Source organism: Pedobacter psychrotolerans, assembly GCF_004340665.1.
GTDB classification, from domain to species: Bacteria; Bacteroidota; Bacteroidia; order Sphingobacteriales; family Sphingobacteriaceae; genus Pedobacter; species Pedobacter psychrotolerans.
This window is the reverse complement of sequence record NZ_SLWO01000001.1, coordinates 115,344-161,316: the sequence shown is the minus strand read 5'-3', so window position 1 is coordinate 161,316 and position 45,973 is coordinate 115,344. Positions and strand designations below refer to the sequence as shown.

Here is a 45,973-nt window from a genome sequence, read left to right as displayed (position 1 = left end):
TTCCGGGGTACCGCTTTTTCCTGACTGGGCCTCAACACCTACTACACCTGGGTCACCTTTATCGCCCTTGTCGCCTTTTTGACCATTTACATTTGTCCAGGTACCAGTAGCCGGATTATATACCCAGGTCCCGCTGTCATTCGTCACAATGGTAACACCTGCAGCGGGGCCGCCTGCACCGCCAGGTGTTCCGGGTGTGCCTGTTTTACCTGCCTGATTCTCGATTATTGTTGAATTACTACTCCTAACGAAAACCCATTTAGTACCATCATTATAATAAATACCAGGCATTACATCATTAACGGTAGATAGATTGTAAACCATCATACCGGTTACGTGCGCGGAAAGCGGAGCAGGATTATCTGTGCTAATTAAATTAACACGAGTATGGAGTAAGCCTTTGTTATTGCTTTCCAATTCCAAAATGGCATCCTTATTTGAAATGTTGGTACTCGACACGGTACCATCCTTTACCTTTTGCTGGGCAAAAGAAACCGAAATACTAAAAAGGACTCCGGTTAAACTGAGCAGTAAATGTTTATTCATCTAATTTGTTTTTAATACTTGATGTTTATTCTCACGAAGAGTATATAGGTAGGCAAGAGATTGAGCATTTAAAGTAGATGATCAAAAAAATAGTTATATACTGATTGTAAGCGTAATACGACTAATCCAAAAGATGAACCAAAAACATACATGGGTATTAAATGAAGTTAAGGGCGATTAGTGAAAGGTTATGGGTAAAATTTTACACGTATTTTCGGGTAATTTATTCCCCATATTGAGTATAATTCCCGTTTTAATTAGTGCCAATAAATTGCTTAAACTATATATATATTGACTTTTATCAACACATAAAATAATGACGACATAATAAGAGCTTATAGTTGTATTATAATGGGGTGTTTTGGGGAAGGTTTATATTAATTTGTCATAAAATTAATCATCTGTGGAGCGCCAGGGAAGTAGCGAGTTATAAACCCAACTAACGAAGTTTTGCTGGATGGCGAGAAGGGAAAACTTGGTCAGTCTTCGAGCCGATAATCCAAACAACTAACCATCTAATCAACCAAACTAAATCTAAACTGTTGAATTTTCACCACACTTTTGGCCTTTAAAATTCATTAAGTAACAAAACAGCTACCGGATGATGAGGAGGGGAAAATCAGTAAATCGATAAAAATTTGGCTTTAGCATTTTAGAAGGGGCGTAATCATATGCTATTCTGTTAAAACTGGCGAAGTTCTACCTCGCTTTTGGCCTTTGAAACTTCGCAAGTTAAAAACCCGACTGATGAAGTTTTGCTGGATGGTGAGAAGGGAAAACTTGGTCAGTATTTAGCGGTATCCAAACAACTAACCAACCAACCATCTAACCAACCAAACTAAATCCACATCTAAACTGGCGAAGTTCTGCCACGCTTTTGGCCTTTGAAACTTCGCAAGTTGAATTCTTAAAATTGGCAGAGTGGTTAAGACAAATAAATAGTAAAAAAAAATGTCCATTTAGTTATAAATGGACATTTCAATTCTATATAGGAAAATCTACAATAATCCGTACAAGCCATGTGCGTAAGTACGCAAGGAAGCTGAAACACTCTGCATCTTTTCCGGTGATGGTCCTTTAACCTTATAGGCTTCAGGATGTAACTCTAATGATTGATCGTTTGATGATTCTGTGGTGCTTTTATTGCTCAACGTAGCATGCTGTTCTTCACTTATTTTCAATGGGGCCATGTTAATAATTTTTTATATCAGAATAACATGCCTACAGAAAATAAGTTTGCTTATCAAGCATATTTTTATAAATTATTTTTCTATTGATGAGATCCAGTTTTCAGTATCTGAAACCTTGACAGGATCTGCACTGGCTATAATTTTTAATACGCCTCCAGCATTTATTTCTGCCTGGGTGATGTAATTCTTTTTAAAAGGCTTGCCATTTAAAAATGTGGCTTTGATAAACTTATTTTTCAGATCGAAGTTTTCTGTTTCAATCTTAAAGGTCCTTCCATTCGGCAAATGATAAGTTAATGAACGAAATAGCGGAACATTTAAGTAATAAACAGGAAAACCTACACATGCTGGAGAAAAGCCGCTGGCTGTAAAAATATACCAGGCGCTCATGGCTCCGGCATCATCATCCATAGTTCTTAAATAGGCTTGAGGTTCATTTTTATAGATTTTACCAATGTAGGAGCCAATGCCGCGACTATTATCATTAAAATAATTTTGAATTACCGTATCTGCCGCCAGTTGGTGCATCCAGTATTGAGATTTATAGCCCGATTTTGTTGCATTGTATAGGAGCGGCACCTGCAAATCTGGCTCATTGGCATGGTTATATAAGTCCTTTGCGAAGAATTGATCAAGATTGTCCAGAAATGATGCTTCTCCCCCATCCAGTTCGATTAACCCTTTTACATCATAGGGCACAAACCATCGGTATTGCCAAATGGTTACTTGGTACAAACCTCTTGCCTGCATGCGGTCTACGTCGTTTTTAGTTAAATCCCTAAAGTCCTTATTCCAATACTTTTTATACTCCAGTGCTTTATTCCTGTAAAAGGCAGATTTATCCTTATTCTTTAAAATAGCGAATACTTCTGCCAATGCCCAATGATCGTAACTTGTTTCTAAAGCCTTATCAGGCGATTTATAATCTAATCTATCTACTTCTTTAACCAAGGAATCTGCAATTTTCGCAAAATCAACTTTGTAGCCCTTCTGGTAGGCATCCAGAAGAACCACAATGGCATGCTCTGAACGTACGGTATTTGATGGCTCATTCTGACCTGCATAATCTTTTTTACCGGATTGATACAATTCTGCAATCGAAGTGATCATCCCGGCATATTCACTTTGATTAATGATGGAAAGTAAAGGCAATTGCGTCCGGTAATTGTCCCAGATGGCCCACCCATTGTAATGTATTTGTTTATCTTTCTGCAGCTCTCCTTTGGTATTCCGGTAGCTTCCGTCTTTTTCTGAAATCGCATATGGCGATTGCATGGTGCGGTACAAAAGCGAATAGAATAACTTCGAACTTTCTTCATCACCATGTACTTCAATTTTACTTAAATTGCGATTCCAATCCGCAGCACTTTGCATTTTGAACTGTTCAAATGAATCTTTATTAATCGTTGCTGCAGCTGCTTCTGCACTAACGGATGATAGAGCAACATCAATTTGAGCATCAACCGCATCATCTGAAAGCATTAAAATTAAACGGTGATTACCATTACCTTCCCAGTTCGCAACACCTTTAACGGAAAGGCAATAATAAATTTTGTATTTCCCTACACCGCAAGTTGTTCTGGAGATAATCCATCCTGAAATCGTATTCCCTTTAACCTGATGTTGTTCATCAACAAAGGCACCGTTAAAGGCATAACTTAAATCGAGATAGAATCCCTTTTTACCCTTCGGAAACCGATAAAGATGTTTTCCGGCATTTTTTAAAACACTTAATTGGGCGCTTATTTTATTCTCGAAGCCAACAGCATAATAACCAGGGCCAGCATTTTCGGTTAATTTAATTAAATCTGTTTTTGTAGGATCATTCCCTAAAAATGGTTTAATCAAAATATTGCCGCCTGAACCCTGACAGCCCACACCTTCAAAACGATTATGTGTGAATCCTTCAAATTTCTTAGCCAGAAACTCGTAGCCCGTATGGGTTTTAGGATAGGTTTGTGGTCCGATACTTAACATGCTAAAAGGATAAGATGCAGCGGGTGACATTTGCCCATGATCTCCTGAAGAACCTAAAAAGACATTAACCAAATCTACCGGTAGTTTACCATTAATGGAAAAAGAGTGATCATTTGATTGAGCTAAAACGTTTAACTGAATACATATGAAAATAGAAGTCAATCGGATAAAAAATTTCATTGTGTGATTTTAATACCCGCCCAAAATAATACTTTAGAATGAAGTTGATGTTATGTTACCATTTATTTACACAACAGCTAGACATCAAAAAGGCCATTTCAGATGAGTGAAATGGCCTTTAAAAATGATGTTGGTTGTCTATTTCCTCAACTTATTTAATCGCTACAGGTACAGAAATCTTATCCCAATCTAAAGAAAAACCAGTTTTAGTAATTTTATAAACCAAGCGCTCCTGAGTAGCTTTTAGAGCTTTAGTTTTTACATCAACGCGTAAAGCATCTTTACCTTCCTCATATTTGTAAGCACCCCATTGTTTTGGCTCTTTGTTAAAAATCGCGGTCCATGTTCCACTTTCTTTTGGGATCAAGAAGAAGCTATATTTTCCAGCTGCCAATGGTTTTCCTTCAACCATAATATCTTTATCTGTTTCGAAAGTAGTGGCTTCATTTGCACCAGCACGCCATACTTTATCGTAAGCTTCTAAACTTCCCCAGATTTTACGTCCCTTTACTGCAGGGCTACTGTAGTTAATGGTAATGGTTGCACCTTTCACTTTTCCGGTAACGGTTGCCGCAGGACTTGGTTTTGGCTGCGCATCTTGTGCCATGGCGCTTGCCGAAATGGTGATTGCTGTTACCAGCATGGTGATGGATTTAATCATCTTTTTCATATAGTATATTTGTTTTTGTTGTTTTTAATTTACGAATTTATGGCTTTAGCACGATAAAAACTATAATGCTAATGTCTAAAAGAAAAACATGCCGTTCATTATTATAATATTTATGGTTTTAATCTGGAATGCGATGGTTTATCTTTTGCGTCCTACAAATCGAATCACTGATCCTTGTCCGTTATGAAATAGCCCTTCGTTTAGTTCAATTTCCGTTTCAACCAGTTCTATGATTTCATAATTTTTAAAATCAGCTTTTATTTCGCCTATAGAGAATAACATATCGATCTCTTTTGGTCCGCCAACCTTTTCATTCTTTGCCAGGTAATCAAGATGTTTCTTGCTGAAAGCCTCAAAAATAATCAATCCATTTTTCTTTAGATAATGATCAAGTAATTGGTGATAAGAAGATTTAATCGCTGCCGGGAAATGCGCATAAATTAATGCAATTGCATCAAATTGTTCCGCTTTAAAATTCAATGATTCTAATTCACCAACCTGATAATTAATGGCGACCTGATGGTTTTCTGCCAATTGAAGCGCTTTATTTTTACCTTCAATACTGATATCAAAAGCAGAAACTACCCACCCAAGTTTGGCTGCAGAAACAGCATTTCTGCCCTCACCTTCTGCAGGAAAAAGTATTGTTCCTGCCTTCAGTTTTGATAATTGATCCTTTAGATAGATGTTTGGTTCTTCGCCATAGGCAAATTCACTTGTACTGTATCTGTCATTCCATCTTTCTACCCAAGCTTCATTCATATATTTGGTCTGTTTAACTATTCAAAATAAAGGTATTAAATTTGATGAATAGCTTGAGTTTGTAAATATCTGCTACATGTAAAAATAAAGATGACTAACTAAAGGAATGATCTATTGATTACTGATCATCTTTGGCCTGTAAAACAACAGACCCAAAGTCGAAAAAATGATCACCGCAGCTGCTCCAATTACATTTAACCAGAGAAAAGATACCACATCGAACTCATAAACGGCAATTACCGTTATTTCTGACAAGATAGCTGCAATAAATACCAAAAGGCCATCTATCTTTTTAAAATAAAACGCTACAAGAAAAATGCCCAGAATTGGACCATAAAAAAGTGACCCCAAAACATTTACGGCTTCAATTAGTGAGCCCATCTGCGTAGCAAACATAGCCACTGCAATAGAAAATATTCCCCAAGCCAATGTGTGTAACCGACTATACTTCAGTTCGGTTGCATCATCCATTTCTTTTTTACTGAAGATTAAATGTATGTCTTTTAGAGAACAGGCCGCCAATGAATTTAATGCCGCAGAAATAGACCCCCAACTGGCCAGGAATATCACAGCAAATAGTAATCCGATCATTCCAACTGGTAGCGTATTTTTCACAAAGTATAGAAAGATATAATTGGTATCGGTTTTCTCAGCATTAAAATTAGATTGATTAATGGCTTCCTCCACTTTGCCATGCAAATCTTTAACGTCCTTTTGGGTAGCCTTAAATTTTGCGATTGATTCATTTAATTCAGGAGAATGATTTTCCTTTTGAAGAAGAATAATTTTAGATTCCCTATTAAATTTTTCAGTTAAATCGCGATGCTCTTTTTCAAAAACAGCCGCTTTTTCTGGTTGAGTTTGTTTTAAAGATTGATATGATCGTTCATTGAAATAAATTGGGGCTGGTTTCAGGGAAAAGAAAGCAAATAATAATGCACCTATTAACAAAATAGCAAACTGCATCGGGATTTTAACCAAACCATTCAATAACAAACCCATCTTGGCATTGGTGTTATCCTTTGCGGTAATGTACCGTCCCACCTGACTTTGATCGGTACCAAAATAAGATAGTGCTAAGAAAAACCCACCAATCAGCCCACTCCAGATGTTATACTTGTCTTTCCAGTCGAATTCTGTGGTAATGACATTTAGCTTCCCAGATTTCCCGGCGAGATATAGCGCATCACTAAAACCAATCCCATTTGGCATATTTTGCACCAGCAAATAACCAGCGAAAGCCATTGTACCTAAAATGATCAGAAACTGTAATTTCTGGGTATGGGCGATGGCTTTTGCACCCCCCACGTAAGTGTAAATTAAAAGGATTCCACCGGTTAAAACATTGGTTAAATAGATGTTCCAGTTCAATACACTTGATAAAATAATACTCGGCGCATATATACTGATCCCGGTTGATAAGCCACGGGAAAACAAAAAAAGCAGAGACGTTAAAACCCTTGTTTTTTTATCGAAACGGTTCTCCAGATACTCATAAGCGGTATAAACATTCAGCCTTTGAAATATCGGAATGAAAGTAATGCAAATCACAATCATCGCCAATGGCAAACCAAAATAATACTGCACAAAACGCATTCCATCGGTATAGGCTTGCCCAGGAGCCGATAAAAAGGTAATGGCACTTGCTTGTGTAGCCATAATACCCAACAGCACAATGTACCAGGGCATTTTACTATCAGCCTTTAAATAAGATTCATTACTCTTTTGTCCGCGACCGATGAAAACCCCGTAAACCACAACGGCTAATAAAGTGAAAATGAGTACGCACCAATCGATATTACTCATGCCCAGAATTTAGTAAAGAGATAATAGAATACCACCTGAAATACCAGGGCCAGGGCCAGTAATATATACCATGTATTCCAGTTTTTGAGCTGATTTTTCATTTGGTTAAAATGTAATATTCATGATTGACGAGAATGAAAATTATATTGTTTCTTTTGCTCTTAATTAACCACCCCGCCTTTCAGGCACCCCTCCAGAGGAGGGGAATTGCGACCGTCTTAGAAAAACTGAGGGGTCATTCCCCTCTTTTAGAGGGGTGTCCGCAGGACGGGGTGTTTTATACGATCATTCCTATTTGTTTAATACCCACCAACAACGTAAATATCAAAACCGTCATGCTAAGCATCTTAAATTTCCCTATCGGTTGGTGTCTCACCTACCGAGATCTAAAAATTCATCTATTTCCCCGCCGATATAAAATTAAAGAACAACCTTGCCGCACCTACATTACCTGCAGGCAACTGACGGAAAAATGCCAATGGCGAATAAATAAAGTTTCCTTTTCCATATTTTGCGTACAGTGTAGATCCTTTCAAAGGCTCCTCTCCGGTATCATTCATTTCAAATAATGGCTCATATCTATTGTCCCATTGATCTGCAAAATATGCCCCACGTTCCTGTACCCAACCATTAAAATCTTGTGCGGTAATTTTATTTGGGTAGTTTAAAAGCTTATGATTCGGATTTAAAAATTTAACCGCCGCGTTCTCTTCTGTAACCCGCTTACTGCTGATAGTGAAAGGATAAACACCAAAATCTTGCAAAGCCATATCCTGAGTGGTATTGTATTGCATTACCATGGTTCCTCCGTTTTCTACATATGCCTTTAATGCAGGTTGCCAGTTTTTAATTCTCTTTTCTGTATTGATCACCCGAACACCCGTTACAATGGCATCGTAAGTGGCCAACTTAGCCGGATTCAAAATATCAGCTTCAGTTAACACATCCACCTGTAATCCTGCCTGACTTAAAAATTCAGGAATTAGATCTCCTGCGCCCTGAATATATCCCACTTTTTTCGCCAGCACCTTTATATCGCCTTTTAATAACCAGGTGCTTGCCGGCACAAAATATTGCAGAGAAGGCAAATGCGGATACTGAATTAAGACCTGGCCTTTTGTAAAGGTATTTTGCTCTGCAGAAAAAACAGCCTCTAGCTTATTCTGACTGGTCTTGATTTTCGATAAATCTTCCGCAGGAATTAAAAAATCTTTAATGGTTACTGTATTTTCCGGTAAATTGATTCCTGTAAAGCTTTTGATGATCACATTTCCAATCTTGAAATCTACTTTACCATAATTGATGGATTTAGTAGCTTTTAATCTTAAAGTAACTGCTAATCCTTCTTTTTCCCTGGCGAAATAAACAGGCTCAGCAAAACTTAAACCAAGTGCCGGAACAATTCGAAGTTGCTCTACCACATCGCCTTTAACAGGGTCTAATTTTTTGAACGACAAAGGTAACTTTACTTTAAACTGCTCTGTGCCAATTTTGAGCGATAAAACCACATTCAATGCAGATTCATTTTCGGCCAGGCCAATCAATGTATCATTGGTTACGCTAAAAGTAGCTGCATTTTTTGCAGGTTTTTCTAACCAGTAAGGTTCTGTTAGTCCTGCCCCTGCCGGAATTTGAATTTTACGTTCAATGGTGAGCAAGGAATCACCAGAAACCCTACGGTTTAAATTATCTGTTTGATTGATCCAGTTTACCTGTTCCAACAACACCGGAGCTGAAGCTCTGGCAATTACATTTAAACGGAAATTATAACTGTCGCCAGCAATCGCTTCTGCTTGGTTGGTTACCACTTCACCCATAAAGCCTGTACAGCTTAAAATGATATGGTCGATGGCAGCTAACTTATCTTTTCGAAGATTCACATCCTGCAGTTCAGCAATCTTTTTGCGCAGCATCAACAAACCGTGTAAACTCTTATCCGGATGGTTGTAATCAAAGGATAGAAGAGTAATATCAATCAATTCATCTATGTCATTAATCCCCCTATCAGACCAATTCATTGGAATCCTTTCAAACAAAGTTGCTTTAGCCTGATCGCCCAAAACAGGTGAAAAATATTCAGTTCGCACTCCGGCTACTGATTGTGTACCTGCGCCTTGGCTTTTGTGCAAACTTCTGCTTAATCCAGCCAGTTCACCATAACCCATTCCTAATTGGGCATCATACTGACCAACAGTAGCTTTTAACTGATTTTCGGCTGTGGTATTGGTTGATCCAAACCTAAAAGTATTCCAAAGTATCCGTTTTGGCTGAAAAACATTTACATATTTCAATTGATTGGGAAACGCCGTCTGATCTCCTGCCAGTTTAAAAGCTTTTTCAGCCACTACTGCAGAAGCAGCATGCTGCCCGTGGCCAGCTGCTGCTGTTGGTGGAAAGCGACAAATAATTACATCTGGTCTGAATTTCCGGATCACCCAAACTACATCGGCAGTAATGCTGTCGGCATCCCACTGTTTAAAGGTATCGTCGGTATTTTTAGAAAAGCCAAAATCAATGGCCCGGGTAAAAAACTGTTGCGCACCATCCAGTTTACGTGCTTCTAATAATTCATGTGTTCTGATTAATCCCAGAGCTGCACCCTGCTCGGTGCCTAAAAGGTTCTGACCGCCATCTCCACGCGTAAGCGAAAGATAACCCGTTTCTACATTTTGATCATTAATTAACCAGGATAGTAAACCCGTATTTTCATCATCAGGGTGTGCAGCAAGGTAAAGTACCTTCGGTAAATGCTTCAGTGTTTTCAGTTCACGGTAAATTTCTGAAGATTTCGCTGGTCGCACCTGTTGAGCTGAGCAGAAAACTGTAAAAAAACCGAGGATGAATACAATGGCTAATCTTTTAAACATAGAATTTGGTTTACGGAGCCAAATATGCTTAAAAAGGATTTATTTAAGGCGACCGTAAACGAAAAAGTACAAAAAGCTTACGCTCTATGTTTAAAAACAGATTCCAGCAAACGAATATACATCGTTATTCCCTCCTCAATTTCTTCAATGTATACAAATTCATCTGCCGTGTGTGATCTTGCAGATTCTCCCGGACCCATTTTTACTGATGGCATATCCAGCCAACCCTGATCAGAGCTTGTTGGCGATAAATATGTTTTTCTGCCTAACCCTAAACCTGCTACCACTATCGGATGAGACAAATCAATATTCGACGGATGCAAAATATTCGGACGAACATTAAAACTGGAAACAGTGTGATTGATAATCGTATTTAGAATTTCTCTGGAAGTATAATTATGATCAAATCGAATATCAACTGTAAAATGGCAACATCCGGGCACAATATTATGCTGCATACCAGCATCTATTTGCGTTACTGTCATTTTTACGGGTTGCGGTGCACCATCTTCAATTGGAAAATGATAGCTGGAAAACCAAGCAATATCTCTGATGGCTTTGTAAATCGCATTATCACCCTCTTCTCTGGCTGCATGACCTGAGCGACCTTTTGCTGTACAATCAATCACCATCGAACCTTTCTCCGCTATGGCCATTTGCATATTTGTGGGTTCACCAACAATGGCAAAACAAATTGGCTTCAACTCTTCGAGAATACATTTGATGCCGTTTCCACCTGAAGTTTCTTCTTCCGCTGTTGCGGCCAAACAAATATTAAAGGGCAAATCTTCGACCGCATAAAAATAAATAAAAGTAGAGATTAAAGATACGAGAGATGCACCGGCATCATTACTTCCCAAACCATATAACTTATCATCATATACCACCGCAGCAAACGGATTTCTGGTATATTGTTCATTTGGTTTTACGGTATCATGGTGCGAATTAAGTAAAATAGTTGGCTTTTGCTGATCGAAATACTTATTGTAACACCATACATTATTCTGTTTCCTTTTGGTATTAATCTGATGCTTCGCTAAATGTGATTCAATTTCATCAGCGGTTTTATCTTCAGCACCACTAAAGGATGGAATACTGATCAAGGTAGCCAGAAGGTTAATAGATTCGTTGTAAAGGATATTTAAATCGGGATGTGATGCTATCGTTTTATCTAAAATATTCATGGTAAGTTGATTAATGGATTGCTAGTGAATGTTGTTTTTCCTCTGCTAAGGAAGCATGAGTGACGATATGATCAATGTGCTCGGGGCTAAATAACATGGCGGTACATAAGCAGTTACACCGATTTTTTCTTTCCAGAATATCGAAGTTAGTACAGCTTGCACAACCGGCCCAAAAGGCTTCGTCTTTAGTGATCTGGTCAAATGTTACGGGTTCAAAACCAAGTTGACTATTCATCTTCATAATTGCTGCGCCTGATGTAATGCTGAATATTTTTGCCTGAGGAAAATTACGTCTGGACAGGTTAAAAATTCTGTTTTTGATGCATTTGGCAACGCCAGAATTTCTGAACTTTGGTTTTACAATCAATCCGGAATTGGAAATAAAATCCCCATGCCCCCAGGCTTCAAAATAAGAGAAACCTACCCATTCGCTACCACTGGTTAAAGCAATTATCGCTTTGCCAGTTTTCATCTTTTCGATTATAGATTCTGGAGTTCTTTTTGAGATCCCCGATCCCCTAATGATAGCAGAATTTAATGTCTCATTCACGATTTCGTCTGCATAGATGGCATCTTCTTTCGTGGCAACGCGTACAAATATTATTGGATTATTCATTTTTATTTAAAATTGCATAACCCGCTTATACAAACGGGATGCCTTGCGAACAACGATCACGTATCTTATTGATTATCTGCAGATAAAAATAAAATAGCCATAATTAAAATACTTAGCACGATAATTTAACTCACCAAAATGAAAGGCTTTTTTTCATTATGAATAGATTAAGCGTTCAGGATTTCAAAGCGATCTGAATCCTATAAACTAATGAACGATCAATTATCCATTGGTTTTAGACGATTCGTCATTTTTATCCTTAATATTGTAGCTTATTTCAAACCTATGAACGGGATCATCCTCATCATTGATGATGAAAAAAAAATCAGCAGTTTACTTTCCAGAATTATTGAATTGGAAGGTTTTAAAACCTTACAAGCCGCCACGGGCAAAGAAGGCTTAAAGCTTTTAAAAAATAATGATGTAAGTATTGTGATCAGCGATGTCAAATTGCCTGATGTAAATGGCGTAGCCATGGTTAAGGACATTAAACTACTGAAACCTTATGTAGAAGTGATTAATCTAACGGCTTACGGAACAATCTCCGATGGTGTTTTAGCGATCAAAAACGGGGCTTTTGATTACCTGGTGAAAGGTGATGATAATGATAAAATTATTCCTTTACTCTACAAAGCGATCGATAAAGCCAATCTGCAACAACGTGTTTTAGAATTATCGCAGAAAATTGCAGGCAAACATCATTTCAACACCATTATTGGTCAATCGAAAAAATTACTTGAAGCCATTGATTTAGCCAAGAGGGTAAGTCAAACAGATACCACTGTTTTACTTCTGGGAGAAACGGGAACCGGGAAGGAGGTTTTCGCTCAATCCATTCATTATGAAAGTCCGCGAACAGCGAAGCCATTTGTGGCGCTAAACTGTAGTGGCTTTAGTCCTGATTTACTTGAAAGTGAACTATTTGGATATAAGGCGGGTGCATTTACCGGGGCAAATAAAGATAAAAAGGGATTATTGGAAGAAGCTAACGGCGGTACATTATTTCTGGATGAGATTGGAGAAATGAACCTCGATTTACAAGCCAAACTGTTGCGGGTGCTGGAAAATCAAAGTTTTATTAAAGTTGGAGATACGCATACGCAACAAGTGAATGTGCGTATACTGGCGGCCACTAACAAGGATTTAAAAGCTGATGCTGAATCTGGAAAATTTCGTTCTGATTTGTATTATCGCCTCTCCGTTTTCACCATTATGCTCCCACCCCTGCGCGAAAGGAAAGCAGATATTCCATTGCTGGCAAAGCATTATTTAAATGAGTTTGCAATTAAATCTAACCGACTTCAATTGCATCTAGACGATAAAATTCTGGAGATTTTTGAGAAATATCAATGGCGGGGAAACATCCGGGAGCTAAAAAATGTGATGGAGCGTTTGGTCATTTTATCCGATGGGAAGGAACTTAATCTATCTGCCTTACCGCCTGAGTTTTTTGAGTTTGCACCGCTTCAAAATAATTTTAACCTTCAGCAAGTGGAAAAACAACATATTCAAAAAGTGCTCCTACATACCAAAGGCAACAAAACAGAAACCTCCAGGTTACTGGGAATTGGGCTTACTACGCTGTATAGAAAAATCGAAGAATATGGCATTATGGAGTTATAATACACATCTAATGAGCTGCTTTATTAGAAATATATTCGTTAAATTTGTGATATGAGCATTCAATATTTATCAAATGAACAAGGCCAGATTACTGCGGTTCAACTTCCTATAGAAGATTGGGAGAAGATCAAAAATCTATACCCAAATGTAGAGTCTATCGATTTTTCATTACCAGAATGGCATAAAGAAATTTTAGATGCCAGACTACAAGCAATAGTTAAAGATTCAAGTAGAATAGCACCGATATCAGAATTACTAAATGAACTCGACAAATAAGAATGGATTATAGTGTGCATTTTTTTGATGAGGTAAAATTAGATATCAGGGAAGCTAAAGATTGGTATAAAAAACAAAAATCTGGATTGGAAAAACACTTCGCCCAGGAAGTAAAAAAGTCTATCATTAGACTCCAAAAAAATCCAGAGATTTATGAAATCAGGTATAAAAATATACGCACAATTTTTACCGCCATTTTTCCATATTCCATCCATTTTTTTATTGACGAAAAACTTAAAAAAATAGTTATCATTGCTATTTTACATCAAGCACGCAATCCTGTATCACATCATAATAGAAATCAATAACATCTTAAAATGTTTAAAAAGTAGTCGAGATCCATATCTAATCAATTCATTCTATTAAATTCATTTACCCACACCAATATATACCGTTAAACAAAACAGCATGAATAAATACATTTTAACCATTTTATTATCAACACTCTCCTTTTCCATCTTTGCTCAGGATGCATATTTCCAACAACATTTAAACTATACCATTGATGTTACTTTAAATGATAAAGAGAAATCTTTGAAAGGGTTTGAAACCATTGTTTATAAAAACAATTCGCCATCAACGCTGAATTTTATCTGGTTTCACATCTGGCCAAATGCTTATAAAAATGAATCAACGGCACTTTTCCAACAAATCAGGAATGATACTTCGCGCACGGAAAAACTTAAAAATGTAACCTATGGCAGTATTGATGGTTTAGCTTTCAAAGTGAATGGAAAAGAAGCAAAAACAGAAGCCCATCCAAATCCACAGTATATTGATATTATAAAGGTGATGCTGCCTTCTCCATTAAAATCCGGCGATTCTGTAACCCTGACCACTGGTTTTAATGTTAAGTTACCCAATTATTTTTCTCGTTCTGGTTATGCTGATACAGAATTTATGATTGCACAATGGTATCCAAAACCTGCTGTTTTTGACCGGGATGGATGGCATGAATTTCCTTATTTGGATATGGGAGAATTTTACAGCGAGTATGCAGATTATAAAGTAAATATCTCCTTACCCTCAGCTTATGTGGTTGGTGCTACGGGTGTAATGCAGAATGCTGATGAGCTTTCTGCCTATAAAAGTATTGGTGCAAAAAATGCCGCAACCAGAAATAATAAACCTGAATTATACCAACCAAAAAGTAAATCAGATACCAAAACTTTAACCTATAAAATCAGCAATGTTCCTGATTTTGCCTGGTTTGCTGATCGTGATTTAGTCATCCAGTATGATACCGTTAAGCTTGCTTCAGGAAAGGTAGTGGATGCTTTTAGTTATTACCACAATAAGCAAAATACGCTTTGGGTAAACAGTATTGATTACATTAAAGATGCAACTAAAAAATATAGCCAATGGATTGGTGAATACGAATATCCAGTGGTTCAGGCTATTGAAGGACCAAAAAATAATGCCAGTGGTGGAATGGAATACCCGACTATTACTTTAATTACAAGTCCTGATGCGAAGAAGGAAACCCTTGATGGCGTCATTACACATGAGGTAGGCCACAACTGGTTTATGAGTATGCTAGGCAGCAATGAAAGGATACATACCTGGCAGGATGAAGGTTTTAATACCTTTTTCCAGTTCCGTTATGAAGCAGAAAAATACAAATCGAATTCTATTTTTGGAGATGCCATTCCCGCAAAAATTAAGGGATTACCTACCGATCAATTTCTGTCAAGTGTTTATGGTGCACTATCAAATGTACCCATGCAATCGGCCATTGAAACACCCGCAGCAGATTTCAAGACTTCAGAAGAATATAGCTTAGTTTCATATGCAAAGACAGCGCTCTGGCTTTACCTATTAGAATCACAAATTGGAAAAGATAAATTTGATAAAGCCTTTCAAGATTATTTTAGCGAATGGAAAAATAAACATCCAAGACCAGTTGATTTTAAAGTATCTATGGAAAAATCATTAGGTGTAAACCTCGATAAATATTTTAGCTTATTAAATCAGAAAGGGAAGCTTTAGTTTAGAGTCTATAGTCTTAAGTCTGGAGTCAAAAGTCTGGGAGTCGATAAACCTGAATTTGATAACTATTTACTGTTTTTTTCACCACCATTATTGCAAAGTTTATTTCAGCCGACAAAGCAATCTATCTTAAAAAAATAAGATTGCTTCGTGCCTCGCAAAGATGACCGTTCATGTTTGGCTTTAATAAGAAGGTTTTCATAGCTTATTTTCATTGCGAAAAGGCTTTTCAGCCAACGATACAATCTTAAAGCAATCGCTACTCCCCTCCTTTTTCTTAAAGGAGGGGTGCCCATAGGGCGGGGTGGTTTAAAATATAAATAACCTGATTGAATAGAGCTCTAACACAGATGATTAATCAAATTCAGGTTATAAAATTATACTAAAACCTATTCTAAAGAAATTAAAACATCCTTCCGAAATGACAAAAACCCTTCCAAAATGGAAGGGTTTTTTTATGCTTAAAATTTCGATCCCATTCAAAATAAAACATAAACAGCTATAAAACAATAACTTAACAAAAAATTTATTTCTGCGGCATAAGAGTTGGCAATAGGCATTTCATAAATCAATAAAGTTATGACTATAGCCCTATTTTTAATTATCATTTTGCTCTGCTGGGCAACTTACAAATCAATCGATTGGTTCGAAAAAATCTAAAGACATGTTAGCACTATTCATCATCGCAATCGCCGTATTTATCTATATGATCTACGTGCTGATTAAACCAGAAAAATTTTAAGGCAGGAAATAGAAAATGGGTAAAAGAAATTTAATAGATCTATTTAAAAATCGATTCCCTATTAACTAATTCCTATTCTCCAAAAACAAAAAAAAATGAACACTGAATTAATTGGCATCATTGCCACATTCTTACTTACCCTGATTATCGCCATCCCATTGGGAAAATATCTGGCAAAGGTTTTTGCAGGAGAAAAGGTCTGGACAGACTTTTTAAAACCGCTAGAAACTGGTATCTATAAACTTTCGGGTATAAATATTAAAGAGCAAATGGACTGGAAACAGCAATTGAAAGCTTTACTTACCATTAATGTATTATGGTTGGTGTACGGCTTTTTCATGTTGATCTTTCAAAATAAACTTCCATTAAATCCAGACGGAAACCCAGGCATGACACCAGATCTTGCCTTCAACACCATCATTAGTTTTGTTGCCAACTGTAATCTTCAGCATTATTCTGGCGAAAGCGGTGTAAGCTATTTAACACAGCAATTCGTATTGATGTTTCTTCAGTTTGTGAGCGCCGCAACAGGTATTGCTGCAGCGGTGGTATTGTTTAAAGCTTTCAGAGATAAAACCACCACACAGCTGGGCAATTTCTGGGAGTTTTTTATTAAAGCCATTACCAGATTATTGTTACCTCTCTCTGTTATAGTTGCTTTAATTTTAACCTTTAATGGCACCCCAGCCAGTTACGACGCAAAAGATCAGTTTATTTCTGTTCAGGGAGATACGGTTAATGTTTCTCGTGGACCAGCTGCTCAATTTATAGCAATTAAACACTTGGGAACGAATGGAGGTGGGTATTTCGGTGCAAATTCTGCCCACCCATTCGAAAACCCAAGCTATTTAACCAATATGGTAGAAGTGATGTCGCAAACGATTATTCCGCTTGCTATGGTCATTGCTTTCGGCTACTTTATCCGCAGACGTAAACTGGCTTGGACCATCTTCGGTGTCATGACTATCGGTTTATTTATGTTGATGATTCCAACCATTACCTCAGAGTTAGGAGGAAATCCGGAATTAGCTAAAATGGGAGTTTCACAAACAACAGGTGCTATGGAAGGGAAAGAAGTTCGCTTCGGACCAGCTGCCACAGCCTATTGGAGTACCTTAACCACCGTAATTTCTACAGGCTCAGTAAATGGGATGCATGATAGTACCATGCCACTCACCGGGTTATGGCAACTATTGGCCATGATGATCAACGGCTTTTATGGAGGTTGTGGAGTAGGTTTGCTGAATTATTTCATCTATCTCATTATTGCTGTATTTATTTCAGGCTTGATGGTAGGTAGAACGCCAGAATTTCTAGGCCATAAAGTAGAAGCTAGGGAAATCAAAATTGCGGCATTAATTACTTTACTAAGTCCTTTTTTAATTCTTGCAGGTACAGCAATTTCAAGTTATGTTTTCATCAATCATGGCGATGCAGCCTGGGCAGTGCAACCTAAAAACTGGCTCAACAACCCGGGCTTTCATGGTTTTTCAGAAATGCTTTATGAGGTAACCTCATCAAATGCGAACAATGGTTCAGGCTTTGAGGGTTTAGGTGATAACAATGTCTTTTGGAATGTATTAACAGGTGTAATCATCTTTTTAGGTCGTTTCTTGCCTATTATCGGTCCGGTAGCGATTGCTGGTTTATTAGGTGCTAAAAAATTCATTCCAGAATCTGCAGGAACCTTAAAAACGGATACTAAAACATTCGCCCTGATGACATTTGCTGTGATTTTGGTGCTCAATGCCCTTTCATACTTCCCGGCGCTGGCCTTGGGTCCGCTCGCGGAATATTTTACCATGCTTAAATAGATCAAGACTACGATTAATATAATCCACTAAAAATCTGTGAGATCATTAACATCTGTGAAATCACTTAAAAATAAAATAATGAAACCCAATAATAAATTGTTCGAACCTGCGCTGGTGCAAACTGCATTAAAACAATCTTTCATCAAACTAGATCCACGGGTAATGGTGCGCAACCCGGTAATGTTTACGGTTGAAGTAGGTACATTGGTAATGGCTTATGTTACCGTTTACTCCATTAGCCACAGTGGACAAGGCTCGCCATTGTATAATTTTTTCATCTTTTTGATACTTCTGCTTACCGTAGTATTTGCCAATTTTGCTGAAGCCATTGCAGAGGCAAGGGGAAAAGCCCAAGCAGATAGTTTGCGAAAAACCCGTGAAGAAACACCTGCTAAAGTACTTCTAGAAAATGGCACAATTGAAATTCGTTCTTCAAACCAATTAAAAAAAGGAGATGTGTTCGTTTGTGAGACCGGTGATACCATTCCAACCGATGGAGAAATCATTGAGGGCATTGCAACCATTGATGAATCGGCCATTACAGGAGAATCTGCTCCGGTAATCCGTGAATCTGGCGGTGATAAATCATCCGTTACAGGTGGAACTAAAGTATTATCTGATGAAATCAAAGTTCAGGTAAGTACCGCCCCAGGTGAAAGTTTTCTCGATAAAATGATCGCTTTGGTTGAAGGCGCATCACGCCAGAAAACACCAAATGAAATTGCTTTAACCATTCTGCTAGCAAGTTTTACACTGGTGTTTATTATCGTATGTGTTACGTTGAAACCCTTCGCAGATTATGCCAACACTCCGATTACTATTGCTGCTTTAATTTCATTATTTGTTTGTTTAATTCCAACCACTATTGGCGGTTTACTATCAGCCATTGGTATTGCCGGAATGGATCGTGCTCTACGGGCAAACGTGATCACCAAATCAGGTAAAGCAGTAGAAACTGCAGGTGATATAGACGTGCTGTTGTTGGATAAAACTGGAACCATTACCATTGGTAACCGTAAGGCAACCAACTTCTACCCTACTGCGGGTGTAGTAATTAAAGATTTTACTGATGCCTGCGTATTAAGCTCTCTGGCAGACGAAACACCTGAAGGTAAATCCATTATTGAATTGGCTAATGAACAGGGCTTTAAAAATTCTGGAACACCGCAAGGCTCTACATTTATCAAATTCACAGCCGAAACCCGCTCAAGCGGATTAGATACTGCCGATGGAAGACGAATTAGAAAAGGTGCTTTTGATTCCATCAGAAATATTGTAGAAAAAGCAGGAAACATCTTCCCTTCAGATATTGAAAACCATGTTAAAAATATCGCTACCAATGGTGGAACTCCTCTAGTGGTTTCAGAAAACGAAAAAGCGCTGGGTGTAATCGAGTTGCAGGACATTATTAAACCAGGCATCAGCGAGCGTTTTGAACGTTTGCGTAAAATGGGTGTTAAAACAGTAATGGTTACTGGTGATAATCCTTTAACTGCAAAATACATTGCAGAAAAGGCTGGTGTTGATGATTTTATTGCGGAGGCAAAGCCAGAAGATAAAATGAACTACATCAAAGATGAGCAAGCTTTGGGTAAATTGGTAGCCATGATGGGTGATGGTACCAATGATGCTCCGGCACTTGCCCAGGCAGATGTTGGCGTGGCCATGAATAGCGGAACCCAGGCTGCCAAAGAAGCTGGAAATATGGTGGATTTGGACAATGACCCAACTAAGCTGATTGAAATTGTAGAAATTGGTAAACAGTTGCTTATTACCCGTGGAACACTTACTACTTTTTCCATCGCCAATGATGTGGCAAAATATTTTGCAATTGTTCCGGCATTATTTATTGCCTCTATCCCTGCCTTGCAAAGCTTAAACATTATGGGTTTACACTCACCAGAAAGTGCAATTATGTCGGCCGTAATTTTCAATGCGATTATTATTCCGATTTTAATTCCACTGGCCTTAAAAGGTGTGGCATATAAACCCATCGGGGCAACGGCTTTACTTCGCAGAAACTTATTTATTTATGGGATTGGAGGTGTTGTCGCTCCATTTATCGGCATCAAATTAATTGATTTAGTCATAGGCTTATTGGTTTAGAATTTAAAGCGGATGGAGAATAGGGAACAGATATAAAGTCTAAATTAAACATAGAATAAAACATATCTGCGTATAATGGGCTCCTATTTTCTCACATCTATTCTCTATTTACTCTTATCTATTTCCTTTCATCACATTATTAAAGACAAAATATCATGAAAAAATACATCATACAATCGATACGTTTAACATTAGTTTTAATCGTATTGCTATGCATCATCTATCCCATCAGCATTGCATTGGCCGGCAAACTTTCCAAAGGCAACGGTGCTGGTGAAAAAATCACTAAAAACGGAAAAACAATTGGTTATGCCTTATTGGGCCAATCATTTACTAAACCAGAATATTTCTGGGGAAGGCCATCAGCAGTAAGCTATAACGCCGCCGGATCAGCAGGTTCAAATAAAGGACCATCAAATCCTGATTATTTGAAAGAGGTACAATCAAGAATTGACACCTTGTTAAAATATAATCCAGGATTAAAAAAATCAGAAATCCCTGCAGATATGGTTACAGCATCTGGTAGTGGTTTAGATCCCAATATCTCTGAACAAGGCGCTGCCATTCAAATTGCCAGAGTTGCTAAAACCAGAAAAATCAGCGAACAGAAAGTTAAAGAATTGGTGGCTCTTAATACCATTAAACCTTTAATGGGTTTATTTGGCCCATCATCAGTAAATGTGTTGAAGTTGAATCTGGCCCTGGATAATTTATAATATAACGAATCTCTTATGCAATCGTCATGCTGAATTCATTTCAGCATCTAATTCAAAACAGACCTTGAAATAAATTCAGTGTGACGACCGCTTTAGATAAAAACTTCTTAAATACCACTAAAATCGGTGTAATCACCTTATCAAAATGAAAAAACTCATCGCCCTTATTACAACTTTAACAGCATCCATTACTGCCTTTGCACAAGAAGAACCTAAAGTAAAATTTTCTGGTTATTTAGAAACTTACTATGGCTACGATTTTAATAAACCTGCAGACCATAACCGCCCAGGATTTATTTATTCACACAATAGAACCAATGAGGTTAACCTGAATTTGGGTTTTATTAAAGCGGCTTATGATAGCGGCAACATTAGAGCAAACCTTGCTGTAATGGCAGGAACGTATTCCAATGCTAATCTATCTGCCGAGCCTGGCGTACTCAAAAATATTTACGAAGCCAATGCGGGAGTTAAACTTTCTAAATCAGAAAACCTGTGGATTGATGCCGGCATCTTTTCATCTCATATTGGTTTTGAAAGTGCTGTTTCTAAAGATTGCTGGGTTTTAACCAGAAATATTTCTTCTGAAAACACACCTTACTATGAATCTGGCGCAAAATTAACTTATGGCACCAAAGATGGGAAACTCACAGCTACCCTGCTCTATTTAAATGGATGGCAAAGAATTACCCGGCAAAATGGAAATGACAAGCCTGCAGGCGGATTGCAATTGAGCTGGAAGCCAACACCGAAAATCACCATTAATTACAGCAATTACCTTGGAACAGAAGGTGTGGATTCTGTTCGTGTGAACCGTTTTTATCATAACCTTTATGGTATTTTCCAGGTAACAGACCAACTTGGATTAACCCTTGGTTTAGACTACGGCACCCAACAAAAAACCAAAGGCAGCAGCAGTGTAAATGAAGTAATTTCACCAGTAGCCATTGTGCAATATAAATTTGCTGATAAATGGGCTATGGCAGGAAGATTTGAGTATTACGAAGACAAAAATGGTATTTTTATATCAACAGAAACTCCAAACGGATTTAAAACAAAAGGTTATTCCTTAAATATAGATTATTCACCAATCCCGAATGCAGTTGTTCGCTTAGAAGGAAAAACTTATGATAGCAAGGATAAAATTTTTAATCGTGGAACCAGTTCAGTAAATGCAAATACCACATTAACTGCAAGTTTAGCTGTTGCTTTTTAATAGCCAATAAAAACATCAATGCAAGAAAAAGAAGATTCTGTACAACATTTCCTCGAATTGATTCAGAAATCACGTCGGGGGAAGCTCAAAATTTATATTGGGATGAGCGCCGGTGTGGGCAAAACCTACCGGATGTTACAGGAATCTCATGCACTTTTACGTAACGGCATTGATGTTTGCATTGGTTATGTGGAAACACATCGCAGAGCTGAAACCGAGGCATTGGTGGCAGGCTTACCGATCATCCCAAGGAAAAATATTTTTTACAGGGGCAAAGAAATTGCTGAGATGGATTTGCAGGGTATTTTAAACCGCCATCCTGAAATTGTGATTGTAGATGAGCTGGCCCATACAAATGCTGATGGTAGTAAAAATGGCAAACGCTGGCAGGATGTTTTTGATTTACTTGAAGCCGGGATTAGTGTTATTTCAGCAGTAAATATCCAGCATCTGGAAAGCATCAATGAAGAGATTGAACAGCTTACGGGAATTACTGTAACCGAACGAATTCCAGATAAAATACTGGAACTGGCGGATGAAATTGTTAATATTGACTTAACTGCTGATGAATTGATTACCCGTTTGAAGGAAGGAAAAATTTACGATCAATCGAAAGTTGATCGGGCTTTATCTAATTTCTTTCAGGCAGATAAAATTTTACAGCTCCGGGAATTGGCACTAAAAGAAGTGGTGCACCAGGTGGAAAGGAAAATTCAGACTGAAATTCCGAAATCAATTAAACTTCGCCAAGAACGGTTTCTGGCCTGCATCTCATCCAATGCAGAAACCGCAGGCGTAGTGATTCGTAAAACTGCCAGACTGGCTTCCTATTATCACTCCACATGGATTGTACTTTATGTGCAAAGCGATGCGGAAAGTCTGGATAAAATAAAACTGGATAAGCAGCGGCACTTAATTAACCATTTTAAGCTGGCAACTGAACTGGGCGCTGAAGTAATTAAAGTTAAAAGCAATCAAATCACACAAAGCATTATTAATATGGCAACGGAAAAAGAGATCACCACCATCTGCATGGGCAAGCCTCATTTAAATATTTTTCAGGTAATGTTGCGAACGGCAATTTTTAATCAGCTGTTGCGTAATTTAGCTGCGAAAGAAATTGATTTGGTGATACTCTCTTAAAGTTTAACGGCAAAGTATGCAAAGAAAAGGCGTAGAGACTTGAAGCAACTCAACTTGGCGTTCGTTGCTAAAAACTCCGCAAACTTTGCGATTAAAAAAAAAACAACATCATGAAAATAAAAACCAAGCTCCGCCTCGGATTCGGGTTTCTCTTTATACTCGTTTTATCCTTTGGATTAATTGCCTTATTCTTTCTGAATGAGCTATCTAATAAATCAAAAGTAATCCTGAAAGACAACTATAAATCGCTAAAATACGTGGGTGCCATGCGGCATATCGTAGATGAAAGCAGCTTTCCATTATCAACTGAAAAAGCTCAGCAATTTGAGGAAAATTTAAAATACGAAGGACAAAATATCACCGAACACGGGGAAAAAATTGCCTTCGAAAAATTAGCATCTGCTTACCATTCTTTACAGCTTTCTTCAAATGTAAATAACTTAAAAAACCTTCGTTCTGCATTACATACTATCGAGGACGTGAACATGAAAGCCATTTATCAAAAGAACGAGCAGGCAAATGCAGCAGCTTCCAGAGCCAATTTATATATTTCAATTGCTGCAGTTCTAAGCTTTCTAATTCTCTTTACATTCATTGTTAACTTCCCGGGCTTTGTAGCAAACCCACTGGCTGAATTTAGCGCTGCCATTAAACAAATCAGTAGAAAAAACTATAAACAACGCCTTCATTTTAACAACCACGATGAGTTTACCGAATTGGCAGATGCTTTTAATGGGATGGTGCTTAAATTAAATGAATGGGAGAACAGTAATCTTTCTAAAATCAAATCTGAAAAATTGCGTATCGAAGCCATTATTGCACAAATGCAGGATGCGATCATTGGACTGAATGAAAAAGGGGAAATTCTGTTTTTAAATCATTTAGCTGCGAAATTAATGAATCTGGATGAAGACAAAATTATCGGTCAGAATGCTACAGAACTAATGAAAAAAAATGAGTTATTAAAGCGGATTATAAAACCAGCAACTGAAAATAAAACTTTAAAAATCTACGCTGATGATAAGGAATCTTATTTCCTTTTAGAGCATCGGGAAATCGTGATTCCAAATTATGATGATCAGGATGAAAAGACCTTAATTGCATCTTCAAAATCGGCCGGAAGTGTTTATGTTTTAAAAAACATCACTCAATTTAAAGAACTTGATGAGGCCAAAACCAATTTCATCGCAACAGTGTCCCATGAACTGAAAACACCACTTTCATCTATAAAAATGAGTTTAAAGCTGCTTAGCGATGAACGGGTTGGTATGATGAATGAAGAACAAAATCAGCTGTTAACGCACATTAAAGAAGATAGCGACAGGTTATTAAAAATTACCAGTGAGCTTTTGGACTTGTCTCAAGTGGAAACCGGAAACTTAAAGCTTACTTTTGCCATCACCAAACCCATAGATATTGTAAATTATGCGGTTGATGCGGTTAAGTTTCAGGCGGAACAGAAATCGATACAATTAGAAATGAACTGCGACAAAAACCTGGGATTTGTTAATGCTGATATCCAGAAGACAGCCTGGGTTTTAGTTAATTTCCTTTCGAATGCATTACGTTATAGTTCCGAGAAATCAAAAGTACAGATTGATGTCATTCAAAAGGATCAATTTATTCAGTTTTCGGTTCAGGATTTTGGAAAGGGTATTGACGAAAAATATCAAAAGCGCCTGTTTGAACGCTATTTTCAAGTACCAACTGATGGACAAAATAAATCTGGATCGGGTTTAGGACTTGCTATTTCTAAAGACTTCATCGAAGCAGAAGATGGAAAAATATGGGTGGAAAGTGCTATTGGAGAAGGAAGCAAGTTTAGTTTTGCCTTGCCCGCTGTATCCTAAACAATATAAGGTTCCATTTCCTTATCAATGCTTTTTCGAAGTTCCATCAGTTTAATTGCATAACCGTGCATGGCAATTTCTTTTTCAGTTTTTGGTTTAAATGCAGGAATTGGTTTAGGTTGTCCTTCATCGTCAACTGCAACAAAAACGATGATGCAATGTGTATTTTTAACAAAGTCGGCCTGACCAACGGGTTTCGAAAAAGCATCTACAGCGATATGCATACTGGTTTTACCGGTATAAATAATCCGTGCTTCCATTTTAACCAAATGACCAATATGAACCGGATGAAAAAACCGGATTCCACCAACATAAACTGTTACACAATAAGTCTGGCTCCACTGTAAGGCACAGGCAAAAGCAGCCTGATCAATCCACTTCATCATCATTCCACCATGCACTTTACCGCCATAATTTACGTCAGAAGGTTCGCTTAAAAATTGAAGTTCGATGTAATTATTAATTTTTGCCATCATTTAAATTATTGATACTTAAAACCGCAAAGAAAGCTAAGTTTTTCACAAAGTACGAAAAGGTTAAAAAGAATAAAGAAAAAACACGAAGTTTTGCTACTCCTATCTTTATTCTCAATACTCGCTTTCTTTACGGTTAAACTTGTTATTTTATTTCGCCATTACACTAATCGCATAACCTCCACCTGGTGCACAATATTGCGTTAACTTCGTTTTACTGGTTACTTCCATTTTACGAATAGTGTAGGCTTTAGGATTCGTTTCATAGTGTGCATCCTTTGCATCAGCATAAATGGTTGCCGTATATTTTTTACCAGCATCTAAAAAGCTAAAATCTATTTTTGAAGTACGGCCGATTTCATCATTTGTACGGCCGACAAACCAGTTATTTTTACCTTTTGCCTTACGGGCAAAAGTAATGTAATCTCCGGGTTCCGCCTCCAAAACTTTGGTATCATCCCAATCCACCGCTATATCTTTGATAAATTGAAAAGCATCCATGTATTTATTATAAGTTTCAGGTAAATCTGCAGCCATTTGCAACGGACTGTACATGGTAACATATAGGGCAAGCTGACGGGCAAGTGTACTGTGTACAAAAGAATTATTTTCTGGATTATAAGCACTCACTTTGGTTTCGAAAATGCCTGGCGTGTAATCCATCGGGCCACCGATTAGCCGTGTGAATGGTAAAATCGTTGTATGATCAGCGTTATTCCCTCCGAAAGCTTCGTATTCTGTTCCTCTGGCAGATTCATTTCCAATCAGATTGGGATAAGTACGGGCCAAACCAGTGGGACGTACCGCTTCATGTGCATTGACCATAATTTTATATTCTGCAGCTTTTTGAATGGCATATAAATAATGATTATTTAGCCACTGCCCGTAATGATGTTCGCCACGGGGAATCATATTCCCTACATAACCACTTTTTACGGCATCATAACCATTGGCTTTCATAAATTTATAAGCGGTATCCAAATGTCTTTCATAGTTACGTACTGATGAAGAAGTTTCGTGATGCATGATCATTTTAATGCCTTTACTTGCCGCGTATCGATGCAATTCCTTCACATCAAAATCTGGATACGGGGTGACAAAATCGAAAACATAATCTTTTGTTTTGCCAAACCAATCTTCCCAACCTTCATTCCAGCCTTCTACCAAAACAGCATCTAATCCATTCTTAGCAGCAAAATCAATATACTCCTTTACATGTGCAGTATTTGCAGCATGTTTACCGTTAGGTTTTGTTTTAGCATAATCAGTTACACCCAATTGTACACTGGTTAAATTATTATAGGCCCAGGTACTTTTACCCGTGATCATTTCCCACCAAACGCCAACATATTTGGTTGGTTTAATCCAGGATACATCTTTAAATTTTGTCGGCTCGTTAAGGTTATACGTTAATTTTGAAGTTAAAATATCACCTGCTTTGTCGCTTACAATAATGGTTCTCCATGGCGATGTACAAGGTGCCTGCATATAACCTTTATCTCCAACGGCATCAGGTGTTAACCACGATTCTAAAACCATATTTTTATCATCAAGATTTAAGGACATTAACGAATAGTTGATTAATGCTGCTTCATGAATGTTGATGTATAAACCATCTTTGCTCTTCATCATCAAAGGAGTTTGCAAACCGGTTGGAGAGAAAGTAGTTTGCGATGCATTCGGTGTAACGGCATCCTTCATTTTACCACGAACTTCAGATAAATTTGAAGTCACCGTGCTATACTCCTGTGTATCGTAATCACCAGGCAACCAAAAAGCTTTATGATCGCCAGCCAGTGCGAATTGTGTTTTTTCTTCTTTAATTATGAAATAATCAAGGTTTTTCTGTTCTGGAAATTCATATCTGAAACCCAAACCATCGTTAAATAATCTTAGCCGGATTATAATATATCGGTTGGTTTCCTTTTGAGTAAGGGTTACCGCTAACTCATTATAATGATTGGTAATTTCTTTTACTTCTCCCCAAACAGGTGTCCAGGTTTCATTGAAAGTACTGGCTTTCGTATCCGAAATGGTAAAACCATTCAACAAAGATTTGCCTTCTTTTAATTCCAGTCCTAGCTTACTCGTTTTAATTACGTCCTTACCTTTATACTTTAAGCTATAAGTTGGCACGCCGCCATCCGCTAAAGAAAAGTTGGCAATCAAATTGGCATCAGGTGATTTCAATTCCTGGGCAAAAGCTGCCGAATCCGACAGAGAGAAGCAAATCAGTATTAAAAAAATGAAGAGCTTATAAAATTTATTTTTTTGATGTTTATTCACGTTATATATTTATTATTCAATTTAGAAAATGGTAAACCACAATTAGCTTTTTGACCACATAAGAGATTTTCGTAAACTATAAGACAAATGTTCGTACATTAAATGGTAACGGATAATTAGTTCATTTAGCAATAAATAAGCTTAAATGTACTCATATTTCTTATATGGTAATTTATTGAACTTACTGCAATTTTTTTACCTATATAAGAACATTTCATCACCTGATAAGCATAAATACACTTTACTTTATTTATATGTTAAAACTTAATCCAATAACAAAGTTTCATCATCGTCATCTGTTAAACTCAATTGAATGCTGTCATTTCCTGCAATACCTTCAATAGAGCCACGGATATGTGTGGCATTTAGCAATACCTTTTCCAGTTGTTTCTCACGGGCCTTCCACAAACGTTCCATGGCATCACGTTCGCGCTGAATAGAAAGTTTCATGCTCATAAAACCTTCTCGAATGGCTTTCCACTGTTCCGAAAATTCTGCTCCGGTAAGGTAATCATATAGCATATGCATTTTATCTCCACGGTTCTCCTGTGATTTTATAGCTGTTGATAAACGCAAGATACCATCGCGAAGCACATAAGCTACAGCATTAACTTCCTCAAAAGAACAAATCCATACACCATCACGCTGGCCGAAACTGCTCATACCTTTTGGGTAACACTGACTGACAATAACCGCCACATCAACCCCCATACTCCGCATGTCTTTTTTCAATTTTTCAATCCAGTCTCCACCAAAATCCTTTGTTCGTTTACTTTCATAAATAATTTTGCCACACTCCTGGCCAAACTGGTTACGCACCACCTGAACGCAGTCTGCTCCCCGCACGCCTTTACCAACCTCCTCAATTAAATCGAATGGGAAATTGCTACGAAGAAGTTCTTCCAGAATCAATTCCTGTACTTCGCCTTGCAACTGCATACTGCCCTGCTCGGCTTTGCGCTTCATTTCTTCCGCTAGCTTTTTCTGATCATCGAGTTGTTTTTCCAGTTCCCTTAAACGCAGCTGGTGTTCGGTATCTTTAATGCTATTTTTTTCAGCCTCCTGCTTGCGAATCTGTTCCACCAGTTCATTACGTTGCTCCTGCATTTTACGTTGAAAAGCCAACTCCATCTCCTCTTCTTTCAGCTTCAGGCTTTGCTCGCGACGTAAAAACTCCAGTTCTTTTTCTCTTGCCAACTTTAACTTCTCTTCATTATCCTTAGCATTACCTTCCAGCATTTGTAATTTAGTTTCAAAGTCAGCTGCAATGCTTTTACGAAGATTGCCTTCCAAATCATCCTTCAATTTGGTTTTTTCTTCAGCAAGTTTTAAGTCAAAAGCTTTTTGTTGGAGTTGCTTTTCATTCTCCATTGCAGCAAGCTTACGCTGAAATTCCTCGTCCTTTTGTTTGGTAAAAGTGACCATTTTCTCACGCAGTTCCTTTTTATAATCTTCGGCCATAGCTTCTTCCATTGGAAAAACATGGGCACAACTCGGACATTTAATTTCAGTAGCCATAAATAATTTTCTTCAGAAAGAGCTGAAGCTATACAAAGATATTAAAGCTTTTCAGGAATGAGCAGATGAGTTTTGCACCTTTTTAAAGTACCTTTGATCTTACCTCATGACCAACAGTTAGCATTTTACTCACCGGACATTTGGAAGCAATGTCTTCAAGTCGCATTTTATGTTCATCAGTTAAGGGCCCGGTACAGGTTATTTCCTCTAAAAATACAGTTTCACCATTCTCAGTATCTATATTTACTACTACTTCTATTTTTTCTATAGGCCATTCTTTTCGATCGGCATACATTCTTAGCGTAATGGCCACGCAGGAGGCCAATGATGCCATTAATAATCCTTTTGGGGCAAAACCTTTATTTGTTCCACCTAAATCAAAGGGCTCATCCACCACAATATCGTGTGAGCCATTCGTTACTGAACAGGCATAATGTTCTCTGTTTATCGTTGCTTTTACCATTTGTCTTTTTTGTTTTGAAAGCTAAACTTACCACTTATTCTGTTTTTCCGTGACTGATTTAGATTTATCAAAACATTATACTGTAGCAATTGTTCACTTTAAAAAAACGCATAGTTATGAAATACAGAAAGTTAATTGGAAAATATTTAGATCATAAATCAAATAATAACGCCCAAGTTGCGCTGGCACTAGTTGCTGGCTTAGCGGCTGGAGCTATTGTAAGTATTTTATTCGCACCAGATAGCGGAGCAGGAACAAGAGGAAAAATTGCGGGTGGTGCAAAAAATTTGCGCTATGGTTTTCAAGACAAGTATAATTTATTAAAGGAAAAAGTATTTGGTGTAGAAGCTATCGAAGAAGATATTGTTGAACATGAAGTTCCTCACTTTAAGCAAACCATACAAAAGAAGCCAAAATCTGATATTAAAGAGTTGCTGGAAAATGCACATGATAATACCCAGGTTCAAGAAGGACAAGGATAACATTTCATATTTGATTAAAATAAAAATCATAGTTTTAGGCGATAATAAGCCTTATCTATGATTTTTATTTTTTCTAAACTTTTTATATTTTTCTTAAGACCTTTAGTTTGGGTCTTTGCAATCTTAATTTTCTCATGTTTCGCAAAAAAAAGAAAAAGACAATTACTGATTACAGGCATTGTGTTATTCTTCTTCTTTTCTAATAATTTTATTGTAGGTAAGGTATCAAATATCTATGAAGCTGCTTATCCAAAAAAGCAAAATTATAATGTAGGTATTGTTTTAGGAGGTTATTCATCTTACAACAAACGCATCAATCAGATTGCCCTTGGAGCTAGTGGTGACAGGCTTTTTCAGGCATTGAGATTATTTAAGTCGGGAAATATTCAAAAAATTTTAATTAGTAGCGGAAGTGCAAATCTTTTAGATACCACCGTTAAAGAAGCAGATTTAACTCTCGGATTTTTAAAACAAATGAATATTCCGGATTCTGCTATCCTGATTGAAAATCGAAGTAGAAATACAGTTGAAAACGCTAAATACAGTCTCGCTTTAATTAAAAAATACCAGCCAAATGCGAAAATACTGGTGATTACGAGCGCCTGGCACATCCCAAGGACTAAGCTGATTTTCAATAAACTTTCAGATAATAAGATAGATTACTATCCTACCAATTTTATTGGTAAAACCGATTATGACCTGCCTGATTTTATAATCCCAGATGCAGCAGCATTTTCAAATTGGGATATCCTTTTAAAAGAATGGGTAGGTTGCGCGGTAGATTATGCCAGAAGTTAATTAAGCGTCTATAGCTTTCCACAGCAAATCTTTCAGCTCCAATATATTTTTTTCTGCAACTGATGAAATAAAAATCGATGGAATATTGGGCAAATCCTGCTTTATTTCATTCATTAATTCCTCATCTAACATATCAGATTTGGTGATGGCCAAGATATGTGGTTTCTGCATCAATTCAGGATTATATGATTCCAGTTCTCGCTTCAAAATTTCGTATTCCTCTTTAATAGATCTACTCGTATCAGCCGGAACCATAAATAACAATACAGAATTACGTTCAATATGACGTAAGAAACGGTATCCTAAGCCTTTTCCTTTTGATGCTCCCTCAATAATCCCAGGAATATCAGCCATGACAAAAGACTTACCACCACGGTAACTTACAATTCCAAGGTTTGGTACAATAGTAGTAAAAGGATAATCGGCAATTTCAGGCTTGGCTGCAGAAACTACAGACAACAAAGTAGATTTACCCGCATTTGGAAAACCAACCAAACCCACATCGGCTAAAACCTTCAGTTCAAGAATATTCCAAACTTCTTTACCTTGCTCGCCAGGTTGTGCAAATCGAGGTGTTTGCTGAACAGAGTTTTTGAAGTGTGCATTACCTAGGCCACCTCTACCACCAGCAGTTAAAATTTTTGTTTCGCCATGCTTTGTGATTTCGAAAAGCACTTCGCCTGTTTCTGCATCTTTAGCAATCGTTCCAAGTGGAACTTCCAGAATTTCATCTTTACCCTGCCGGCCGAACTTATGAGAACTTCCTCCGGCTAAGCCATCTTCAGCAATAATATGTTTGCGATATTTTAAATGTAATAATGTCCAGATATTGCTATTCCCTACCACGGTAATATGTCCACCACGACCACCATCGCCGCCATCCGGACCGCCCATTGATGTTAAAATATCACGATGTAAATGTGCTGAACCTGCGCCGCCCTTACCAGAACGGCAACAAATTTTTACATAATCTACGAAATTTGAACCCTGAGACATAATGATTTACGATTTAAAATGGCGACTTAAAATTTAAAAACCGCCGATGAACTGTTACTGTATTTTTTACACTTGCGACTTTGAATTACAAAAATCGCTAAAAAACAAACATCCGCAAAAAACAACTAATGCTTTTTTTGCGGATGTTATATTTTAAAATTTAATTATTTAGAACTGATCAATTACTGCGCAAAGATCACTATAAACTTGTTCTATATCACCAATTCCATTTACTTTTTTTAACTTTCCCTGCTCCTCATAATAAGGTAACACATGAATGGTTTTATCAAAATATTCTGAAATCCGTTTTTTTAATTTTTCTGCATCATCATCAGGCCTGCCACTTACTTTATGGCGTTCTGCAATGCGTTTAGTTAATTCTACCTGATCAACATCTAAAGCAATAACACCAGCAATATTGCTTCCTTTACGCTCCAAAAATAAATCAAGTTCTTTTGCTTGTGGAACAGTGCGGGGAAATCCATCAAATACAAATCCTTTTGCATCAGGATTTTTATCCACTTCTTCTTCAAGCATGGCTATTGTTATCGCATCAGGAACCAATTCGCCATCAGCTAACAATTGGCTAACTTTTTTTCCTAATTCTGTTTCTCCTTTTACGTGTGCTCTAAAAAGATCGCCTGTTGAAACATGTACTAACTGATATTTTGCAATCAGTTTTTCAGATTGGGTGCCTTTACCCGCCCCTGGAGGGCCAAAGAGAACTAAATTAAGCATTAACGTGGTTTAGGTTATCTTTAAAAATAAAAAAGCCTTATTCCTATGGCTATACAACATGAAAGTGAAATATAAAGTATTGCCTTTCAAGGCTGCAAATATATAATTATTAATTTAGATGGTATTTATTATTCAAAATTTATTTAAAAACCCAATAGTTTAAATTCTATCTAAATTATTTTAATGAATTATTGAAATTTCATATCATACCTTTTGGCATCAAGAGAATTTTCACGTTGTTTTAGTGAACTATCCCTTAAAAATGAGACTAAATTATACTTGATGTTAAATAAATATTATTGCAACATCATATCAAAAATTAAAAGCCTCTTCTTTTTCTTTAAAGAATATCTCAAATGTTAATAGAGCAGAAAAATATGGATTTTAAACAAAAAAAGAGGATTTCAAATTGAAATCCTCTTCTGTGCACTTGTAGGGATTCGAACCCCAAACCTTCTCATCCGTAGTGAGATGCTCTATCCAATTGAGCTACAAATGCGTTTTCCGTATCGTTAACGGACTGCAAAGGTATAATTTGAGATTTTAATTTCCAATTAATTTTCAAAAAAAATCTCAAATTATATCTGGAAACTCTATTATTAAGCTTTTAAAGCATCATTAATAGCTTTAAAATCAGGCAATTTACCAGCATCTTCTAAAACTTCTGCATAAACGATTTTTCCTTCCTCATCAATCACAAAAGCTGCTCTTTTAGATACACCTTTCAATCCAAACACAAATTCTGGGTAAAAGGCATCATATGCTTCCGATACTTCTTTATTGAAATCAGACAATAATGGAAACTGATAATTTTGTACTTCTTTAAATTTGGCTAGAGAAAATGGCGAGTCAACAGAAATACCTAATACTTGCGCATCAATACCCTCATAAAAGCTGAAGTTATCTCTCATGGCACACAGTTGCTCTGTACAAGTTCCGGTGAAAGCCATTGGAAAGAAATGAATGATAACCTTTTTCCCTTTAAAAGCTGCTAACGAAACTTCCGATAAATCAGAACTAAATAATTTAAAATCCGGGGCCTGATCGCCTATTTGTAGTGACATATTTAATTGTTTTATTTTAAAATTTGTTATTTTTAAGCTTGCTTAATGAATTAATGACAAGTGAACTAATTATTTTTCTTCATCTGTTCATCTAAAATTTTCAACCCAACTTCAAAGCTATGCGGATGGTATTTTAAATCTTTCATCGCCTTATCTAAAATAAACCCTGTTCTAGCTGGTCGTTTTGCATTTTGCTTTAAATTTTCTGAACTAATTTCAGAAATTAGTGCTTTGTCCAGCAACCAATAATCGGCAACTTTTCTTACTATTTCTACAATACTCATATCATCTTTACCAGAAATATGATATACCCCCTGAGCATTATTTTGAACCGCCAGAAGACAGGCATCAGCTAAGTCTTCTGCTAATGTAGGCATCCTCCACTGATCGTTCACGGCATTAATCGGTAACCCTTTTTCTAAAGCACCTTTAGCCCAAAGCACAATATTACTTCGACTCATATCTTTGGTTATGCCATATACAAGTATTGTTCGTAAAATTACCCAATTTGCTTTTGATTCTTTCACAGCGAGCTCAGCAAGCAGCTTCGTTTCTCCATAATAACTTAATGGATTTGGTGCATCTTCCTCAGCATATGGCCCATAAATACCATCAAAAATAAAATCGGTACTTAAATGTATAAAATGAATTTGGTATTCTTCACAAAGCGATACGAGATTTTGTGTGGCCTTCACATTTAATGCATAACACAATTCCTTATTTTCTTCACTGGTATCAACATTAGTCATTGCAGCAGTATGAACAATAGCATCAGGCCGATGTGTTGAGATAACCTCTTTAACCAAGGCATAATCAAGAATATCCATTTCGATATATTTGTAATCATCAACAATGGGATATCGGTTTGGGCCTTTAGAAGTTGCAATTAGCTTTACACTCCCCTCAGCTAAAACTTTTTCAGTGATTTTCTGTCCTAAAAGACCGTTGCTTCCTGTTACTAAAATGGTTTTCATTTGATTTTTTGATGCGCTAAAATTACGATTAAAACCCTGTTGGAAAAATTTCCAATATATATTTAAAATTTACTAATAATAACTTAACTTTGCCAACCGAATTGGAGCCCTTACAAACGGCTTTAATTCATTGACTATAATAAATTTACTCACAACAGATATGCCTAACTTAGGAAAAATAGCACAAATTATCGGCCCAGTGGTTGACGTTAGCTTTGCTGATGATGCCCATCTACCTAAAATTTTTGATGCGTTAGAGATAACGAAAGAAAATGGACAAAAAATTGTTTTAGAAGTTCAACAACACTTAGGTGAAGATCGTGTACGTGCAATCTCAATGGACTCTACAGATGGTTTAGTTCGTGGAATGGATGTACTTGACACTGGTTCAGCGATTAAAATGCCAGTTGGCGACCAAATTAAAGGCCGTTTATTTAACGTGGTTGGTGAAGCCATTGATGGTATTACTGCTGTTGATAAAACAGATGGCCGCCCTATTCATGCTACTCCTCCTAAGTTTGAAGATTTATCAACCGAAACTGAAGTACTTTTTACAGGTATTAAAGTAATCGATTTATTAGAGCCTTATGCAAAAGGTGGTAAAATCGGTTTATTCGGTGGTGCTGGTGTAGGTAAAACAGTATTGATTATGGAGTTGGTAAACAACATCGCTAAAGCTTATGCTGGTTTATCAGTATTCGCTGGTGTGGGTGAGCGTACTCGTGAGGGTAACGATTTACTTCGTGAGTTTATCGAATCTGGTGTTATCAATTATGGCGACGAATTCTTACACTCTATGGAAAAAGGTGGATGGGATTTGAAAGCTGTTGATACTGAAAAATTAAAAGAATCTAAAGCAACATTGGTTTTCGGTCAAATGAACGAGCCTCCTGGTGCACGTGCTCGTGTGGCCTTATCAGGATTAACAGTTGCAGAATATTTCCGTGATGGTGATGGTGAAGGCGCTGGAAAAGATATCCTTTTCTTCGTTGATAACATCTTCCGTTTCACTCAGGCAGGTTCTGAAGTATCGGCGCTATTAGGTCGTATGCCATCTGCGGTAGGTTACCAACCAACATTGGCAACTGAAATGGGTTTAATGCAAGAGCGTATTACATCAACTAAACGTGGATCAATTACATCTGTGCAAGCAGTATATGTACCTGCAGATGATTTAACTGACCCTGCACCGGCAACAACATTTGCCCACTTAGATGCTACTACTGTACTTTCGCGTAAAATTGCTGAGTTGGGTATTTATCCAGCGGTAGATCCATTGGATTCTACTTCTCGGATCCTTTCTCCTGCTGTTTTAGGTGATGAGCATTATAACACTGCACAACGTGTTAAAGAAACTTTACAACGTTATAAAGAATTACAAGATATTATCGCGATTTTAGGTATGGATGAATTATCTGAAGAAGATAAATTAGTCGTATCAAGAGCCCGTCGTGTTCAACGTTTCTTATCTCAACCTTTCCACGTAGCTGAGCAGTTCACAGGCTTAAAAGGTGTGTTGGTTGATATCAAAGATACCATCAAAGGTTTCAACATGATTATGGACGGTGAAGTGGATGAATATCCTGAAGCTGCATTTAACTTAGTTGGTAGCATAGAAGATGCCATTGAAAAAGGTAAAAAATTATTAGCAGAAGCGAACTAGTATCAAGATTTGAGTATTAAGTATCAAGATTTGAAACCTTATCTTGATACCTGATACTAGATACTTGTTACTCAAATCTATAAGAATGAATTTAGAAATATTAACTCCAGATAAAAAAGTCTTCGAAGGTGAAGTAACAGCCGTTACGGTTCCAGGTACTTTAGGTTCTTTTCAGATTTTAAAAGATCATGCGCCAATCATCTCAACTTTGGAAGATGGAGAAGTTATTATAAAAGCAGGTAAAACTGATGAACAACGTTTCTTTATTAAAGGCGGTGTAGTAGAAGCCATCCACAATAAAATTGTTGTTTTGGCAGAAGGTATTGCTTAAAATAATGAGCTAATTTTTAAAGCCTCGATAAATATCGGGGCTTTTTCATTTGAAGATTTTCATAAATCATTATAAATATTTCAATAACATATTCTTTCAAAACTAATTATAAAACAAAGAGCCCGTTTTTTGCAAATGCAAAACGGGCTCTTTATTTATTTTAAATTATATTATTTCACGCCAATAATCACAACATTATCCAAACGGATACCGTAAGTATTTGTAGCAGCTGTACCATAGAATTCAATGGTGTTATTAGCCTGTGCTGCAATATCTGCAATTTCTAAGGTGTAAAATTTATTCTGATCCGGAGTACCTGCAATCGGCTGGCTGCTCACCGCAACATCAACACCGTTTACCTTTACTTTAATGATATTCAGGTTACCAGTAGCTGTTGATCCTGTAATGTTAGCAGCTAAGTCATACTTAATTTTCAATTTAGTATATCCAGAAAGATTAACACCTGAAATAGCAACAGAAGCATCTTTTGTAGCAGGTAACCATACATGTGCATTGGTACCATCTCCATAGCTAGAAATTGTTCTTAAATCTGCAATTCCATAAGTATCACTAAATGTTAGCGCTTTGTTATCGTAATTAGTGTAAGTCGCAATTTTTGGTTTTGTAGATGGAATAGTTCCTGTTCCAAAAGTCTCCGTATAAACAATAGTTTCTGTGGCAACTGGTGGAGTTACAACATCCTGATCAACAGTATATGATCCTGATGGCACATTAGTCCAATTGGTGATGGTTGCAGACAAAGCTACAGCTACCGGTGTAGCCGTTCCACCATTTTTCAATTCTATTTCGTAAGCGTATTTTTTACCCTTTTCAAATTTTGTATTTGCGGGCAAAGTCAGTTTGAATTTTCCGGCAGGCAAGCTAAAGGTTATTTGTTTGCCAGAAGCATCTGCCACAGGTAACACGATTACCTCTGATACAACTGCAGTATTTCTAATCGCAGTTTTAGCGGTTACATCATTCGTCTGACTTTGATTGCTTAAAATACCAGTAGCTAAATCGAAATCTGCTTTTGTATTTAAACCTTCAACAGTGGTCGTAAGGCCATTCAAATCTGTAACGCCAGTACCATTTTTAACTGTAAATTCAATTTTAGATAATTGGTGAGTAAATACCAGATTAGCCAATGTACTGGTTTTACTTAATCCTGTTGCATTATTTGAATACATTAAATCAATAGCACTTTGAGTGTTTTGGTTATTGATATCAACTGAATAAATATTATTTGCAAGACTTTGTTTAAATGGATAATAAGCAACAAAATCAACTGTACTTCCATTTTCAGGATAATAAAGTGTTTGATCAGTAGATGATGCTTTGAATTCGCCAGTGCCAGTTGTATTGTAATTTTTATTTGCAGCAATAGCATTTGATAAACCTGTACCCGTTTTCATAAAAACACCAATAGCGTCATTGGCTTCCCAGGTATCATTAAGCGCTTTGGTTTTGATCTGGCCATTAATGCTTGAAGAAAATTTAACAGCCGTGCTAGTTTCAGGAGTTGTAGGTTCAGTTGGGTTGTCCTTTTTGCAAGAACTACTCATTACAAACAGCGTAATGGCTGTTGCAAATAAAATGTTTTGATTTTTCATGTTCGTTATTTAGTAGATTTTTTATTTCCAGATATTATTATCGATAGTCTCTTTTACGGTTTTGGATAGTTTAGGAAAAAAGGTATAACCGGTTTCCTTCTCAATATCACTTACACTTACCCGGTAAGAATTGTAATTGGTTGAAGATGGAATAACCTGATTGTTAATTCTAAATCCAATCGTATAATAGGTATCGCCTTTCTTCATTGCAAGAGCTTTGTAATAATACTTTGGTATGGCTGATCCTTTCAAATAGGTAATATTTTGATCGGAAGCAGTGGTAATACCAGCACCTGTAACCACATAAAGCGTGTCGCTTTGTGCTGTCCAGGTTCTTACTTGCTGTTCTAAATTATTCCAGATTCCCTGATTCATAGAAGAAACCTGAGCCGTCATATTAGAATAATAAAAAGTTGTTGCATTTAAATCTCTGGTAGCGGTACGGTCACCACTAGGAATCTGATGACCACGGTCGTATCCATTACCAAATGAACTACTTAAATTTACCTGATCACTTGATGAAATTGCCGGATCAAATGCCCATGCATCAGAACGACCAGAACTTCCGATATAGGAAGCATGTAGTGGATAGGCTACCCAATAAGCTAACTTATACCTTTTATCATATAACATAGAATAATTTCTTACCCCAGTTCTACCTGGAAAACCATGTGCAACGTAAAGTGTATTGTTATCAGTATTTACAATTGGCGTTTCCATGTATCCATACTGTGCAGGTGGATTAATAGTTGTTTCCTGATCCAGGCTATAAGAACCGGATGGCACTTCATTCCAATTGGTAATTATCGCTTTTAGGGTAGCTGCAATACCTGTTGTTCCTGTTCCTTCTCCTTTAAGCTCAATTTCATAGCTGTATTTTTTACCTTTTTCAAATATGGTATTAGCTGGTAAATTCCAGGTGAATGTTTTCGTACCAATTGTAAATACAATTTTGGTATTGGTCTCATCCGTAGTTGGAATTAAGATGGCTTCTGCCACAGTTGTAATGTCCTTAATGCTTGTTTTGGCCAAAATGCTGGTTTTTTGATCCTGTGCCACCATAATTCCACTTGCCAAATCGAAATCTGCTTTAGATTTTACACCTACGATACTCGTAGACAGGCCATTTAAGTCAGCTACACCTGCACCATTTTTAACAGTAATCTCAATCTTTGATAACTGGTGGGTAAAAATTAAATTGGCATTGGTGCTGGTTTTGCTTAAACCCGTTGCATTATTTGCATACATCAAATCAATGGCTGCCTGATTATTTTGATTTTCAACATTAACTGAATAGCCATTTCCTACCAGCGATTGGTTAAATGGATAATAAGCTACAAAATCTACAGCACTACCATTTTCAGGGTAAAATAATGACTGGTCTGTTGCTGAAGGTTTAAACTCACCATCACCACTGGTTGTGTATGCCTTATTTGATGAAATTACATTGGTGAAACCATTTCCGGTTTTCATAAACACACCAATTACGTCATTGGCATCCCATTTATTATTGGTTGCCTTAGTTTTAATCTGACCATCGATTGAGGAAGAAAACCGAACAGCTGTACGATTATCTACCACAACATCAGGCTCTTTTGGATTGTCCTTTTTACAGGCTGTTGCAAAAAGTACGAGCGCAAAGATTGAAGCAAATTGTAAATTTCTAATTCTCATTATTTGTAATTATGTTAAAAAATTGATTTATTTTATGGCTGGGTCTCTACAACATATGTGTTGTAGAGTGGAGTGCGTAAATGAATTTGGATGCGTTAAACATCCTGGTTGGAAAATGGTTTCTTAAATGATCTCGCAAAGAAAGGGCCTACGAAAAGGCTTTTAGTTAAGCCAAAAAGAAGTTTCAGTTAACATTTAGCGTTAAAAAAAGTAAATAATAATGATCTGTTAACATTGTATGATGTAAGCGAAATATTGATTTATATCAAAAAATGCAGATAAAAATAGTTCATTAGAAAAGGAAACAGAAAATGCAAAACGCTTATTTACAACAGGCTACCTCTTTACCTTATTCAAGTATCGGTTAATTCAGATTTGAAGATTGATTATTGAAATGATATAGAAATCCGATTAAGTCTATTTTATCTGAAAATAGGATACTAAAGCCATTAGAATGCCTCCTTAGAATTTTGACTAATTTTATGGCAGATAATAAACACTTATGATTACCGCAAATCGCTTGCTCTTAATATCGTTACTGATTACTGCAACCCTCCTAAATATTTCCTGTAAGAAAAATGATGATGTTCTTCCTGATAAGATAAGGGTGAAGAAGATGGTATTAGTTTATATGGAGGCTAATAATGACTTGCGTTACGAAGCGCTGACCAGTATTAATAGAATGGAAAAAGGAGCAAAAGATATTGATGGAATTTTACTGGTATACATTAAAACGAGCAGCGTTCGATCATACTTATTAAAAATAAAATATGATCCGGATGAAAACAGAATAACCAGCGATACAGTAAAAACTTATCAAAGTAGTGCAACATCCGACCCGGAATTTCTAAAAGATGTAGTGAGCAATGCTCAAAAAGAATATCCTGCAGAAACCTATGGATTGGTTCTTTGGTCGCATGCTACCTCTTGGGCACCACCATCATCTGCTATTGTTAAAACAAAATCATTTGGACGCGATAATGGCGAGGAAATGGATATTATCGATTTAAAAAACGCATTACCAAACAATCTGGAATTTCTTATTTTTGATGCGTGCTCAATGGGTGGTGTTGAAGTGCTTTATGAATTTAAAGATAAAGCTAATTATATTATTGCCTCCCCTGCTGAAACAATTGCAGAAAGTTTTCCCTACCAATATATTACTCCATTTCTTTTTAAAGGCTCCGATCAGTTGAAAGATGTTGCACAAGCTTACTATGACTATTACAATAGTTACACCGATGATCGCCAATCCGCAACAGTTTCACTGATTAAAACAAGTCAATTGCCTCAGTTGGCTAGTGAGATGAAATCACTTATGATTAGAACAAAGGTTTATGGTGATCAATTTACTACTACCAATATTCAGCGGCTAGATTTTACCTTAGGATTTCCTGTAGCGAATTACGATTATGGTGATTTCTTAGATCACAATTGGCAACAGCAAGAATTGAGGAGTATATATAGTCAGTTGAAAAAAGTTATTTTATACCAAGCTGCAACTCCAAATTTCCTTGGCAAGCCAATAAAAGCTTTTTCTGGTATTACTTGTTACATACCTTATTATAATGATATCAATTTAACCTATTATAAAAGGTTACAATGGTATACTGCCAGTGGTTTTAATATTCTTTTTGAAAAATAATATTCAAGGTTAAAAGGTATGCATAGACTAAATTCCTAGGATCAAAGAAAGGAATGAAAATCTTTGAATGATGAACTTCATTTTCAAATTATCAAGATGTAAAAAGGTTTTTAAGCAGAAAAATCCAAAAATTACAATGCTAGCATAACAAACAGACCGTATACCGTTTTGATATTTAGTCTACACCTACCCGCAGCATATCAGTATTATTCAATTTAAAAAGAATTATATTTTATATTATCAAAAAATAATAGAATTATATTCTGATTTCATTTTTTTTCTATTTCTCTTGTTTATTAGTAGACCAAAAACTAAATTGGTATTTATAAAGAAACAGAAAACTATGGCAATTCAAAGCAATACTTTTTTACATAACACTACTGCAAATTTTGCTGTAAATGTTGTATTGTTACCTGTCATTATTCTGAACCTGCTACTTCTAAATATTTTTCTAACGAAGAAAACGGACAGCTTTTAATTAGATTATAAAAACTAAATATACTTAAAGCGTCCTGATACAAACAGGACGCTTTTTTTAAATAACAAAACATGGTATTATGAAATACTACAATTCTAATACAATTATTTACCTTGATGGACGGTTTGAGAAAGCTGTAGATAGCAGTACTGATTTATATGGACAGTCGCTACATTATGGCTATGCTGCTTTTGAAGGTATAAGAGCCTATAAAACCCACAATGGTAACCGCATTTTTAAAGCAGCTGCCCACTTTGACCGTTTAGAGCGTTCTTGCCAGCTGGCTAATATTCCATTTCCATGGGATAAACAGGAACTCATTAAAGAAACTTATAAGTTACTAACCCTAAATAAACTTAAAGACGCCTATATCCGTCCATTGGTTTTTTGCCATCCGAATATGAAACTGAATGAACCAAGTGGAGTATCCATTTTAATTTGTGCTTGGGATTGGGATGCTTATTCTGGAAATAAACTATTAAAATTAACCATTTCAGATTACGAAAGGCCAAATCCAAAGTCGACTCCAATGGAAGCTAAATTGAGCGGAAACTATGTAAATTCCATTTTGGCCACTACCGCTGCAAACATTAAAGGTTATGATGAAGCTTTACTTTTAGATATGCATGGATTTATTGCTGAAGCATCGGGTGCTAATATTTTTTTAGAAAAAGATGGAAAACTTTACACACCATCACCAGGAAACATTTTACCAGGAATAACAAGGGCAACTGTTAAAGAATTATGTACGGTGCTTGATATTGAATGTATAGAAAAAAAATTGACAGTTGAGGATTTAAGACATGCAGACAGTGCCTTCTTATGTGGAACAGCTACTGAAGTTGCAGGTATTGCCTCCGTTGATGATATTGTGTTCCGTAGTTCATGGAGAGAATCTATCGGGTATACCATACAACGTGCATATAAAAATCTTGTGCTTGAGAAAGTAAATTATGAAGTAATTATATAGTCAGGAGTTGAAAGTCAAGAATCCGAAAACAGTGACATGAATAAATAAAATTGCCAAAGCAGTAAAAGCAAATGACCAACGAGATTAACCAGCAATTCCCTGTAGCCTATCTTAACATAGATAGTGCAACCAAAGCATCTGGCTTTGACATGGCATCTGATGTGTTAACCTGCTCATTGCTTAGAACGCTTGCCGCCACTAAACCATCCAGTAATTTTCTAGAGTTAGGAACCGGAACGGGTTTATCTACTTCCTGGATATTGGATGGAATGGATGAAAAATCTACATTGACCTCGATTGATGTAGAAGATAAGTTTTTAAAAATTGCTGAAAAGCATTTAGGAAATGATGATCGCTTGAATTTAGTTTCAACTGATGGTGGTGAATGGATCGAAAAAAATAAAGATAAAAAGTTTGATTACATTTTTGCTGATACCTGGCATGGCAAATATTTGCTTTTAGATGAAGCTATCGCTATGCTTAATACAGGAGGCCTTTATATTATTGATGATATGCTGCCTCAGCCCAATTGGCCTGAAGGACATCACGAAAAGGCGATCAGATTAATTAAAGAATTAGAATCTCATGAAGATTTGTACTTAACCAAACAAGTTTGGGCAACAGGAATTGTAATCGGAGTAAAGAAGTAATAAAACTTTAAAATAATATAACTAACAGAACTAGAATATACATTTTAAACAATGAGCGAATTAAATAAGTACAGTAAAACATTTACACAAGACCCTACACAACCTGCGGCGCAAGCCATGCTTTACGGAATCGGTTTAACTGATGCAGATATGGCAAAAGCACAGGTTGGTATTGCAAGTATGGGTTACGATGGTAACACCTGCAACATGCACCTTAACGACCTTGCAAAAGATGTTAAAGCCGGAGTTTGGAAAAATGATTTAGTGGGCTTGGTTTTCAATACTATTGGTGTAAGTGATGGGATGAGCAATGGTACCGATGGGATGCGTTACTCTTTGGTTAGTCGCGATGTAATCGCAGATAGCATTGAAACCATTTGCGGCGGACAATATTACGATGGCATTATTTCTATCCCCGGTTGTGATAAAAATATGCCTGGCGCAATTATGGCGATGGCCCGTTTGGATCGCCCGTCCATTATGATTTACGGAGGTACAATTGCTCCCGGACATTATAAAGGAGAGGAATTAAATATTGTTTCTGCTTTTGAAGCTTTAGGACAAAAAATCTGCGGCAATCTTTCAGAAGAAGATTATCAAGGCATCATTAAACATACTTGTCCTGGTGCAGGAGCATGTGGAGGGATGTACACTGCCAATACGATGGCTTCAGCAATTGAAGCTTTGGGTATGAGTTTACCTTACTCCTCTTCTAACCCGGCGATAAGTCCGGAGAAAAAACAAGAATGTTTGGATGCCGGTAAGTACATTAAAATTTTATTAGAAAAAGATATCAAACCATCTGATATCATGACGAGAAAAGCATTTGAAAATGCCATTCGTTCAATCATCATATTGGGTGGAAGTACCAATGCCGTATTACATTTTATTGCAATGGGTAAAGCAATCGGCGTGGAAATCACTCAGGATGATTTCCAGAAAATGAGTGATGTAACACCTGTTTTAGCTGATTTTAAACCAAGCGGAAAATACTTAATGCAAGATTTACATCAATATGGTGGCATTCCAGCGGTACTTAAATATTTATTGAATGAAGGTTTGCTTCATGGAGACTGTTTAACGGTAACCGGCAAAACGATGGCTGAAAACCTGGCTGATGTAAAATCAATCATGGATTATGATCAGAAAATCATTCAAAAGTTAAATGAACCAATCAAAGCGACTGGCCATTTACAGATTCTTTATGGAAACCTGGCAGAAAAGGGTTCTGTTGCCAAAATCAGTGGCAAAGAAGGAGAAAAATTTGAAGGTCCGGCACGCGTATTTGATGGTGAACATGATTTAATTGCAGGCATTTCCAGTGGTCGTGTTCAACCAGGAGATGTTATCGTAATTAAAAACTCCGGGCCAGTTGGCGCACCAGGTATGCCAGAGATGCTAAAACCAACATCGGCAATTATTGGAGCAGGTTTAGGTAAATCGGTAGCATTGATTACTGATGGACGTTTTTCTGGAGGCACACACGGTTTTGTGGTGGGTCACATCACACCAGAATCTTACAAAGGAGGCTTAATTGGCCTGGTTGAAGATGAAGATCGCATTTTGATTGATGCAGTAAACAACATCATCAGTTTGCAGGTAAGTGAAGAAGTGATCGCCGAGCGAAGAAAAAAATATGTTCAGCCTGAGCTGAAAGTAACAAAAGGAGTTTTATATAAATATGCTAAAACAGTTTCAGACGCGGCAAGTGGCTGTGTAACTGACGAGTATTAACCTCTTTACCCTTTAATGGGAAGGTAAAAACAAATAGTCATCCCGACTAAAATTGATATTAAAATGAATACAACATGCAAATTATCAAGAGCATTGAAAGTAGAATTTATACAATCAGGGATGAAAGAGTAATGTTAGATTTTGATCTGG

The 45,973-nt window shown here is 36.9% G+C and carries 39 protein-coding genes and 1 tRNA gene (1 of these 40 running past the window's edge); 20 read left to right on the top strand and 20 right to left on the bottom strand.

The features are described 5' to 3' along the window. The 9 genes from EV200_RS00700 to EV200_RS00660 all read right to left on the bottom strand — a co-directional run. Positions 1-546 (bottom strand): hypothetical protein (locus EV200_RS00700; protein ID WP_208864485.1); only part of this gene is annotated, 546 nt, incomplete at its 3' end. A 998-nt stretch (positions 547-1,544) separates the two neighbouring features. Beyond that, positions 1,545-1,736, bottom strand: coding sequence for a hypothetical protein (locus tag EV200_RS00695; protein ID WP_132528908.1), 192 nt, complete (start codon positions 1,734-1,736; stop codon positions 1,545-1,547). Between the two features lie 72 nt (positions 1,737-1,808). Next, entirely contained in the window at positions 1,809-3,893 is a 2,085-nt protein-coding gene (locus EV200_RS00690) for a glycoside hydrolase domain-containing protein (RefSeq protein WP_132528907.1), read from the bottom strand. A 151-nt stretch (positions 3,894-4,044) separates the two neighbouring features. Beyond that, complete coding sequence (locus tag EV200_RS00685) at positions 4,045-4,563, bottom strand: DUF2911 domain-containing protein (RefSeq protein ID WP_132528906.1); 519 nt, start codon at positions 4,561-4,563, stop codon at positions 4,045-4,047. A 138-nt stretch (positions 4,564-4,701) separates the two neighbouring features. Further along, a complete protein-coding gene (locus EV200_RS00680) occupies positions 4,702-5,325 on the bottom strand; it encodes a class I SAM-dependent methyltransferase (RefSeq protein ID WP_132528905.1) in 624 nt (207 codons plus the stop codon). Between the two features lie 111 nt (positions 5,326-5,436). After that, on the bottom strand, positions 5,437-7,131 hold the full coding sequence (locus tag EV200_RS00675) for a sodium:solute symporter (protein WP_132528904.1): 1,695 nt from the start codon (positions 7,129-7,131) through the stop codon (positions 5,437-5,439). Between the two features lie 398 nt (positions 7,132-7,529). Then, positions 7,530-9,998 (bottom strand): PIG-L family deacetylase, encoded by a 2,469-nt coding sequence (locus tag EV200_RS00670; RefSeq protein ID WP_132528903.1) that lies wholly within the window; start codon positions 9,996-9,998, stop codon positions 7,530-7,532. A 77-nt stretch (positions 9,999-10,075) separates the two neighbouring features. Next, positions 10,076-11,182 (bottom strand): M20 family metallo-hydrolase, encoded by a 1,107-nt coding sequence (locus tag EV200_RS00665; RefSeq protein ID WP_132528902.1) that lies wholly within the window; start codon positions 11,180-11,182, stop codon positions 10,076-10,078. 10 nt (positions 11,183-11,192) lie between these two features. Continuing rightward, positions 11,193-11,798 carry an N-acetyltransferase gene (locus EV200_RS00660; protein WP_188754129.1) on the bottom strand — a complete coding sequence of 202 codons (606 nt, stop codon included), beginning with the start codon at positions 11,796-11,798 and terminating at the stop codon, positions 11,193-11,195. A gap of 285 nt (positions 11,799-12,083) precedes the next feature. Between EV200_RS00660 and EV200_RS00655 the strand changes: the two genes are divergently transcribed. From EV200_RS00655 to EV200_RS00605, 11 genes are all read left to right on the top strand, one after another. Continuing rightward, positions 12,084-13,421, top strand: coding sequence for a sigma-54-dependent transcriptional regulator (locus EV200_RS00655; RefSeq protein ID WP_132529495.1), 1,338 nt, complete (start codon positions 12,084-12,086; stop codon positions 13,419-13,421). Positions 13,422-13,472: 51 nt separating this feature from the next. Then, the gene (locus tag EV200_RS00650; protein ID WP_132528901.1) at positions 13,473-13,697 is read left to right on the top strand and encodes an addiction module component CHP02574 family protein; all 225 of its coding nucleotides are present in this window, start codon (positions 13,473-13,475) and stop codon (positions 13,695-13,697) included. A gap of 2 nt (positions 13,698-13,699) precedes the next feature. Further along, complete coding sequence (locus EV200_RS00645; RefSeq protein ID WP_132528900.1) at positions 13,700-14,005, top strand: type II toxin-antitoxin system RelE/ParE family toxin; 306 nt, start codon at positions 13,700-13,702, stop codon at positions 14,003-14,005. 100 nt (positions 14,006-14,105) lie between these two features. Then, positions 14,106-15,686 carry a M1 family metallopeptidase gene (locus EV200_RS00640; RefSeq protein WP_132528899.1) on the top strand — a complete coding sequence of 527 codons (1,581 nt, stop codon included), beginning with the start codon at positions 14,106-14,108 and terminating at the stop codon, positions 15,684-15,686. A 664-nt stretch (positions 15,687-16,350) separates the two neighbouring features. After that, entirely contained in the window at positions 16,351-16,428 is a 78-nt protein-coding gene (locus EV200_RS22175; protein WP_082468366.1) for a potassium-transporting ATPase subunit F, read from the top strand. A gap of 95 nt (positions 16,429-16,523) precedes the next feature. Continuing rightward, a complete protein-coding gene (gene kdpA / locus EV200_RS00630) occupies positions 16,524-18,242 on the top strand; it encodes a potassium-transporting ATPase subunit KdpA (protein ID WP_132528898.1) in 1,719 nt (572 codons plus the stop codon). Positions 18,243-18,320: 78 nt separating this feature from the next. After that, complete coding sequence (gene kdpB, locus EV200_RS00625) at positions 18,321-20,348, top strand: potassium-transporting ATPase subunit KdpB (RefSeq protein WP_132528897.1); 2,028 nt, start codon at positions 18,321-18,323, stop codon at positions 20,346-20,348. 155 nt (positions 20,349-20,503) lie between these two features. Then, positions 20,504-21,064, top strand: coding sequence for a K(+)-transporting ATPase subunit C (locus EV200_RS00620; RefSeq protein WP_029283948.1), 561 nt, complete (start codon positions 20,504-20,506; stop codon positions 21,062-21,064). Positions 21,065-21,209: 145 nt separating this feature from the next. Continuing rightward, the gene (locus EV200_RS00615) at positions 21,210-22,280 is read left to right on the top strand and encodes a porin (protein WP_132528896.1); all 1,071 of its coding nucleotides are present in this window, start codon (positions 21,210-21,212) and stop codon (positions 22,278-22,280) included. Between the two features lie 18 nt (positions 22,281-22,298). Beyond that, a complete protein-coding gene (locus EV200_RS00610) occupies positions 22,299-23,423 on the top strand; it encodes a sensor protein KdpD (RefSeq protein ID WP_132528895.1) in 1,125 nt (374 codons plus the stop codon). 110 nt (positions 23,424-23,533) lie between these two features. Further along, entirely contained in the window at positions 23,534-25,273 is a 1,740-nt protein-coding gene (locus EV200_RS00605) for an ATP-binding protein (protein ID WP_132528894.1), read from the top strand. On the opposite strand, the gene EV200_RS00600 is transcribed toward EV200_RS00605, so the two are convergent. The 4 genes from EV200_RS00600 to EV200_RS00585 form a co-directional block, all read right to left on the bottom strand. Further along, positions 25,270-25,749 carry an acyl-CoA thioesterase gene (locus tag EV200_RS00600; protein ID WP_132528893.1) on the bottom strand — a complete coding sequence of 160 codons (480 nt, stop codon included), beginning with the start codon at positions 25,747-25,749 and terminating at the stop codon, positions 25,270-25,272. The genes EV200_RS00605 and EV200_RS00600 overlap by 4 nt on opposite strands. Positions 25,750-25,896: 147 nt before the next feature. Next, positions 25,897-28,032 (bottom strand): glycoside hydrolase family 97 protein, encoded by a 2,136-nt coding sequence (locus tag EV200_RS00595; protein ID WP_229676873.1) that lies wholly within the window; start codon positions 28,030-28,032, stop codon positions 25,897-25,899. Positions 28,033-28,296: 264 nt separating this feature from the next. Beyond that, positions 28,297-29,550, bottom strand: coding sequence for a DUF2130 domain-containing protein (locus EV200_RS00590; RefSeq protein ID WP_132528892.1), 1,254 nt, complete (start codon positions 29,548-29,550; stop codon positions 28,297-28,299). Positions 29,551-29,632: 82 nt separating this feature from the next. Next, positions 29,633-30,013 carry an OsmC family protein gene (locus EV200_RS00585; protein WP_132528891.1) on the bottom strand — a complete coding sequence of 127 codons (381 nt, stop codon included), beginning with the start codon at positions 30,011-30,013 and terminating at the stop codon, positions 29,633-29,635. 116 nt (positions 30,014-30,129) lie between these two features. On the opposite strand from EV200_RS00585, the gene EV200_RS00580 reads away from it, so the two are divergent. After that, positions 30,130-30,495 carry a YtxH domain-containing protein gene (locus tag EV200_RS00580; RefSeq protein WP_132528890.1) on the top strand — a complete coding sequence of 122 codons (366 nt, stop codon included), beginning with the start codon at positions 30,130-30,132 and terminating at the stop codon, positions 30,493-30,495. Positions 30,496-30,675: 180 nt separating this feature from the next. Then, on the top strand, positions 30,676-31,293 hold the full coding sequence (locus tag EV200_RS00575) for a YdcF family protein (protein ID WP_165877824.1): 618 nt from the start codon (positions 30,676-30,678) through the stop codon (positions 31,291-31,293). Here the strand turns inward: EV200_RS00575 and obgE are convergent, their stop codons facing one another. The 5 genes from obgE to EV200_RS00550 form a co-directional block, all read right to left on the bottom strand. Next, positions 31,294-32,289 carry a GTPase ObgE gene (gene obgE, locus EV200_RS00570; protein WP_132528888.1) on the bottom strand — a complete coding sequence of 332 codons (996 nt, stop codon included), beginning with the start codon at positions 32,287-32,289 and terminating at the stop codon, positions 31,294-31,296. Between the two features lie 168 nt (positions 32,290-32,457). Continuing rightward, complete coding sequence (locus EV200_RS00565) at positions 32,458-33,027, bottom strand: adenylate kinase (RefSeq protein WP_132528887.1); 570 nt, start codon at positions 33,025-33,027, stop codon at positions 32,458-32,460. Positions 33,028-33,452: 425 nt separating this feature from the next. Continuing rightward, positions 33,453-33,526, bottom strand: a tRNA-Arg gene (locus tag EV200_RS00560). Positions 33,527-33,626: 100 nt separating this feature from the next. Further along, a complete protein-coding gene (locus tag EV200_RS00555) occupies positions 33,627-34,091 on the bottom strand; it encodes a redoxin domain-containing protein (RefSeq protein WP_132528886.1) in 465 nt (154 codons plus the stop codon). Between the two features lie 65 nt (positions 34,092-34,156). After that, positions 34,157-35,065, bottom strand: a complete 909-nt coding sequence (locus tag EV200_RS00550) for an SDR family oxidoreductase (protein WP_132528885.1) — start codon at positions 35,063-35,065, stop codon at positions 34,157-34,159. A gap of 160 nt (positions 35,066-35,225) precedes the next feature. Here EV200_RS00550 and atpD point away from each other — a divergent pair, with 160 nt between their 5' ends. Next, on the top strand, positions 35,226-36,728 hold the full coding sequence (gene atpD / locus EV200_RS00545) for a F0F1 ATP synthase subunit beta (RefSeq protein WP_132528884.1): 1,503 nt from the start codon (positions 35,226-35,228) through the stop codon (positions 36,726-36,728). A gap of 85 nt (positions 36,729-36,813) precedes the next feature. Beyond that, the gene (gene atpC, locus EV200_RS00540; protein ID WP_029283968.1) at positions 36,814-37,059 is read left to right on the top strand and encodes an ATP synthase F1 subunit epsilon; all 246 of its coding nucleotides are present in this window, start codon (positions 36,814-36,816) and stop codon (positions 37,057-37,059) included. Between the two features lie 170 nt (positions 37,060-37,229). Here atpC and EV200_RS00535 read toward each other — a convergent pair whose 3' ends face one another. Together EV200_RS00535 and EV200_RS00530 are read right to left on the bottom strand one after the other, a co-directional pair. Then, positions 37,230-38,672 (bottom strand): fimbrillin family protein, encoded by a 1,443-nt coding sequence (locus EV200_RS00535; RefSeq protein ID WP_132528883.1) that lies wholly within the window; start codon positions 38,670-38,672, stop codon positions 37,230-37,232. 21 nt (positions 38,673-38,693) lie between these two features. Next, complete coding sequence (locus EV200_RS00530) at positions 38,694-40,346, bottom strand: fimbrillin family protein (RefSeq protein ID WP_132528882.1); 1,653 nt, start codon at positions 40,344-40,346, stop codon at positions 38,694-38,696. Positions 40,347-40,848: 502 nt separating this feature from the next. Between EV200_RS00530 and EV200_RS00525 the strand changes: the two genes are divergently transcribed. The 5 genes from EV200_RS00525 to EV200_RS00505 all read left to right on the top strand — a co-directional run. Further along, a complete protein-coding gene (locus tag EV200_RS00525; RefSeq protein WP_132528881.1) occupies positions 40,849-41,991 on the top strand; it encodes a clostripain-related cysteine peptidase in 1,143 nt (380 codons plus the stop codon). A 557-nt stretch (positions 41,992-42,548) separates the two neighbouring features. Further along, on the top strand, positions 42,549-43,439 hold the full coding sequence (gene ilvE, locus EV200_RS00520) for a branched-chain-amino-acid transaminase (protein ID WP_132528880.1): 891 nt from the start codon (positions 42,549-42,551) through the stop codon (positions 43,437-43,439). A gap of 71 nt (positions 43,440-43,510) precedes the next feature. Beyond that, on the top strand, positions 43,511-44,089 hold the full coding sequence (locus EV200_RS00515) for an O-methyltransferase (protein WP_132528879.1): 579 nt from the start codon (positions 43,511-43,513) through the stop codon (positions 44,087-44,089). Positions 44,090-44,140: 51 nt separating this feature from the next. Beyond that, complete coding sequence (ilvD, locus tag EV200_RS00510; protein ID WP_132528878.1) at positions 44,141-45,823, top strand: dihydroxy-acid dehydratase; 1,683 nt, start codon at positions 44,141-44,143, stop codon at positions 45,821-45,823. Positions 45,824-45,897: 74 nt separating this feature from the next. Next, positions 45,898-45,973: the beginning of an ORF6N domain-containing protein gene (locus EV200_RS00505; protein ID WP_132528877.1), read on the top strand. Its footprint extends 482 nt past the window's final position; only the first 76 of its 558 coding nucleotides appear in the window; the start codon lies at positions 45,898-45,900; its stop codon lies beyond the right edge, outside the window.

What these genes read in the sequence shown, in the direction of transcription:
- ilvD (WP_132528878.1), top strand. Translation starts at nt 44,141, where the DNA reads ATGAGCGAATTAAATAAGTACAGTAAAACATTTACACAAGACCCTACA.
- atpD (WP_132528884.1), top strand. Translation starts at nt 35,226, where the DNA reads ATGCCTAACTTAGGAAAAATAGCACAAATTATCGGCCCAGTGGTTGAC.
- EV200_RS00620 (WP_029283948.1), top strand. Translation starts at nt 20,504, where the DNA reads ATGAAAAAATACATCATACAATCGATACGTTTAACATTAGTTTTAATC.
- EV200_RS00685 (WP_132528906.1), bottom strand. Translation starts at nt 4,563, where the DNA reads ATGAAAAAGATGATTAAATCCATCACCATGCTGGTAACAGCAATCACC.
- EV200_RS00600 (WP_132528893.1), bottom strand. Translation starts at nt 25,749, where the DNA reads ATGATGGCAAAAATTAATAATTACATCGAACTTCAATTTTTAAGCGAA.
- ilvE (WP_132528880.1), top strand. Translation starts at nt 42,549, where the DNA reads ATGAAATACTACAATTCTAATACAATTATTTACCTTGATGGACGGTTT.
- EV200_RS00585 (WP_132528891.1), bottom strand. Translation starts at nt 30,013, where the DNA reads ATGGTAAAAGCAACGATAAACAGAGAACATTATGCCTGTTCAGTAACG.
- kdpA (WP_132528898.1), top strand. Translation starts at nt 16,524, where the DNA reads ATGAACACTGAATTAATTGGCATCATTGCCACATTCTTACTTACCCTG.
- EV200_RS00605 (WP_132528894.1), top strand. Translation starts at nt 23,534, where the DNA reads ATGAAAATAAAAACCAAGCTCCGCCTCGGATTCGGGTTTCTCTTTATA.
- EV200_RS00670 (WP_132528903.1), bottom strand. Translation starts at nt 9,998, where the DNA reads ATGTTTAAAAGATTAGCCATTGTATTCATCCTCGGTTTTTTTACAGTT.
- kdpB (WP_132528897.1), top strand. Translation starts at nt 18,321, where the DNA reads ATGAAACCCAATAATAAATTGTTCGAACCTGCGCTGGTGCAAACTGCA.
- EV200_RS00530 (WP_132528882.1), bottom strand. Translation starts at nt 40,346, where the DNA reads ATGAGAATTAGAAATTTACAATTTGCTTCAATCTTTGCGCTCGTACTT.
- EV200_RS00640 (WP_132528899.1), top strand. Translation starts at nt 14,106, where the DNA reads ATGAATAAATACATTTTAACCATTTTATTATCAACACTCTCCTTTTCC.
- EV200_RS00615 (WP_132528896.1), top strand. Translation starts at nt 21,210, where the DNA reads ATGAAAAAACTCATCGCCCTTATTACAACTTTAACAGCATCCATTACT.
- EV200_RS00555 (WP_132528886.1), bottom strand. Translation starts at nt 34,091, where the DNA reads ATGTCACTACAAATAGGCGATCAGGCCCCGGATTTTAAATTATTTAGT.
- EV200_RS22175 (WP_082468366.1), top strand. Translation starts at nt 16,351, where the DNA reads ATGTTAGCACTATTCATCATCGCAATCGCCGTATTTATCTATATGATC.
- EV200_RS00695 (WP_132528908.1), bottom strand. Translation starts at nt 1,736, where the DNA reads ATGGCCCCATTGAAAATAAGTGAAGAACAGCATGCTACGTTGAGCAAT.
- EV200_RS00515 (WP_132528879.1), top strand. Translation starts at nt 43,511, where the DNA reads ATGACCAACGAGATTAACCAGCAATTCCCTGTAGCCTATCTTAACATA.
- EV200_RS00645 (WP_132528900.1), top strand. Translation starts at nt 13,700, where the DNA reads ATGGATTATAGTGTGCATTTTTTTGATGAGGTAAAATTAGATATCAGG.
- EV200_RS00675 (WP_132528904.1), bottom strand. Translation starts at nt 7,131, where the DNA reads ATGAGTAATATCGATTGGTGCGTACTCATTTTCACTTTATTAGCCGTT.
- EV200_RS00660 (WP_188754129.1), bottom strand. Translation starts at nt 11,798, where the DNA reads ATGAATAATCCAATAATATTTGTACGCGTTGCCACGAAAGAAGATGCC.
- EV200_RS00590 (WP_132528892.1), bottom strand. Translation starts at nt 29,550, where the DNA reads ATGGCTACTGAAATTAAATGTCCGAGTTGTGCCCATGTTTTTCCAATG.
- EV200_RS00580 (WP_132528890.1), top strand. Translation starts at nt 30,130, where the DNA reads ATGAAATACAGAAAGTTAATTGGAAAATATTTAGATCATAAATCAAAT.
- EV200_RS00565 (WP_132528887.1), bottom strand. Translation starts at nt 33,027, where the DNA reads ATGCTTAATTTAGTTCTCTTTGGCCCTCCAGGGGCGGGTAAAGGCACC.
- EV200_RS00550 (WP_132528885.1), bottom strand. Translation starts at nt 35,065, where the DNA reads ATGAAAACCATTTTAGTAACAGGAAGCAACGGTCTTTTAGGACAGAAA.
- EV200_RS00655 (WP_132529495.1), top strand. Translation starts at nt 12,084, where the DNA reads ATGAACGGGATCATCCTCATCATTGATGATGAAAAAAAAATCAGCAGT.
- EV200_RS00690 (WP_132528907.1), bottom strand. Translation starts at nt 3,893, where the DNA reads ATGAAATTTTTTATCCGATTGACTTCTATTTTCATATGTATTCAGTTA.
- obgE (WP_132528888.1), bottom strand. Translation starts at nt 32,289, where the DNA reads ATGTCTCAGGGTTCAAATTTCGTAGATTATGTAAAAATTTGTTGCCGT.
- EV200_RS00610 (WP_132528895.1), top strand. Translation starts at nt 22,299, where the DNA reads ATGCAAGAAAAAGAAGATTCTGTACAACATTTCCTCGAATTGATTCAG.
- EV200_RS00665 (WP_132528902.1), bottom strand. Translation starts at nt 11,182, where the DNA reads ATGAATATTTTAGATAAAACGATAGCATCACATCCCGATTTAAATATC.
- atpC (WP_029283968.1), top strand. Translation starts at nt 36,814, where the DNA reads ATGAATTTAGAAATATTAACTCCAGATAAAAAAGTCTTCGAAGGTGAA.
- EV200_RS00650 (WP_132528901.1), top strand. Translation starts at nt 13,473, where the DNA reads ATGAGCATTCAATATTTATCAAATGAACAAGGCCAGATTACTGCGGTT.
- EV200_RS00525 (WP_132528881.1), top strand. Translation starts at nt 40,849, where the DNA reads ATGATTACCGCAAATCGCTTGCTCTTAATATCGTTACTGATTACTGCA.
- EV200_RS00680 (WP_132528905.1), bottom strand. Translation starts at nt 5,325, where the DNA reads ATGAATGAAGCTTGGGTAGAAAGATGGAATGACAGATACAGTACAAGT.
- EV200_RS00535 (WP_132528883.1), bottom strand. Translation starts at nt 38,672, where the DNA reads ATGAAAAATCAAAACATTTTATTTGCAACAGCCATTACGCTGTTTGTA.